Consider the following 56,173-nt stretch of genomic DNA (forward strand, 5'->3'; position numbering starts at 1 on the left):
GCCGCCCTGACCGCCTTGGCCGGACTGACCGGACTGGCCTCCCTGGCCCCGGCGTCCCCGACGGCCCCGGGACGGGGACGAGGAGGACGCGCCGCGGGGACGCTCCACGGTCGGCGTGGTGATGACGACCGGGACACCCGAAGGGGCCTTGGCGCCCGTGATACGGCTCAACTCCTCCTCGCCCGACCGCACCTGGGCGATCTGGGGAGTGATGCCCGCCGCGGCCATCAGCCGGGTCATCTCGCGGCGCTGGTCGGGCGTGACCAGGGTGACGACGCTGCCGGACTCGCCGGCGCGGGCGGTGCGGCCGCCGCGGTGCAGGTAGTCCTTGTGGTCGGTCGGCGGGTCGACGTTCACGACGAGGTCGAGGTTGTCGACGTGGATGCCGCGCGCCGCCACGTTGGTGGCGACCAGCACCGACACATGCCCGGTCTTGAACTGGGCGAGGGTGCGGGTGCGCTGCGGCTGCGACTTGCCGCCGTGCAGGGCCGCGGCCCGGACACCGCTGTTCAGGAGGTGCTTGGTCAGCCGGTCGACGGCGTGCTTGGTGTCGAGGAACATGATCACTCGACCGTCCCGCGCCGCGATCTCCGTGGTCGTGCGGTGCTTGTCCGCGTCGTGCACATGCAGGATGTGGTGTTCCATCGTGGTGACCGCGCCCGCCGAGGGGTCGACGGAGTGGACCACCGGGTCGTGCAGGTAGCGGCGGACGAGCAGGTCGACGTTGCGGTCCAGGGTGGCCGAGAACAGCATCCGCTGTCCGTCGGTGCGCACCTGGTCGAGCAGTGCGGTGACCTGGGGCATGAAGCCCATGTCGGCCATCTGGTCGGCCTCGTCGAGGACGGTGATGGCGACCTGGTCCAGCCGGCAGTCACCGCGGTCGATGAGGTCCTTCAGCCGCCCGGGGGTCGCGACGACCACCTCGGCGCCGCCGCGCAGCGCGCTGGCCTGGCGGCCGATGGACATCCCGCCGACGACGGTGGCCAGGCGCAGGCTCACGGAACGGGCGTACGGGGTGAGCGCGTCGGTGACCTGCTGGGCGAGCTCGCGGGTCGGGACGAGGACGAGGGCGAGCGGCTGCCGCGGTTCAGCACGTCGGCCCGCGGTACGGGCCAGCAGGGCGAGGCCGAAGGCGAGGGTCTTGCCGGAGCCGGTGCGCCCCCGGCCGAGGACGTCACGGCCGGCCAGGGAGTTCGGCAGGGTCGCCGCCTGGATGGGGAACGGAACGGTCACGCCCTCTTGGCCGAGCGTCTCCAACAGCCGTGCGGGCATGTCGAGTTCGGCGAACGCCTCGACGGCCGGGAGTCCCGGCGTCAGGGTCTTCGGCGGCGCGAACTCGCCCTGTACGACAGTCCGGCCCGACGGGCGGCCGCCGGAGCCCTTGGAGCGGCGCGGGCCGCCGGAGCGGCCGGAGCCACTGCCGGAACCCGAGCCACCGCCGGAGCCGAAGCGGTCATAGCCGCGGGAGTTGCCGGAGCCTCCGGAGCCGCCGGAGGTACGGGTCGATCGGGATGTGCGGGCACGCTTCATGCGGAACCTTCCTTGATGCGGCGCGTATCAAGGAATTCCCGCAGCGGTCGAGCGGCGCTGAGAATCTCGAGACGAGCCAAAAACGATGGGGGCGAGTATTTCCTCGCGCTGCCCTGAAACGCAGCAGGCCGGGGCCCGCACCCCAGAGGTGCGGGCCCCAGCTGCGAAGTATGCGTCAGCGCCGGTGTCAGGCGGGAACGATGTTCTCGGCCGTCGGGCCCTTCTGGCCCTGCGCGATGTCGAACGACACCTTCTGGCCTTCCAGCAGCTCGCGGAAGCCCTGGGTGGCGATGTTGGAGTAGTGGGCGAAGACGTCGGCGCCGCCGCCGTCCTGCTCGATGAAGCCGAAGCCCTTTTCCGCGTTGAACCACTTCACGGTGCCAGTAGCCATTTCAATTCTCCTTCGGAGACGGTGTCAGGAATTCGCCGTGTGCGAATTCCGTGTCGCCGTGATGATCAACCCGTCGGAAAAAACCTTCTGGCAACCACACCTGCAACTGAGATCGACAGTAGCACGGTGCCACCGGGCCTGTACGTTCGATGATTTCCCTCCGCCGGGCGCTCGGGGAATACTCGCTGTGCCCCGCACTTATTTCTCATTCCACGAGCACAGATATTGCGCGCCGCGGAGCCGGTCCGCCCGCCCGGCCACCCCGTCCGCAGCCCTGTGACCTCCTCCGACGGACGAGGGGACCGGTCATCGCCGTCCTCGGACGTCACGCGGGCGAACGCGCGGAAAACCCGCCACCGCGACGAAGGTCACATTCACTTCGTCATCGCCGCCCCCACGCGGCCCAGGGCCCCGGCGCCGCGGAACGCAGCAGGCGGAGCAGGCGGGTGCGGCGCGGGACGCGGTGCCGGACGGTCGTCTCGACCGCCTCGCAGTCCGCCCACGCGGCGTCCGCGGCCTCGGCGTCGGGTCTGCGGTCCGCGTACGCGACCTCGTTGACCAGGGTGGCCAGTTCCGGCAGCCGTGGGCCCACGGCGCCGCCCACGCGCGCCGCGCCGAACGCGGCCACCTCCTGTGCGGTGTGTGCTCCCGTGGCGGGCAGGCCGATCTCCGTGAGGCGTTCGGTGATCTGCTGCCAGGCGCCCAGCACCCGGCGCCCGGCGTCCGGGTCGTTGCGGCGTCTGCCGCGCCGCCGGTACGGCAGCCACAGCGCGTACAGCACATAGGCCGTGGCGAGCAGCAGCAGCGCGCCGGGAGCGACGAGCCATACGGGCACCCCCGCACCGGACTCGCCTCCGGCGGCGGTGTCCGTCCCCCGCGGTGCGTGCGGCGGCGTCGAGGGCCGCGCCGGTCCGGCGGTCTCCCGGTCCTTTTGCTGACGATCCCCGGGCTCGTCCGCCGCCACGGCGGACGAGCCGCCCTGCGTGACCTCGCCGGGCGTGGGATGGAACGGCACCCAGCCGACACCGGCGAACCTGACCTCCGGCCAGGCCAGCACGTCCTGTCCCCGCACCTGCCAGGTCCCGGCGCCGGTCCGCGTCCCCGGGCGGAAGCCCACCGCCACCCGGGTGGGCAGGTCCAGGGTGCGCGCCAGCACCGCGAACGAGGCGGCGAACTGCTCCGACGTGCCGCGCCCGCCGTCCGTCAGGAAGAACTCCAGGTTCCGGTAGGTGTGTCCGGGCAGCGCGCCGGGGTCGAGGCGGTAGCCGGCGCGCAGCCAGTCGGCCAGCCGTACGGCCCGCTGGTAGGGGTGGGTGCTGCCCTCGGTGACCCGCTCGGCGATCTTCCGGAAGCTCGCCACGGAGGGGATCGGCCGCCCGGCCGCGTCTACGGCGGGCAGGCGCACCCGCGCCGGGTCGTCGGCGGCGGCCGCGTACCGCAGCCGCTCGGCGTCGTACACGGGAAGGCGGGAGGTGGCGGTGTAGGTGAAGCCGCGCGGGACCGCCTCGCCCGTGGAGAGCACCCCGCTGTCCGGGTCGACCGACAGGGAGGTGCCCTCGGGCGTGCTCACCGACGCGGGCCGGTCGGCCGCGGGGAGCCAGATCCCGGGCAACGACCGTACGGTGAAACGCTGTTCGAGCGTCCTGGTGCGGTCCGGGCCGGCGCCCTTCTCCGCCGGGACCCGGCCCCCGGTACGGGTCAGCCCCGCGCCGCTGCTCCAGGTCGTCCCGTCGTACCGGTCGAGGACCGCCAGCCGGTAGTTCCCGGGGGCCGCGCCCGAGGTCCGTACGGTGAAGACCGCCTCCTCACCGTTGCGCATCCAGGCCGCGACCTGGTCGAGCGGGCTGGTCGACTGCGGCCGTACGGCCTGGGGCGTGACGGCCGTCTTCCCGAGGTCGTAGGGCGTGCCGAGGCCGGGAAGGTGCGGGCCCAGCAGGGCCGCGACGAGGCCGAGCGCTGCGACGGCCGGCAGCCGCGGCGCCAGGGCGCGCAGCGGGAGCCGGACCCGTGAACGGACCAGGACCAGCAGCGCGGCGGCCCCCGCCAGGGCGCCTGCGGCCGGGTACGAGGTGCCCGGACCGTCCGCGCCGAGCACCAGCGCGAAGCCGAAGGCGAGGACCGCGGGGAGGGCCGGGAGCAGCGGGGCGCGGGTGCGCAGGGCGAGTTCCGCGGAGACGGCGGCGGCCGTCCACACCACGGCGTGCGGCAGCACCAGCAGTGCGGGCTCGCCGGGCGCGGGCAGGATGGTGGACAGCAGCGCGTGCGGCGCGTCGAGCAGCGCCGACCACGCGGCGCGCAGCGCGGGTCCGCCCGGCAGACCGTCGCTCACCTCGTGGAACAGCGTCGCGCTGACGACGACGGCCCACGCGACGACGGTCAGCAGCGCGGAGGGCCAGAGGGGTGTGGTGGGGCGGCCCCGGCGGGTGGGGTGGGGGCCTTCGCGGGCGGGACGGCGGCCGAGCAGACCCGACAGCACCGCCGACAGGACGACCGGGACGGGCACGGCCACCGCCAGCACCGGGAGCAGCTCGGACGGGGGGAAGACCCGGGCGAACCCGTACCCCGAGGCAGCGGACAGAGCGGCCACGGGCAGCAGCGACCACAGCCGTCGGGCCCTGTCGTCAGCGTCCGCGGGCCCGTCGGCCGCCGGGGCGGACCCCGGGCGGTTCGGATCCGGTACGTCGTCCTGCCGCACCGGGGAGCCGGCGGTGACGGCGCTGGTGGTGGCTGTGACGGCGGTGGGGACGGTGGTGGCGGTGGTGCTCATCGCGAGGCCTCCCGGCGCCAGCCGGCCAGCAGGTCGTCCAGCGAGGCGACGCGCAACTGGGGTACGTCGAAACGGGCGCCGCCGGACCCATCGCGGACACCCTCGCCCCGCGCGTCGGCGCCGACGCGCACCACGGTCACCCGGTCGAAGCGGTGCCGTACCCGGTCGACGGCACCGAGCCCCCGGGTGTCGTCGGTGCCGGTGACGACGACCAGGGACCCGCCCCCGCGGTGGTTCTCCAGCCCGTCGAAGGCGCCGGCCAGGGACTTCAGGTCCGAACGGCCCACGACGGCCAGCCCGTCCAGGAGCGCCTCGCCGTCGTCGCCCGAGCCGTCGGTGTGCAGGAGCGGTCCCGTCTCGCCGAGCAGGTGCACGGGAAAGTGGGAGCGGGCGGCGGCGTGAGCGACGGAGGCCGCGCAGTCCACGGCCAGTTCGAAGTCGTCCTCCGAGGCGTAGGCGCGCTCCCGGGTGTCGAGCACGACGGTGGTGTGCGGGAGGGAGACGTCGACCATCTGGCGGACCATCAGCGTGCCGGTGCGGGCCGTGGACCGCCAGTGCACCCGCCGCAGGTCGTCGCCGAGCACGTACTCGCGCAGCGCGTGGAAGGTCAGCGAGCCGTCGTCGGCGGTGTCGGAGGCCGGCCCCTCCACATGGTGCGCCTGCCCGGACGGCAGCACGGGCAGCGGACGGACCCGGGGCCGCACGAGCAGCGTCTCCGCCCCGCCGTAGGGGCGCATACGGCGGGCCAGCCCGAACGGGTCGGTGCGTTCCAGCCGCAGCGGCCCCACCGGGACCCGGCCGCGGCGGACGGTGGGCAGCGCGTACCGCAGTTCGTGGGCCGTGCCGGGACGCAGCGGCGGGACGGCGGCGGTGATGTCCCGGTCGCCGCACCGGTCGACGGCACGCAGGCCCCGCCGGGTGCGGCTTCCCGTGTTGGTGAGGGTGACGACGCCCTCGGCGGCATCGCCCCGGCCCACCCTGCTCGGCGCGATCCGCCGCTCGGCGCCCAGCACGGGCGCGGGCAGCGCCCACAGGACGGCTGCGGCGACGGCGAACAGACAGGTCAGGCCGAGCACCGCGGCCTCGCCGTATCCGAACGCGTAACCGGTGCCGGTCAGTACGGAGCCCGCCGCCAGCGTGCCCCACCCGGTGGCCGACAGCATCAGACGCGCGCTCTGCTGTCCAGCGGCACGGTGGCCAGCACCTCTTCGACCACGTCCATCCCCGTGCGGCCCCTCAACTCGGCCTCCGGGGTCAGGATCAGCCGGTGCGCCAGGACGGGCCCGGCCAACGCCTTCACATCCTCGGGGAACGCGTACGGCCTGGACTGCGAGGCCGCCCGCACCCGGACCGCCCGCAACAGGGCGACGGAACCACGCGGTGACGCTCCCAGGCGTACGTCGGGAAGGTCGCGGGTCGCCGCCACCACCCGCACGATGTAGTCGTACAGCGCGTCGGCCACCTGCACCTCGGCGGCGGCCGCCGTGGACTCCGCTATCTCCTCGGCGGTGGTGACGGGGGTCAGCGACTCCGGGGTGAGGTCCGTGCCCGCCCCCTTGAGGACCGCGACCTCGTCGGAGTGATCGGGGTAGCCGACGGTGATCCGCATCAGGAACCGGTCGAGCTGGGCCTCGGGCAGCGGGTAAGTACCGCCCATGTCCACCGAGTTCTGCGTGGCCAGCACCATGAACGGGCGGGGCACCGGGTGCGTGGTGCCGTCTGCGGTGACCCGGCGTTCCTCCATCACCTCCAGCAGCGCGGACTGCGTCTTGGGGGAGGCGCGGTTGATCTCGTCCCCGAGCACGACGTTGGCGAAGACCGGGCCCGGCAGGAACTCGAAGGTGCCCGTGTTCTGCCGGTAGACGGTCACGCCGGTGATGTCCGACGGCAACAGGTCCGGGGTGAACTGCACCCGCGCGAAGTCGGCCTCGATCGACGCGGCGAGGCAGCGGGCGAGGGTGGTCTTGCCGGTGCCCGGCACGTCCTCGATCAGCAGGTGGCCCTCTGCGAACAGGCAGGTCAGGGCGAGTTCGATGGTGTCGCGCTTGCCCTTGAGGACGCGTTCTATGTTGTCGGCGAGGGCGTGGAAGCGGGGGGCTAGGGGGGTGGAGGTGGTGGTGTGGGGGGTGGTCATTCGCAGTACCAGACGTCGGGGTTGAAGCGGGAATGGACGTACGCGTCGAAGGTGTATCCGCTGATGCCCTGGTAAGTGATGCGAGCCCAGACGTCGGTTGTCTCACCGACCTGTGTGAGTTCCTCCCCCTGCACCTTGCAGTGGACGGTGACTTCGGGGCTCGACATGCCGGGGATGCTGCCTGCCCTTTCGCCTTCCTGAGTGGTGGGCTTCTCGCGGATTCCGACGGTCTTGGGGTTGCTCTGGTTGTTCACGATGTTCATCTTCTGAGGACGTGGGATCAGGTCGAGCGTCCCGCTCGCCGCGCCGCCCGATCCGGCGGCGTTGCGCGCCGCCACCGACACCACATGAGTGTCACCGTTCCGCAGATTCGCGTACGTACGGCTGGTGTCTGTGGTCTCTACCGCTCCGTCGGGTCCGCTGACCACGTACGTCACCTGGCCGTCGGTGTCCTGCGGCGCCTCCCAGGTCACCGTGCCGCCGCGTCCGCCCTCGGACGGAGTCACGGTGAGCCCCCGCGGCGCCCCCGGCGCGATACAAGGCCGCGCCAACGCCGACGGCGCGGACTCCTTGTCCGGCTTGCCCCCGCCGTACTCCGCGACCACGACGAAGCTGTACTGCTCCTCGCAGGACCCGCCCCGGACCTCGAAGGTGAACGGGCCGTCAGGGCCGACCCCGTCCGGAGTGACGGTCTGGTCGGGGGCGGCCCCCTTGAGGACGTAGCGCTGGGGGGTCGCGCCCAGGGCCTTGGCGAAGGTGATGCGGATGGCGCCCGACCGGGACTCGGCCTGTGGTGCGCCTGGGGCGCCGGGTTCGGGCGCCGGGAGCGTCGACCCCGGGCCGGGGCCGGGCGTCTGGCCGGACGGAGGCCCGGAGGCGCCGCCGGACGGGGGAGCCGTCGGGTCCGGGGCACCCGCTGGGGGCGGAACAGGCCCGGCGGGGATCCCCGTCGGGACGCTGTCCTCGACCGGCTGGTCCCCCGGCTCGCGCGCGGACGGCACCTCCGCCCGGTACTTGGCGATGTGCCGGACCTCGCCGTCGGCGTCGATCACCGCGGCGTCGGCGCCGTCGGGGTCGTTGGCCCACAACAGGCCGTCGCGGACGAAGAGTTCGAGCTCGCCCGCGCCCTTGGTGACCTGCACGGGTTCGGCGAGCGCGGAGAGGGCGGTGTCGTACACGAGCAGACGGCCGGTGGACTCGTCGGGTATGTAGACCCGCTTGCCCAGGAGTTGGGGCGCGCCCAGGTCGTGGGCCTCCGTCGGCACCTGGGCTCGGGTGGTGTGCCGGCTGCGGACGTCCACCACCACCAGATCCCCGGTGTCGGCGGCCAGGACCGGTACCGCGGAGCCGTCGGTGCCGGCCGGCACCAGGACGCCGGCCGGGTCCGTCCCGGCGACCGCGTCGCCGAGGTCGAAGGAGCCGCGTACGCCCGTGGCCGTCAGTACCCGCGTCACGCCGGCGGTCCGGTCGGTCACCACGGGGCTGCCGTCGGCGAGAGTCAGCACGAGGTCGTGGCCCGCTTCGGCCACCTTGATCGCCGTACCCCGCACGCCCTTGACGAACGGCACCACCGTGCCGCTGTCCGGCAGCGGCAGCCACAGCGTGCCCTCCCCGTCCACCACGGCGGCGCCCGGCCGCCCGCCCACGTCCACGGGCGTGCCCTTCGCCGTCGTGAGGGCCGGGTCGATCTGCTGGACGGTGCCCTTCGCGGGATCGACGACGTACGCCTGCGCCCCGCCGGAGACCAGTTGCAGCCCCGCCGCACCGTAGTCCGCGGACTGCGCGGCACTCAGCTGCGAGGTGTCGATCCGTACGACCTCGCCGGTCCGCTCGTCCAGCACCAGCGTGGTGTCGCCGTCCTGCGCGACCGACACCGGATGACCCGCCGTCCCGGCCGGCAGCACGACCTTGCCGTCCACGTCCCCGGTCAGACCGTGGGCGTGGACGACCGCCCCCTTCTCGCCGCCCGTCAGCCAGGCGCCGATGTCCGCGAGCCTCGGCCGCGTACCGGACTCACCGGCCCCGACCGCGACCGAGGTGCCGATGAGCGTGCCCACCGCACCGATCGCTATGTACCCGGTGACCCGGTTCCCCGTCGGCCGCAGCCTCCCCCGAGCAGCCGTGACCAGTGCCGCGCAACGCCCCCGGACACCCGTCATCACTCGTCCCCCTCGAGAAACACAACCGCTCTCGCGCACAGGGTAATTGGGATCCATACGGCTGTCAGCGGCGAAGCGGGCCCCGGACCGGCAAGTGGTCCGGGGCCCGCCGACCCGCTACGGAACGAAGTACTCCGGGACGAGCGTGGAGCCGCAGCTGGAGGAGGAGTCGATACGGATGCCGTTGGGCACGTGGTTGTAGAGCCTGTAGACGCGTTCCGGGTGGCCGGCGGGCAGGCACGCCACCAGACCGTCGGTGTGACGGATGTACACGACGTCGTCGTTGCGGGAGTTGACCGCGTGCCAGACGTTGGAGTTGGGGAGCGACTGCCAGCCCGAAGTGACCTCCCGGTAGTCCTCGATCAGGTTCCTGTTGAAGTCGTAGACACAGGCGTACGGGTACGCGCAGCCCAGGGCCGCGGCCTGGGCGTTGGACGCGCCGGTCATGACCACTGCGCCCGACAGCGCGACTGCGGACGCTGCGACCGACAGTTTCTTCTTGAGATTCCTCATGTCTTCCCTCTCCTGAGGCTCCTGAGGAGCACCCGGGCCTCTCACCGGACCCGCGGTGGTGCCGACGCTCGCAGCGCGTTTCGACGCCTGGCAACGGATCACCGACCGATGGGATGCTGGGACGCCGAAACGCGTGGTGACCTTGTATGTCAGGTGGTCCGCTGGGACGCCGGTGGGACAGAGGGACGGCACGGCAGTGGGTGCCGAGGGAGCCGGGGGAGAAGGGCGATGGGATCGCAGCCCGTGGAGTTCGAAGAGTTCGCCGCCTGTCTGCGGGCGCTCAGGGAACGGGCGGGCCTCAGCTACGGCGCGCTGGCCCGGAAGACCGGGATCGGCAGCTCCAGCCTGCACCGGTACTGCTCCGGCTCGTACGTCCCGCAGGACTACGGCGTGGCCCACCGGTTCGCCACGGCCTGCGGGGCGTCACCCGAGGAACTGCGCCGATTACACCGGCTGTGGGCCCTGGCGGACGCGGCCCGGGAGTCGGGCGTAGAAGTACAAGTAGAAGTACAAGTAGACGTAGAAGTAGAAGAGGACAGCGGTCAGGACGGGACCCACGGGTCGGACTCGGGGCCGGACCCCGACCCGGCCCCGGCACCGGACTCGGCCGCCGCACCCCGTCCCCCCTGGCACCGCCGCAAACCCCACCCCCTCCTCACGCTCGCGCTCGTCCTCGCGCTGGGCGCCACCGCGTGGGGCATCGCGGCCGTGTCCGGATCCACCGACGACGAGGAGCGCCCGCTGTTGTCGCCGAAGTGTCCCGAGTCGGTGAGTGTGGGGCAGCGTGGGACCTGTGTGCGGGAGGCGCAGCGGCTGCTGGCCGGGACGGGGGCCGAGTTGGACGTGGACGGTGCCTTCGGGCCGCAGACCCTGCGCAGGGTCACGGCCTTCCAGGTGCTGTCCCGGCTCGACGTCGACGGCGTGGTCGGAGAGGAGACGAAGAGGGCGCTCTACGCGCCGAAGGTCAGGATGGACACGTGGGCGCCCGCGAAGGTGCGGCAGCGGGTCCGTGAGGTGTTCCGAGCCGTGCCCGACCAGGCGGTGGCCCTCGCCGACTGCCAGTCGCGCCTCGACCCGCTCCACGTCGTGCCGAACGCCGACGGCACCCGGAACTGGGGCGTCTTCCAGATCCCCGACACCGCGCTGCGCGGACTCGGCGGCACACCGCGCGACGCGATGGACCCGGAGTGGAACATCCGGGCCGTCCACAGGCTGTGGACGCGTACGAAGAACTTCGGCGGGTTGCCGCGCTGCGCCCGCGCGACCTCACCCACCCCCGTCGCACCGGGTCTGATCGAGGCGCCCGCCGGCCCGCCGACGGCACCCCCGGTGGACGACGCCCCCGCGCCCCCGGCGTCCACGACCGCCGTCTGCCCGGCCCCGGGCCAGCGGTTCAAGACGCTCACCGACCTGCGGGTCTACCTGGTCGGCCCCGGCCGCCGGCTGTACTACGTCCCCGACGCGATCGTGTACTTCAACCTCTGGGACGACTGGAACGGCGTGGCCGTCGTCAGCGCCGGCGTCTTCGCGGACTGCGGCTGGGACGAGGCCCGCGAGCTGGCCGACGCGTCCCTGGCCAGGACGGACGGCGACGCGCGGACCTACATCTGGGACGCCTGGTACGGCTACCGCCCGATCCCCGACCGGACCGCCTTCACCAGGTACGGCTTCTCGGAGGCGAAGGTCCAGCGACGGCCCTCCCTGTCCCCGGTCGGCGCCGACGCCAGGTGGCAGTGAGCGTGCGGAGGGGTCGAGAAGTGGGCGGGATTCGAGGAGTGGGCGGGATTCGAGGAGTGGGCGGGATTCGAGGAGTGGGCGGTACGGCTCAGTGGTCGTCGCGGACGGTCGTCGCGATGCCGTTGGCGACCACGACCTCGGCGGTGAAGCCCTTCTTGGCGGCCTTCTCCAGTTCGGCCTCGGTGCACTGGGTGCCGCCCTGGCCGCCTTCACCGGTGTTCGTGTCGCCGCAGATGTCGCCGTAGCCCCAGATCTTCGTGTCCTCGGCGACGAGGAACTGCTGCTCGACGCCCTTCATGTCGGAGACCGTGTACTTGCCCGGCGCCAGGTAGGAGACGTTGCCGAACCAGGTGCCGTTGACGCCCTTGCCCTTGTTGATGCCCTCCACGACGGTCTCGCGGGAGCCGGTGTCCTGCCCGGCGGCGGCACGTCGTTCCGTCACCAGGGTCGCGATGCCGTTGCTCGTCTTCACGTCGGCGTTCACCGCGCCCTTCTTGGTGGCCGCCTCCAGCTGGTCCAGTGTGCAGGGCGCGTCCACCTTGGACCCCGCCTCGCCGCATATCGTGCCGGCGCCGTAGACCTCGGTGTCCTCGGCCACCAGGAACTGCTGGTCGCCCCTGCCCGGGACGGACACGATGTACTTGCCCGGGGCGAGATAGCTGACCTTGCCGTTCTCGAAGGACCCGCTGACGCCGCCCTTCGAACCAGAACCCTTCGAACCCGACCCCGTCGAACTCGCGGCGCCTTCACCGCCCTTGGTGTCCTTGGTGCCCTTGCCGTCCGTGGAACCCTTCTCCGCGACCGCCGCCGCCGCGTCCGCTCCGCCCCGGCCGGACGACGTGTCGGCGGTGTCGTTCTGGCAGGCGGTCATCAGCAGCCCGGCGGTGATCGCGGCGGTGACGACGACGGCCTTGCGGAGGTGGCGGTTCAGCACGGGAGGTTCCTTCCGAGGTGGGAGTGGCGGGAAGCCGGGGGCGTTTCCGCCGGCTGCCCGTCTCTGTGTCGACTATGAGGAACCCCGGAGCCCTCAGGTCGCGCCTGTCCTCCCATCAGGACACCGCCGTCGCACAGCCGTGACACAGCAACACACCTGTACTGAACGGCGGTTGGTCACCGCGTCAGCCGGCGCCCGCCGAACTCGCCCGTCCCGGTGGCCTGCTTCCACCAGGTCTCCAGGGCCGTCTGGTCGAAGGTCCGCCAGTTCGGGGTCTCGGTGACCAGGGCGCGGCCGAGCCGGCGGCCGAGGTCGACCATGACCGGGCCGGAGGGCGCGCGGCCGGCGTCGTAGGCGGCGAGGCCCTCGGACCAGGTGGGCGTGGAGGTGAGGGCCGTCTCCAGGACCGTGGCGTCCTGGAGGGCCTTGACGGCGCCGGCGCCGGTGTGGGGGCGGGCGACCGTGGCCGCGTCGCCGATGAGCAGGGCCCGGCCCACGGCGTACCGGGGCGCGGTGAAGTCGTACAGGGGCTGCAGGAACAGCTCGTCGTGGGCCGTCGCCCGCACCAGGTCGGCCCAGTACGGGGGCAGCGACTCGGCGCAGACCTCGGCGAGATGGGCGCGCAGCCCGTCACCGGCCGTGCCCGGGGGCAGGCTCGTGGGCGTGTCCATGCCCTGGTCCAGGCCCGGCGGCGGGGTCGTGTACAGGATCCAGTTGACGCGGTGCCCGCCGGCCTCGTCCGGGATGCGGTACACGACGAGATGGCCGCCCTCGAAGAGGATGTACGCGCCCTCGTCCTCGGGCGGCAGCTCCGCGTCGCCCAGCCGGCTCACCGGGTAGGCGCCGCGCCAGGCGAGGTAACCGGCGTACTCGGGACGGACGTCGGCGTACAGGGACGCGCGCACCGTCGAGCGGTAGCCGTCCGCGCCGACCACGACGTCGTAGCGCTCGCTGCGCCCGCCCGTGTGCACCTCGGCGCCCTCCGGTGTCGCCTCGACCACCTCGACTGCCGAACCGGGTCGGAATACGGCCGTCCCGGGTATCCGGCCGCGCAGGTCGTGCCAGAGCGAGCCCCAGTTGTAGGTGCGGAAGGGGAAGGGCAGGACGGCGATCTCGCGGCCCCGCGGGGTGGGCGCCGCCGCGTCGTCGCGGACGTAGTAGCGGCTGCGGGTGATCTGCACCCACGGTATGGAGGCGTCGACGTAGCCGGCCGACTCCAGTTCCGCGTAACGGGCGTTGTGCACGGCGACCCCGACCCCGCGGTCGGTCATGCGGCCCGCCGCCCGCTCGTACACCGTGATCTCCTCGGCCCCGGCCCGTCGCAGCGCGAGTGCCGCCGCGCATCCCGCTATGCTCCCGCCGACCACCGCGACCCGGCCACCCTGCATGCTGTGCCTCCGAAGCTAGGGTCTGTCGTTTGGATCACGCCGGCGTCGCGGGGTGTGGCACGCACCCCGCTCGGGTCCCTTGAGAGGCGCAGTCACTCGCAGCCGACCTGATCCAAACGACAGACCCTAGCCCGCTCTGCGCACGGCGCCCCTCCGGCGGATCGCGCCCGATCATGATGCCAGCCACGTGATCGGGGTGAACTCCGCGCCCTCTCCCCGTTCTTGCCGGGCCGGGTGGTGGATCGGGCCGGTGGTCCGGGACAGGGGCAGGCCGGTTCCCCGGTGGGTGTCGGCGACGATCTCCGCCGCGATGGACAGGGCGGTCTCCTCGGGTGTGCGGGCGCCGAGGTCGAGGCCGATGGGCGAGCGCAGCCGGGCCAGCTGCTCGTCGGTCACGCCCGCCTCGCTCAGCAGGCGCAGCCGTTCGTCGTGGGTGCGGCGGGAGCCCATCGCGCCGATGTAGCCGACGGGCAGGTCGAGGGCCAGCCGCAGCAGGGGGATGTCGAACTTGGCGTCGTGGGTGAGGACGCAGACGGCGGTACGGGTGTCCACGCCCGTCCGGGCCAGGTAGCGGTGGGGCCAGTCGACGACGACCTCGTCGGCGTCCGGGAAACGGGCGGGCGTGGCGAAGACCGGCCGGGCGTCGCACACCGTGACCCGGTAGCCGAGGAAGGCCCCGGCCCGGCCGAGGGCGGCGGCGAAGTCGACGGCGCCGAAGATGAGCATGCGCGGGCGGGGCGCCGCCACGTGGACCAGCACGGACAGCCGCTCCGGACAGGTGGCCGCGTCGCCGCCGACCTCCACCCGCGCCGTACGGCCCGCCCGCAGCAGCCCCTCCGCCCGCACCCTCACCGCGCGTCGCGCCGCCCCGGTCAGCGAGCCGTACGGCACGCCTTCCTCGGCGTCGACGAACAGCATCCGGCCGAGCAACTCGCCGGGCCCCTCGACGACTTGGGCGACGGCGACGGCGGCGGTCCGGCCGTCCAGCGCGTCGGCGAGGTGCGGGTGGTCCCGCGGGTCGACGCGCTGGACGAGGACGTCGAGTTCGCCGCCGCAGGTCAGTCCTACGGCGAAGGCGTCGTCGTCGGAGTAGCCGAACCGGGCCCGCTGCGGGGCGCCCCGGTCGCGCAGCGCCGCTCGGCACAGTTCGTAGACCGCGCCTTCGACACAGCCGCCGGAGATGCTGCCGACGGCGTTACCGTCCTCGTCCACCGCGACCGAGGTGCCCACCGGCAGGGGTGCGCTGCCGGTGACGCCGACGACCGTGGCCAGGGCGAAGGGGCGGGCCTCGCGGCACCAGCGGCGCAGTGTGTCCGCGATGTTCAGCATCTGCTGCCTGTCTCCGTGGGGGTGAGGTCGGGGTGGGGCGCTTCGGGTCGTGCCGTGGGTCAGAGCAACGCCTCGGCGGTGATGGGCAGTTCGCGGACACGGCGGCCGGTGGCGTGGAAGACGGCGTTGGCGAGCGCGGCCGCCACCCCGACCTGGACGATCTCCCCGACTCCCTTGACGCCGAGCGGATCGGCCCGCGTGTCCTCGCCCTCCAGGTAGATCGCCCTGAGGTCGGGGATGTCGGCGTTGACCGGGACCAGGTAGTCGGCCAGGTTGGCATTGACGATCCGGCCGTCGCGGTGGTCGGTGACCGTGTGCTCCAGGAGCGCCTGGCCGATGCCGCCGACCATGCCGCCGAGCGCCTGGCTGTCGGCGAGCTTGGGACTGACGATGCGGCCGCAGTCGTACACACCGAGCATCCGCCGCACCCGCACCAGACCCAGCGTCGCGTCCACCGCCACCTCGGTGAAGACCGCGCCGTAGGAGAAGTACGAGTGCCGGGCTGGCTCCGGCGGACCGGCGTACGAGCCGTCGGCTTCGAGGCGGGCGAGGCCGTTGCGGGCCAGCAGGCTCCGGTACGTCTCCCCGCGCGCCGGGTTCCCCCGCACGTGCAGCCGGCCGCCGCGCACCACGACGTCCTCGGCGTCGGCACCGTACAACGGCGATTCCCCGTCCTCGACCGCCAGTGTGACCGCCTGCCGGCGGACCTTGTCACAGGCGTCGAGGGTGGCCGTGCCGACGCTCGCCATCGTCATCGAGCCGCCGTGCGGCGGGGTCTGCGGGTAGAGCGAGTCGCCGAGCCGGAAGTCGACCGCCCGCATGGCGAGGCCGAGCGCGTCGGCGGCGACCTGCGTCTGGGAGGTGTAGGTGCCCGGACCCATGTCGCTGGCGGCCGCCTCGACCACCGCGGTGCCGTCCGCGCCCAGGCGGACCCGGGCCCGCGCCGGCATGCGCCCGGGGTCGTAGACGGCCGCGGCCATGCCCAGACCGATCAGCAGTTCCCCGTCACGCGTCGAGCGGGGCCTCGCATCGCGCCGGTCCCAGCCGAACTCCCGGGCTCCCACGGTGTAGCACTCGCGCAGCCGACGGGTGGACCAGGGCAGCCCGTTGGACTCGTCCTCGGCCGGCTCGTTGCGCAGGCGCAGCTCGATCGGGTCGACGCCCAGTTCATGGGCGAGTTCGTCCATGGCCGACTCGATGGCGAAGGACGCGTTCGCGAAGCCCGGACCGCGCATCCAGATCGGGGTGTTCACGTCCAGGGGCACCTTCCGGTACGCCTGGCCGACGTGGGGCGTGCTGTAGAACATCTGGCCGGCGAGCATGATGGCCTCGTCGAACGTCTCGTACGACGAGGTCTCCGCGTCCATCTCATGGACCGCCGCGGCCAGCCGCCCGCGCCGGTCACTGCCGAGCCGCAGCCGGTACTCGTACGCGGGCCGGAAACCCGTGCCGAAGTACTGCTGCCTGCGGCCGAGGACCAGCTTGACCGGACGTCCCGTCTCCCGGGCGGCGAGCGCGGCGACGACCGTGTGCGGCCAGCAGCGCAGCCCGCTGCCGAAGCCGCCGCCGACGAACGGCGAGATGACGCGCACGGACGCAAGGGGCAGGCCGAACACCGTGGAGAGCTCCGTCTGCGTGCCCACCACCCACTGCGTCTTGTCCCACACCGTGAGCCTGTCGCCGTCCCAGCGGGCGACGGTGGCGTGCGGCTCCATCGGATTGTGGTGGTTGCGCGCCATGCGGTACGTCAGATCCAGGCGTACGGCCGCCGCGCGCAGGGCGGCGTCCGCGTCACCGCGCGCGTACTCGGTCGGTTGGTCCGGCGTGGCCGCGGCCATGTCGGTCGAGGGCTTCTCGGCGTCGTAGCGGACCTTCACCAGGCTCGCGCCGTGCTGCGCGGCCTCCAGGGTGGTGGCGACGACGACGGCGACCGGCTGGCCGTGGAAGAGGACCTTGTCGTCCTGGAAGACCCGCAGCCTGCGCCCGCCCGGCGGGTTGTTCGACCCCGGATTGTCGCGGTACGGCAGCTTCGGCGCGTTGCCGTGGTGGATCACCCGCAGCACGCCCGGCTGGGCCTCGGCGGCGTCCGCGTCGATGGACGTGACACGGCCACGACCGACACTGCTGTCGACGATCACCGCATGCAGAACACCCTTGGCTTCGTGTTCGGCGGCGTACAGGGCCCGGCCGGTGACCTTCAGCCGGCCGTCCACCCGGGACAGCGGCGCTCCGACGGCCGACCGTGGCTGGGGGCTCACCTGGTACCTCCTACGACGCGCAGCTGGCGTTCGACGGTCCGTTTCAGCAACTCGACCTTGAACCGGTTGTGTTGAAGGGGATGGGCACCCTCTGCCGCTCTGGCGGCGGCGGCCGTCCACAACGCGCCCGAGGGACGCTCGCCGACGAGGTGCCGCTCGACGGCCGGCAGCTTCCATGGCACCGTGCCCACACCCCCGGCGGCCACGCGCGCCTCCCGGATCAGCCCGCCGCGCACATGCAGCGCCACGGCCGCCGAGGTCAGCGCGAACTCGTAGGACTGCCGGTCGCGCACCTTCAGATAGCCCGACTTCAGCGGACGGGGAAGAGCGGGAATCTCCACGGCAGTGATCAATTCGCCATGCCTCAAGGCCTGTTCACGCTGAGGGGTGCTCCCCGGACGCAGCAGAAAGTCGGCGAAGGCGATACGGCGTTCCCCGTCCGGGCCCAGCAGGTGCACGCTCGCCTCCAGCGCCGCGAAGGCGACGGCGACGTCGGAGGGGTGGGTGGCCACGCAGGCGTCGGAGGTGCCGAGGATGGCGTGGGTGCGGTTGACGCCCTCGCGGGCGGCGCAACCCGAGCCGGGCTGCCGCTTGTTGCAGGCCGCCGTCACGTCACGGAAGTAGGTGCAGCGGGTGCGCTGCATGATGTTCCCGCCGATGGTGGCCATGTTGCGCAACTGCGCCGACGCGCTCAGCTCCAGCGCCTCGGAGATCACCGGATACAGGGTGCGCACCTTGGGGTGGGCGGCGGCCTCGGACATGGTCACCAGCGCGCCGATCCGCAGCCCGCCGCGCTCGGTGACGGTGACCTCGCCCAGGGGCAGACCACTGATGTCGACCAGCGCCTCGGGCCGTTCGACGGTCTCGCGCATCAGGTCGACGAGGGTGGTGCCGCCGGCGAGGTAACGCCCGCCGCGACGACCGGCGTTGAGGGCCTCGCGCGTGTCGGACACGCGCGTGTAGGTGAAGGGGTGCATCAGGCCTCACTTCCGGCCGGCGGCGGTCTGTTCGACCGCGCGCACGATCTTGACGTAGCAGCCGCAGCGGCAGATGTTGCCGCTCATCCACTCCCGGATCTCCTCCGGCGAGCCCGTGTGGCCCTCCTGGATGCAGCCGACCCCGGACAGGATCTGGCCGGGGGTGCAGTAGCCGCACTGGAAGGCGTCCTGCTCGATGAACGCCTGCTGCAACGGGTGCAGTTCGTCGCCCTTGGCCAGGCCCTCGATCGTGGTGACCTCGGCGCCCTCCAGCCGCACGGCCAGGGTCAGGCAGGAGTTGACCCGGCGGCCGTCGACCAGGACCGTGCAGGCGCCGCAGGCCCCGGCGTTGCAGCCCTTCTTCGAACCGGTCAGGTCCAGGTGCTCGCGCAGCAGGTCCAGCAGCGAGGTCCGGTTGTCGACCGTCACCGTCCGGCGGGTGCCGTTGACCGTCAACGACACCCGGCTCGCGGGCGGCGCCTGGGCGGCGGCCGCGTTCTCCGAGTCGACCAGGACGGACCCTCCGATCACCCCGCCCGCCACGACGGCACCGCCGACCACCGTGGTGGTGGCGATGAAGGTGCGCCGGGTGGGCGCCGGGGAGGACAGGTCGGCCTCGGCGGGGGGTGGGGCGGTGGACGCGGGTTCAGTGGACATGGGTTCGCCTCGCATCGGTGAGGGGTCGGCCGCGTGCGGCAGCTGGGCAGGTGGGGGGCGGGACCGGTCAGACGGTGAGGAGGGCCTTGACGGCGCGGCGCTCGTCCATGGCCCGGTACGCCTCGGCCGCCTCGTCGAGCGGGACGGAGAGGTCGAAGACCTTGCCGGGGCTGATCCTCCGCTGCCAGATCAGGTCGATCAGCTCGGGCAGGAACCGGCGCACCGGGGCGGGACCGCCGACCAGGTGGACCTGTGAGAAGAACAGCTCCTCGCCGACGAGGGCGACATCGTGGGAGACGCCGACGAAGCCGACGTGGCCGCCGGCGCGGGTGGAGCGGATGGCCTGGTTCATGGATTCCTGGGTGCCGACCGCCTCGACCACGGAGTGCGCGCCGAGGCCGCCGGTCAGCTCCTTGATCCTGGCCACGCCCTCGTCGCCGCGCTCGGTGACGAGGTCGGTGGCGCCGAACTCCAGGGCGAGCTTCTGACGGGACGCGTGCCTGCTCATCGCGATGATCCGCTCCGCGCCGAGCTGCCGGGCGGCCAGGACCGCGAGCAGGCCGACCGCGCCGTCGCCGACGACCGCGACCGTCCTGCCGGGGCCGGCCTCGGCGGCGACCGCGCCGAACCAGCCGGTGCCGAGGACGTCGGAGGCGGCCAGCAGGTGGGGGATCAGGTCGGCGTCGGGCATGCCCGGGGTGGGGACCAGGGTGCCGTCGGCGTTGGCGATCAGGGCCCGCTCGGCCTGGGTGCCGGACTGGAAGACGCGGTGCACGCAGGAGGACGGCCAGCCCGAGCGGCAGATCTCGCAGACACCGCAGGAGGTGGCGAAGGAGCCGACCACGAACTGGCCGGGCCGGACGTTCCTGACGTCGGCGCCGACCTCTTCCACGACACCGGCGTACTCGTGCCCCATCCGGGCGGGCCCGTCGAGGGGCTCGACGCCGCGGTAGGGCCACAGGTCCGAGCCGCAGACACAGGCCGCCGAGAGCCGGATGATCGCATCCGTCGCGGCGGTGATCCGGGGCTCGGCGAGCTCTTCCACCCGGACGTCGCCGGGAGCGTGCAGGACTGCGGCGCGCATGAGGGGCACTCCTCGGGGTTCTGACCGGCCGCCGCGGCGGCCGGGGCCGTTTCGGGCCACGAAACCCCTCCCGTCGCCCGCGCGGGGAGGCTGCGTTTATAGGGGGGACAAGCTCGACCCCCCTTGTCCGGCTTCCGGGCCGTAGCGTGGACGGCATGGAAAGCCGCTCCCACAATCGCGCCGACATCCGCGACTTCCTGGCCCGGCGGCGCGCCCAGCTCACCCCGGAGCAGGTCGGGCTGCCGGCCGGCGGCCGCCGCCGGGTTCCGGGGCTGCGCCGGGAGGAGGTCGCGGTCCTCGCGGGCGTGAGCACCGAGTGGTACACCCGGCTGGAGAAGGGCCACATCAGCGGGGTGTCGGAGGACGTGCTCGACGCCGTCGCCCGCACCCTGCAGCTCGACGACGACGAGCGCACCTACCTGTTCGACCTGGCCAGGGCCGCCCAGCCCAAGCCGGTGTCCCGGCGCCGTCGCACCCCCGTCGAGATCCCGCCCCGCGTGCAGTGGCTGCTCGACTCCGTGACCCTGTCGGCGGCGTTCGTCACCAACGGCCGCCTGGACATCGTGGCCGCCAACGCCCTGGCCCGCGCCCTGTTGGCCCCCGTCTTCGCCCACGGCCGTACCGCGGGCGCACCGGGCCGCCCCAACTTCGCCCGGTACTACTTCCTCGACGACGGCGCGCACGACTTCGCCGACGACTGGGACAGTGCCGCCGACATCACCGTCGCCCTGCTGCGCGCCGAAGCCGGCCGCTGTCCCCACGACAGGACGCTGCGCGAGCTCGTCGGCGAACTGTCCACCGTCAGCACCGAGTTCCGTACCCGCTGGGCCGCCCACAACGTGCGTATCCACCACGGCGGCGACAAGTGCTTCCACCACCCCGAGGCGGGCTTCCTGGCACTCACCTACCAGTCGCTCGACCTGCCCGTGTCCGCCCACGAGGCGCACCGCCTGACCATCTACACCGCCGAGCCGGGCACCCCCGACGAGGACCGCCTCAAGCTCCTCGCCAGCTGGACGGCGACCGGGCCCGGGACGCCGGAGCCCACCGCGGACCAGGATCTTCGGTCCTAGCGCGGCATCCCGCTCACCGCACCTGGAGCACGGGGAAACCGAAGGAGTACCCCTGCTCCTTCAGCCACGGCAGGACCTCGTTCAGGGCGGCCACGGTCTGGGAGCGGTCGCCGCCGGCGTCGTGGAAGAGGAGGGTCGGGCCGTTGGAGATCTCGTTCTTGACGGTGGCGACGATGGCGTTCGTGCCGGGCCGCTCGAAGTCCTTGGTGTCGACGTTCCAGCCGAGCGGGCGCATGCCGCGGGACGCGGCGAGGTGGCGGCTGTAGGGGGTGAAGGCGCCTCCCGGGGCCCGGTAGTACAGCGGGCGGACGCCCCCGGACGCCTCGGTGATCATGCGTTCGGCGTCCAGGATCTGCTGTGACTGGTAGGCCTCGGCCTTGTGGTCCATGGTGACGTCGTGCGAGACGGTGTGGTCGCAGAGCCGGTGCCCGGCCGCCACCACAGCCCTGACCAGGTCCGGATGGGCTTGGGCCTGCGTGCCCACCATGCAGAACGTGGCCTTCACGCCGTTGTCCCGCAGCACCTGCAGCACCCGCGGTGTCCAGACGGGGTCCGGCCCGTCGTCGATGGTGATGTTGACACCGCGGGCACCTCCGTCCGAGGCGTGCGCGATCTCCGCCGGCACCGGCGCCGCCTTCCGGCCGGAGGACGCGGCGGGAGGCCCCGAGACACCCGCCCGGCCGGGCCCACCGTCGGCGGAGCCGGCCTGCGCGTTCCAGAACGAGGCCAGGGCGGCCACCGCGGTCACCCCGAGCGCCGCCGCGACCACCTGGCCGTACCATCCCCGTCCGCCGCTTCGCACCATGCCCGCCGTCCCTGCCCTGCCGTCGCTGTGGAGTCCGTGCGTCCGGCAAGAGGGGAGAAGGCGGCCGGGGGATCCGCCTGTTACCGATCACGCACAATTCCGCGGCGGTCCGCGGACAGAACACCGTGGCGTCGTGAGGTACATCTCCCTGCCCTTTTTGTGCTCATTGGGGAACGCGGAGGGATCCGCGGCCCTCCTTCTGCGTGAAGGCAGAGTGCACGGCAGGGAAGTCGGAGAACGAGTGTCATGGATCTGACCAGCGAGACGACCGTTTATGTGATGGTGGCCCTCGCCGCCGCCTGTGTGGCACTGCTGGTCTGGCTGTGGCCACGGTTCGCCCGGCGAGGGGTGCGGCAGGTGCTCGCACGGCTGGTGGCCATCGGGACGACCCAGGTGGTGATCGTCGCGGCGTTCGCGTGCTGGCTGAACTCGTCGTACCAGTTCTTCGGGTCGTGGGGCGAGCTCTTCGGCCGCGTCGAGACGGCCCCCGTCGGAGTGACGCAGGCGGGCGGCGGTGTCGGCACGGGGAACGAGGTCGCCGTCAAGGGAGCGCTGGTGCAGCCGGCCACCGACGAGCAGCTGAGCCGGGTCAGCGGACTGCCCACCGGTCCCGCCGCGGTGAACGGGCGCGTGGAGTCGGTGAAGGTCATCGGCCGCCGCACGGGCGTGGTCGACCCGGCCTTCGTCTACCTGCCGCCGCAGTACTTCCAGAAGGCGTACCAGCGGCAGCGCTTCCCGGTGATCGTCGCGCTCAGCGGGTACCCGGGCAGCATCTTCAACCTCGCCCAGTATCTGCGGGTGTCGCAGACCGCCGGGGAGCTCCAGCGGAGCGGCCGGATGCAGCCGACCATCATGGTGATGATCCGGCCGACGATCGCGCCGCCGCGCGACACCGAGTGCGTGGACGTACCGGGCGGCCCGCAGACCGAGACCTTCCTGGCCAAGGATCTCCCCGACGCCCTGAAGTCCGCCTACCGGGTGGGCCACGACGCCAGTGCCTGGGGCGTCATGGGCTACTCCTCCGGCGGCAGCTGCGCCCTGCAGCTGACGATGCGCGATCCGCACGTGTACACGACGGCCGCGGCCCTGTCGCCCGACTACAAGGTCAAGGACGATCCGACGACCGGCGACCTCTTCGGCAGCGGCCCGGACCGCGCCGACCGGATCAACGGCCACGACCTGATGTGGCGGCTCAAGCACCTGCCCGCTCCCCAGGTCTCCGTCCTGGTGGCCGAGAGCAAGCACGGCGAGCGCGGTTACCCGCAGACGCAGGCCTTCATCAAGGCCGTCAAGCCGCCCATGCGCGTCGCCTCGATCCTGCCCGAGCACGGCAGCCACAACTTCCCCACCTGGGTACAGGAGATGCCCCCCGCCCTGGAGTGGATGAACCAGCAGCTGACGTTCCCCCAGGACGTCGTACCCCGCCACCACAAGAGCAAGAACAAGAGCAAGAAGGGGCCGGGAGCCGCCGACCGCCCCGCGACCGGTCACGGCACCCTGCGCGCGGACGGCACGGAGCCCACCCCCACCACCGGGACGCGCCGGTGACGCCTCCCCGGGCCACCACTCCGGCCCCGCCCCGTCTCAGCGCAGCGCGCTCATCCCCTTCCACTCGGCCCACGGGACGTTCCACGCGCCGAAGCCGTTCCCCGGTGCGACCACGCCCTTGGTGTCCTCGCCGGTGATCTCGAAGGGGTCGCCCGGCCGCACCTGCGCGTAGAACCAGGCCGCGTCGGCGTCGCTCATCCCTATGCACCCGGAACTGCGGTTGGCGTTGCCGAACCAGCGGGCGTTCCAGGGGGCGGCGTGCGCGTACATGCCGGACCAGGTCAGCCGCATCGACTGGTCGACCATCTTGTCGTAGGCGTCGGCGAGGCCCACCGTCTCGGAGTTCATGTTGATCGTGCCCTCCTTGGCCATGAGCACGGCGGTCCCGCGCCAGGAGCGCTTGTCGCCGCCGGGTGTGCCGCCGGAGACCGGTATGCGCCGGACCGTCTCGCCGTCCCGGACTAGGGTGAGCCGGTGGCGGTCGAGGTCGACCTCGACGATCTGCCGGGCGCCGACGGTGAAGGCCGTCGTGTAGTCGCGTACGAACCAGCCGCCGCCCGCGCCCGAGTCGGTGCCGTTCAGCTCGGCGTTCAGCGTGACCTCGGTGCCGGGCTTCCAGTACGCCTTGGGCCGCCAGTCCACGCGGTCCCGGCCCGACCAGTCGCGTATCCAGCCCCAGGAACCCTCGGTGCCGTTCGAGGTGGTGATCCTGAGCTGCCGCTCGACCTCCGCCTTGTTCTTGACCGGATTGTCGAAGACCAGGGAGATCGGCTGGGCGACACCGACGGTGGTGCCGGTGCCCGGCCGCCAGTCGACCTTGTTGACCTTGTCGGCCGGAGCGGTGGTGAAGGCGGCCCTGGTGGTCCGGGCGGTTCCGGCCTCGGACCGGGTCGCCGCCGTCACCTCGTAGGCCGCGCCGGGCACGGCCTTGCGGGCGGAGACCCACGACCGGCCGTCGGCGGCGGCCTTGCCGGCGAGCCGGTGGCCCTCGGCGTCGGTGACGGTCACCGAGGTGAGCCTGCCGCCCGCGGCCACGACCCGCACGGGCTCGCCCGCCGGGACCCGTTTCCCCGCGGGCGTGACGGTGACCGTGACGGGACGGTCGTCGGCCTTCGGCTTCACCTTGGTGCCCGTGGCGCCGGTGGAGCCGCCGGACGAGCAGGCGGCGAGCGGCACCAGCAGGGCGGCGACGGCGGTGGTCATGACGGTGGCCCGGACACGGGCGTGGGCGAGTACACGGGTGCGGGGCAACATGACCTCCGAGAGCGGCGAACAGGGCTGGATGTCGTGACTGTAGAGCCGTAAAACCCGAGGTCAGCCGCTGTGGAGCGATGTGACGGCGTCTGGTGAGGAACGGTCATGGTCCCGTCACATTCACCGCGTGGAGCGGTCATGGACCGCTGTGAACCTCCTGCCAGTCCCCGCGACCGGCCCGGGGAGAAGGAGGCTCAGACTGTGTCAGCGCTGCTCGTGCCGCCCAGCCGCGTGTGCTCAGCACGGAACCGGGGTGTGGTGGCCCTGCGCACCATCACCCCGGAGACCTACCGTGCCTTCCTCGCGTCCCCCGAAGGCGCCGCGCTGGGCGCCGGTTTCCTCCAGTGCCCGTCCTGGGCCGACGTCAAGGAGGGCTGGCGCTCCCGACTCCTCGGCTGGGGCCCGGACCCCGAGGCCGGCGCCCTGACCGGCGTGGCCCTGGTGCTGCTACCGGGGTTTATGCGTGGTGCATTGGCCTTCAAGCCGGTGGTAAAGCGAATCCGGGCCTGGCGACCCGAAGCGTTGCCGAATCGTTCCAGCGGAGCTGGATTCGGCTGATCCGTCCCGGACTGTCAGTGACCGGTGTTAGCGTCCGGATCATGCAGCTTCGGTATGCCTTCCGCCTCGACCCGACGCCGGGCCAGCGCATCGCGCTGGCCCGGGCGTTCGGGTGTGCGCGGGTGGTGTACAACGACGCGATCATTGCGAGGGAGTGGGCGCGGGCGGCGGGGGCGGCGTTTCCCAGCGCGGCAGCGCTGTCGAAGACGCTGGTCACTGAGGCGAAGAAAACCCCTGAGCGGCACTGGCTGGGCGAGGTGTCCGCGGTGGTGTTGCAGCAGTCCCTGAGAGATGCCGAGATGGCCTACCGCAACTTCTTCGCCTCGCTGAAGGGGGCAGCGTAAGGGCCCGAGACTGGGCGCGCCGCGTCTGAAGTCCCGCAAGGATTCGAGGCAGTCGGTCCGGTTCACCGCGAACGCCCGCTGGTCCATCACCGCCTCGGGGCGGCTGACCCTGCCGAAGATCGGCGAGGTGAGGGTGAAGTGGTCCCGCACCCTGCCCGCGGTGCCGTCCAGTGTCACCGTCGTCAAGGACGCGGCCGGGCGGTACTTCGCGTCCTTCGCCGTCGACACCGACCCGGCCGTCGACGCCGCCCGAATGCCCGACAGCGACCAGAGTGTGGGCATCGACCTGGGACTTGCCCACTTCGCGGTCCTGTCCGACGGCACGAAGATCGGCTCCCCGCGGTTCCTGCGCCGCGCGGAGAAGAAACTCAAGAGGGCCCAGCGGGAGCTGTCCCGCAAGCAGAAGGGATCGAAGAATCGCGAGAAGGCCCGCCTGAAGGTGGCCCGCGCGCATGCCCAGGTCGCCGACGCGCGCAGCGAGTTCCACCACCAGCTTTCCGCACAGCTGATCCGCGAGAACCAAGCGGTTGCCGTGGAGGATCTGGCGGTCAATGGACTCGCGCGCACCCGGCTGGCCAAGAGTGTGCACGATGCGGGCTGGGCGCAGTTCGTGGGCATGCTGGAGTACAAGGCGCATCGGTATGGGCGTACCTTCGTGAAGGTCGGCCGGTTCGAGCCCACCAGCCAGGTGTGCTCCACATGCGGCCATCCAGACGGGCCCAAGCCCCTTGATGTGCGGGAGTGGACCTGCACGGCCTGCGGCACCGTCCACGACCGGGACCACAATGCCGCACTCAACGTCAAACAGGCCGCCGGACTGGCGGTTGCAGCCTGTGGAGCGCAGGTAAGACCAGAACCCGTTCCGGCACAGCGTACAGAAGCAGGAAGCCACGGAAGCCCGCCCGATGCCTGTGCCGCGTAGCGGCACAGCAAGGAGCGGACAGGCCAGAATCTCCCGACTTCAGGAGGGAGAGCGAGTCAATGCCTGCCCCAGATCTTCTTCTTCCTCGGGCTGTTCACCCTGCTCGGGCAGGTGCTCAACGCACGGGGCCGGTTCGGCGCGATGATGTGGGCGCCGGTCCTCAACAACCTCGTCGTCATCGCCGTCTTCGGCCTGTACCTGGCCCTGGCCATGGGCGGCGGCGACACGCTCACCGCGACCGAGACCGCGGTCCTCGGCTGGGGCACCACCGCCGGTATCGCCGCCCAGGCCCTCGCCCTCGTCCCCGCCCTGCGCGCGGCCCGCTTCCGCTGGCGGCCCCGCTTCGACTGGCGCGGCAGCGGACTGACCCGCCCCCTGCGCGCGGCCGGCTGGCTGGTCCTGCTGGTCCTGGCCAACCAGGCCGCCTACTGGGTCACCACCCGGCTGGCCACCGCCGCGGGCCAGGGCGGCGGCCCCGGATTCGGCGCGTACAACAACGCCTACGCCCTGTGGGTCGTCCCGCACGGCATCATCACGGTCTCCGTGGTGACCGCCTTGATGCCCCGGATGAGCGCGGCCGCCGCCGACGGGGACACCGCCGCCGTACGCCGCGATGTCTCCCACGCCCTGCGCGTCTGCGCCTCGGCCGTCGTACCCGCCGCCTGCGCGCTGTTCGCGCTCGCCCCGCCGGTGATGGCCCTCGTCTTCGGCCACGGCCGGACCAGCGCCGCCGACACGGCCGCCATGGCCGGGATCCTGATGGCCTTCGCGCCGGGACTGATCGCCCTGTCGGGCCAGTACGTCCTGTCCCGCGCCTTCTACGCCCTCTCCGACACCCGTACGCCCTTCCTGCTCAACCTCGTGATCGTCGCCCTGAACGCGGGACTGCCCCTGGCCGCCGCCCACCTGCTGCCGGCCCGCTGGGCCGTGACGGGCATGGCCGCGGGGTACTCCCTGGCGCTGTGCGTCGGCTGGGCGGTGACCGGCCTGGTGCTGAGCCGCCGGCTCGGCGTCGCCCGCCCCCTGCGCTCGACCGCCGCGGGCGCCCACGCGCGGCTGCTGCTCGCCGCCGTGCCCGCCACCGCGCTGGGCCACCTCGCGGCCACGGGCGCGCTGCGGGCCGGGGCCCTGGTCGCCGCAACCGCCGGTACGGCCGTCGTCGTCCTCGCCTTCGCCCTGCTCGCGCGTCCGCTGCGGCTCACCGAGCTCCAGGCGCTGCTCTCCGGCGTGCGCCGGAGACTGACCCGCACCCGCACCTGACCGTCACCTCCGACCGTCACCTCCGACCATCACCGAGGGAGAACCGCCGATGCCCCGCGTGCTCCTCATCGAGGACGACCCCGCCGTACGCGAAGGGGTCGAGCTCGGTCTGCGCCGCCGCGGCCACGAGGTACGGGCGGCCGCGACCGGCGAGGCCGGCCTCGCGGCGATGGCCGGGTTCCGCCCCGACCTGCTCCTGCTGGACCTGATGCTGCCCGGCATGAACGGCGTCCAGGTCTGCCGCCAGGTCCGCGAGCACAGCCAGCTGCCGATCATCATGCTCACCGCGCGCGGCGACGACTTCGACGTGGTCATCGGTCTGGAGGCCGGCGCCGACGACTACATCGTCAAGCCCGCCCGCCCCGAGGTGATCGAGGCCCGCATCCGTGCCGTACTGCGCCGCCTGGACGACAGCGGCCCGGGCCGCCCGGCCATCGAGGTCTACGGCGACCTCACCGTCGACCGGGTCGGACTGACCGTCACCAAGGCCGGCCGGCCGCTCGCGCTGGCGCCCTCGGAGCTCAAGCTCCTGCTGCACCTGTGCGCCGCCCCCGAGCAGGTGTTCAGCAGGCAGCAGCTGCTGGAGCACGTCTGGGAGCACAGCTACCACGCCGACGCCCGACTGGTCGACGCGTGTGTCGCCCGGCTGCGCGGCAAGATCGAGGACGAGGCCGGCACGCCCCGCTACGTCCAGACGCTGCGGGGCTTCGGCTACCGTTTCGGTCCGCTGTGACCACCGGCCGTGGGCCCGGCCGCTCACGGGTCAGGGTGTTCGGACTGCGCACCCGGCTGCTGCTCGCCTTCCTGCTGGTCGCCGCCGTCAGCGCCGGCACCACGGCCGCGCTGACCTACCGCGAGGCCCGCAACGCGGTCCTGCAGACCGCCCAGGACACGGCGGTCACCTCCTTCCGCGACCATGTGCAGCAGACGGCCTTCGCCCTGCCCGTGCAGGGGGGAGAGGACCTGGAGGCGGTCCTGCGGGACATCGCCCGCAAGGGCAAGCCGCACCCCTGGGTGGTGTTCGCCGAGTACGGTTCGGTCCGCGCCTCCTCGGGCCAGAACCCCGTCTCCACCGTCATCACCCCCGAACTGCGGCGCGCCGCGCGGGCCAACCCCCACGGCGGCTTCGAGCGGGTCGTCAAGGACGGCGTCCCCTACCTGACCATCGCCATGCCCACCGTCTTCAAGACCGGCCCGGACAGCCTGCTGCCCAGCGGACTCGTCCTCTACGCCGTCATGCGGATGACCGACGAACAGGTCAACGTCGACGCCCTCCTCGTGGCCGCCCGGGACGGCGCCCTGCCCGGCCTCGCCGTCGCGCTGATCCCCGGCCTGCTCGCCGCGGGCAGCGTGCTGCGCCCGGTGCGGAAGCTGAGCCAGGCCGCCCACAACATGGGCAGCGGCCGGCTCGACACCCGGATCCCGGTGCGCGGCCGCGACGAACTGGCGGACCTGGCCCGCACCTTCAACGAGTCAGCGGGCGAACTGGAGCGATCCGTACGGGAGTTGCGCGAGGCCGAGGAACGCGCCCGCCGTTTCGCCTCCGACGTCTCGCACGAACTGCGCACCCCCCTGGCCGGCATGCTCGCCGTCACCGAGGTCCTCGACGAGGACGCCGACCACCTGGACCCCGACATCGCCCGGGCGGTCCGGCTGGTCAGCGCCGAGACCGGAAAGCTCGCCGTGCTCGTCGAGGACCTGATGGAGATCTCCCGCTTCGACGCCCGCGCGGCCGAGCTGAACGCCGACGAGGTCGACGTCGCCGAGGCCATCCGCAAGACCCTCCACAACCGGCACTGGACCGACGGCCGGGTCCGCACCGACCTCCCCGACGGCATCCGCGCCCGGCTCGACCCGCGCCGCTTCGACATCGTCGTCGCCAACCTCGTGGGCAACGCCCTGCGGCACGGCAGCGCGCCCGTCATGGTCCGCCTGCGCACGGGGACCCGCCCCGACGGCCCGCCCGTGCTGATCACCGAGGTCACGGACAGCGGTCCCGGCATCCGCCCGGAGTCCCTCCCGCACATCTTCGACCGCTTCTACAAGGCCGACGCGGCCCGCACCCGCTCGACCGGCAGCGGCCTCGGACTGGCGATCACCCGGGAGAACGTGAAGCTGCACGGCGGCACGATCCGCGCGGGGAACCCGCCCGAGGGCGGTGCCGTCTTCACCGTCGAGATACCGCTCCACGCGGAGGAGGCCGGGGGATGAGGCGTGCGCGGACGCGCCGGCGTGCGGCGGCGCTCGCCGTCGCCGTGGTGGCGGCCGTACCGCTGCTGGGCGGCTGCGGCATCCAGGAGACCGACGTCATCGAGGCGGGCGGCCCCGCCTCCTTCCAGGCGTTCTTCAACCGCGACTCCGACATGCTGCTCTTCTTCCGGGCGCCCGACGGAGGGCTGAGCCCCGTGATCCGGACGACCGAGCCCTCGTTCGGGTTCGGCGCGGGATCCGAGGAGTCGGGCTCCGCGGGCCAGAACACGGGCGACCAGAACACCGGCGACCAGAACACCGGCGGCCAGAACACCGGTGACACGGCCGGCCCGATACCGACCGAGAAGGTCGTCGCGGCGCTGCTCAACGGCCCGAGCGACGCGGACCGGACCGCCGGCCTGAGCACCGCCCTCCCCGTCACCCGCCCCGGCCGCGCCGTCGAGATCGAGTCCGCCTCGGCAGACCGCATCACCACCCGCCTGCCCCTCGCCCTGGACGGCCTGGACAGCACCGCCCTGCGCCAGCTCACCTGCACGATCGCCTACAGCCATGCCGCCGACGGCCAGGTCGTCGTACGGCTGACGGGACAGGACGGGGCGTCGCGGTCCGGCACCTGCGGGCTCGCCCCCGGCGGGCTCGGATGACCGGGCCCCCGCCCCCACGACCCCGACCGCGACCTTGGCCCCGACCGCGCACGCGGGTCGCGTCGCGGAGGAATGCGTGCTGTGCTGGAAGCAGCCGCAGGAGTGCATGCCGATGCGTCACAGCCGGACATCCGCCTTCGCCTCCGCCCGGTCGCCCGCGCCGACCGGAGCGGGCGGCGGCCTGCTGCCGGCCCGGGATCTCGCGGCCGCCTGGATCCTCGTCGTACTGATCGCGGTGCCCGCCTGGGTGCTGACGATCGGGCAGGCCCGGGACATGGGGGTCGAGCCGGGCACGATGGGGATGGCGCTGCCGCTGTTCCTGCTGCTGTGGGTGACGATGACGGCCGCCATGATGCTGCCGTCCATGGCGCCGGTGGCGATCACCTGGGCGCGCGGGATCGGCCGGCGGTCCTCCGGCTGGACGCGGACCGTGCGGACCGTGGAGTTCGTGGGCGGCTATCTGCTGGTGTGGACCGCCTTCGGACTGCTCGCCTACGCGGCGCTGGCCCTCACCGGCGGCCTGGTGGACGACCGTCCGGCCGCCGCACGCTGGATCGGCGCGGCGTCCTTCCTGCTCGCCGGCCTGTATCAGCTCGGCCCGCTCAAGTACGTCTGTCTGCGGCACTGCCGCGACCCCATGAGCCACCTGGTGCGCTACGCCGGGTTCCGGCCCCCGGCCCGCGACCTGCGGGTGGGCGTCCACCACGGCGCCTACTGCGTCGGCTGCTGCGCGGGACTGATGGTCGTCCTCCTGCCGCTCGGCGTGATGAACCTGGCGGCGATGGCCGGACTGGCCGTGGTGATCTTCGTGGAGAAGCTGTGGTCCCGCGGCCCGCTGCTCGGCCGGGTCGTGGGCATCGTCTTCCTCGTCCTGGCCGTGCTCGCGCCGTTCCAGGACTGGCTGCTGCCGGGGCTGGAGGGCGCGATGCCGTCGATGGACGACATGGATGACATGGGCGACATGTGACGGGCCCCGGCGCGCCCCTCTCTCCGGCCCGCTCTACTCCGGACCGCTCCAGTCGAACGGGAAGTGCTTGCTCGACTTCCCCGAGCGTTCCCAGGAGAAGCCGAACGCCTCGGCGCGGTCGGTGGTGGCCCGCCCCCAGGTGGCGACCTGGCCGGGTCCGACCTCGGCGCCCGGGGCGTTGTGGACCTGGACGCGCGCGCCGTCCGCGGTCGTCGGGCCGGTGAGTGCCTCGGCGACGGCCGTGACCCTGCCGGGAATCTCGGCCCGCCAGGTGCCGAGATCCTCGTCGACCTCCACATGGATGGGCGCGAAGTCCATGCCCCGCATCTCGGGGTGGAACATCTCCCCGAACCGCGCCGGCCAGCCGCCCGCCTCACCGCCGAAGATGGCGCCGAGAGCGCCTCGCTGCCGCTCGTCGGCACGCTCGTCGAGGAAGACCGCGGCGTAGGCGTCGCTGTGCTCGCCGGCCCAGACGTTGCCGACGAAGGAGCCGAGCATCAGGACGTTGAGACCGTCGAGCCGCACGTCGCCGAAGCCGCCCTCCCGGATGTGCCAGACCAGCACGCCCTCGCAGTCGCCGTAGGTCGGGGGCTGCGCGAACGTGCAGGGGCACGGAATGGCGCACTTGCACACGTCGAACCAATCACCGGTCAGGTGCCAGCGCGTACCGGTGGTGACCTGTTCCGTCATCTCGCTTCCCTCCTGCCGGGCCCGGAAGGGCCACTCGGAGTGGCGAGACCGCGTGTCCCGAGTCCGCGCCCGGGATGACGAGGCGGCCTCCCCTCCAGCTTGCACCCCACGTCCCGCCAGCGGAACCCCGTCCGTCGCGGCACATGGCCGTCGGCGCCGAGCGGGCTGTTCCAGGGGTTCTCACCCGGGGTGGGCGCACGTAGGCTTGCGGGCGTTCGGCCTCCCGCGGACCGTCGCGGGAACGCACACCGTTCGGCAGCGCTCGACCCTCGGTCCTCAGCGCCGCTCGTGCCCCGTGACCCCGGGCAAGGACCGATGCGCGGCCCTCCGCGGAGCGGCCCCTCCTCGTGGCCCACGTCCGCCGACCTCTGTGTCCACCTCGTCCTGCTTCCCCTTGTCGTGAGACCGGTGCGGTGGCCTCCCGCACACCGTCACACGGTCCGATGCGGGGCACCCGGCTCCCGTATCGCGCGCCCGAGAAGGGGGAAGCGGCCGCGCGGGGAGCCCCGACGGCCGCCGTCCGGCTCGGACGGCGGCCGTCCGCGGCCCGCGCCCGGTTATGTGCGCAGCAGGCGCTGCCCGGCTATGTGCGCAGCAGCCGCTGGGTGATCTCCCGGTACTGCCGCAGCGCGAGCCGGAGTTCGGTGGAGTCCGTCTCGGGGTCCCGGTCCTGCCAGCCCTCGCGGAGGGCCCGTCGCTGTTCCGCGAGGGCCTCCATGAGCTGGGCGGCGGCGTCCTCCAAGGCGCTCTCCGCCTCCTCCAAGGCCTCGCGCGGAGTGGCCGCGAAGGTGTTGACGGCGTGTCCGAGACGCCGGACGATCTCGTCCCGCTCCTGCGCGGGGAGCAGCGGCTCGGGGCCCGAGATACGGCCGGCCCGGCCCGAGGGCTGGTCCGCGGGCTGTTGGGCGCGTGTCTGGTCGTACATCGTCGTGTGTACCGCTTCCGTCGGGTCGGTGCACCGCCTGCGCCGTGCTGCCAGTCAACGTCCGGCGACGGTCGGTGTCAACGCGGGGCCGGTGGGGACGCACGCCGCCGGACGGCACCGATCGGCCGGATCCGGGCGTTTGGGTGCACAAGGGGAGTACCGTGGGAGACGAGGGTGGTCTCGTGCCCGGCCGACATCTCGCCCCCGGCCCGCCTCCACCCCCTTAGGGCAGCCCGTGACCCCGGCCGCACCCCCCGTCCCAGCGGCCGTCGCCGAGGTCAAGGAGCCCCCTCCATGTCACCCGACTCCACCCTGTCCACCGCAACCGCCGCCCCTCCCCAGGGGTACGACGGCACGTCCCCCTTCCCGGCGGACGGCCCGGCACCCCCGCGCGACGGCGGGGAGCGCCTGTACGTGGCCGTGACGGCGGCGATCGTCGTCCTGCCGTTCGTGGCCCTCGGTCTGCTGGGGTGGCTGCTGTGGGGGAGGCTCATCCATCCCGCCGACATCGTGCTGGCCCTCGTCCTCTACACGGTCACCGGTCTCGGTGTCACGGTCGGCTTCCACCGCGGCCTCACGCACGGCGGTTACCGTGCGGTCCGTCCCGTGCGGATCGCGCTCGCGGTGGCGGGTTCGATGAGTTTCCAGGGCGATGTCATCGGCTGGGTCGCCACCCACCGCCGCCACCACGCCTTCACCGACCGGCCGGGCGATCCGCACTCCCCGTACCGCTACGGCACGCATCTGCGCGGCCAGTTGCGCGGTCTGCTGCACGCGCACGTCGGCTGGCTGTTCCGCAACGACCGTACGCCCGCCGAGCGTTACGCCCCCGACCTGCTCGCGGACCGCGACATCCGCGCCGTGTCCCGTGCCTTCCCGCTGCTGTGTCTCGTGACCCTCGCCCTGCCGTTCGGGGCGGGCTGGGCCATCGGCGGCAGCTGGGTGTACGGCCTGACCGCCCTGCTGTGGGCGGGACTCGTCCGCATTGCGCTGCTCCATCACGTCACCTGGAGCGTCAACTCCCTGTGCCATCTGATCGGTGAGCGCCCCTTCCGCACCCGGCGTCACGACCGGGCCACCAACCTGTGGCCGCTGGCCCTGCTCTCCTTCGGCGAGAGCTGGCACAACCTGCACCACGCCGATCCCACCAGTGCCCGGCACGGTGTCGACCGCGGCCAGATCGACCCGTCGGCCGCCGTCATCCGTCTCCTCGAACGCCTCGGCTGGGTGCACGACGTGCGCTGGCCGACGGCGGAACGGGTCGCGTCCCGGCGCGCCTGACGTCAACCACTCACCATCTTCCCGTAGTTGGCAGGAGACCCCATGGCGACCACACTGCGACCCCCGCTTCCCTCCCACCCCGTCCTGCGCCTGCGTCTGGCGGCCCGCGGCGGTCTGCCCCGGCCGGTCGACGGAGCGTGGTGGCCGCGCTCCTACGACCTGCTCGTGGAACTGCCCCGGCTGCTCGCCGGGTTGCCGCGCGCCTGGGGTCAGGTCACGAGTGTCACGGTCAACGGGACGGTGTGGTCCGCGGTGCCCGGCCGGATGCTCGTCTCCAACCAGGTCGTACGGCTGCGCGGGAACCTGGCGGCGTCCGCCGCGCACACCGTTGTCCTGCTGGCGCCCGGCCGGGGGCGCTGGGACCTGCTGGTGGTGCCTCCGGACACGGCCGAGGAGGCCGCGGAACCGCTCATGGCGGCCGCGGCGGGCGACCTCGGGGGAGGTGAGCGGGCATGGACACCGGATCCGGTTCCCCGAGGGTGATCCGGCTGCTGCCGGACACCGTCCACCAGGCCCTGAGGCCCGGGACGGCGATCGTACGGCTGGAGACGACCCCCGACCGCGGGGGCGTTCTGGACGGGGCGTGGTGGCCGCGCTCCCGCGACATCGCCGCCGAGCTTCCCGTCCTGGTCGCCGCGCTCACCGAGCACCTCGGGCCGATCACGCGCGTGGGCCTGGACACCGTCGCCTGGGACGCGCTGCCCACGCGCCTGGTCGTGGACGACCGGGTCGTCCACGTGGACTCCTTCCCGGTCGGCGACGACACCGTCCTCGTCACCCGGGGCGAGGCGGACCACTTCTCCCTCCTCGTGATCCCGCCGCACGCGACGCCCGAGGCGGCACACGCCGCGATGGCCGAGGCCGTCCGCGCAGACAACGTCACCGGGGCCGCGCAGATCCTCATCGAGACCGGCACCGCCCGGGGGGCGCCGGAGACGTGACGCCGCAGACGGGACGCCGGTCAGCCGTGGTGGTCCCGGGGCGGGGCCGGTGCCGGGGCCGGGATGGTCCTGGTGTCGAAGTCGCCGGTGATGATCCGCGTGGCGAGTTCCGACAGCCGCAGGTGGCGGGCGCGGGCGTACGCCCGGAACGTCTCGAAGGCGTCGTCGACGGAGGTGTTCCAGCGTTCCGCCAGGACGCCCTTGACCTGTTCGACCAGGATGCGGCTGGTGAGCGCGTTCTCCAGCTGGCTGTTCTCGACGTGCGACTGCTCCAGCGTGCGCTGCTGGAGGATCGTGATGGTGGCCACGTCGGCGAGGGCCTGGGCGAGCGCGATGTCGTCGTCGCCGAGCCGGCGTGCCGTGGTCTGGAAGAGGTTGAGCGCACCGACGACGCGGCTGCGCAGGCGCAACGGGATGGCGTGGGTGACGACGTACCCCGTCTCGCGGGCTCGTGCGGCGAACCCCGGCCAGCTCGCGGTCGGCTCCGGAGCCGTCAGATCGATGTTGGTCCGGGCGGTGCCGCTGCGGTAGCACTCGACGCAGGGGCCCTGGTCGTGCTGGAGGGCGAAGAGTTCCAGCAGCCGGGCGTGCTCGTCGGAGGCGGCGATGACCTGGAGTTCACCGTGCGCGTCCGCGAGCAGGATCCCGGCCGCCGACACGCCGAGCAGTTCGACGCACCGCGTCGACAGGCGTTGCAGCAGGTCGATGACGTCGAAGTCCTCGACGAGGGAGTCCGCCACCTCCACGAAGATCTCGGCCAGACGTCGTTCGCGTTCGCGGGCCATGCCGATCATCCCTTTCCACGGTCGGGCGAAGTCGGCCCGCTCATATCGTCTTCGAATCGGAGCCTGCGGGCCACCACGTCCTGCGCCACCTCGCCGAGGGGGCGATCGCTGGCGTAGGAGTGGGCACGCAGACGCAGGAGGGCGACCTCCATCGTGACGCCCAGTTGGACACTGACCATTCCGGTGGCCTGGTGCACGGCGGCGCGGTGCAGGGACGAGGCCTGGACGACCATGCCGGGATCGGGATGCTCGCCGTCCCCCTGCCGACTCCGCCCGCCGTCCAGGAATGCCGCGGTCAGCGCGGCCGCCAGGGCGCCGGCGTCGGCGTACTGCTGCTCGTTCGGCAGCCGGCCCGGGTCGCACAGCACGGTCAGTACGCCGACGCGGATGGCCCCGATGCCCAGCGGGAAGCAGCACACCCCGTTGACCCCCAGCTCGCGCGCGGCCGGCAGCAGCGTGGGCCACCGCTCGGGCCGGACCCGGTCCAGGTCCGGTTCCAGCACGGGGGAGCCGGTGGTGAGTGCTTCGGGTCCCGGCCCCTCGCCCAGCGTGAACTGGAGTTCCTCGAACCGGGCGCTCAACTCGGGCTGGCACCACACCGGTTCGGCCGTCAGGCGGTCCGGGCCCGCGAGCAGCGACAGCGCGACGCCCTCGGCGTCCAGCGCCCGCACGGACGCCCGTGCGGGGCCGCCCACACCATGCAGGCGCAGCGACCGCAGAACCTCGGCCATCCCCTCGCTGATCACCCTGCTCCGTTCCGCCGCGGCTCGGGCTCCGAGGGGCGGGGGGCCGCCCGGACACCGCCGTACACTACGTGGCCCGGGCCGTGATCGCACGGCCGGCGGGTACGTCCCGCCAGGCGTCCCGGACCGTGGCGTACCGGGGGAAACGCTCCAGCAGACCGACGGCCCCGAAGACCATCTCGGGCCCCGGCCGGGTGTGGACGACACGCATCCAGCCTCCCCGCCGACGGCAGTCGTGCCAGGCCGCGCAGAACGGGACCAGGACACTGCTGTCCATGAACGTCGCGCCGCGCAGGTCGACTATCAGGAACAGCGGACCGGTGCCGTGGCGGGCGGCCTCCAGTTCACGCGTGAGGGCCGGCGTGGTCGTCAGGTCGAGCTCACCGCGGGCCCGGACCACGCGGCACTCGTCGTACAGGTCGGGATGCGGGCCCATGCGCCCCATCTCCTCCGTCACCGAGGTGACTTTCGGTCGTGTGCGCAGTGCCTCTGTTGCGCGGAACGCCACTTCACGGAGAGGGCCGGGGGCTCGGGCAGCCGTACGGCCACGGTACTGCGGAGTCCGTGCCCGCCGGGCACTAAGCGGCAATCCGGTTCCCCGCCAGGACGGCACGGCGATCCGGGCGCTGTTGTCGGTGTCTAGTCGGCGACCGCCGCGGTCCAGGTGATGTGCGGGGGCTCGACGCGGGCGCACAGGGGGCCGCCCTGCGCGTCGGTGAGGCCGAGGCGTCCGACCAGGAGCCCGTCGCGGGCGGCGGCGGCGAGGACGTCGGCGGGGACGACGTCGAGCAGGAGCTTGGCGCGGCGGAACATGGTGAAGGTGCCCGAGTCGTCGACCGTGCCCCACGACAGGTAGACGAACCGCCGGCCCAGCCGGTCCTGCACGTAGGGGCCCTTGACGTCGGTGCCGGTCGGTGAGGCGCTCGCGGTGCACTCCAGGGTCCACGTCGCGGACGGCGCGTCGCCGGGGTGCGGATCGAGGAGTTCGGCCGGACGGTCGCGGCGCTGCACGGCGACATGGATGTTGTCGTACGCCGGGACCGCGCCGTCGGCCGAGGCGGGACGGGTGCGGCCGGGCAGGTCGACGGCGTCGATGCGGATGCGCATGGGGCCATCATCCCGCGCTTGGCGCGCGGGCCGGTGCGCCGGACCGCCTCAGCCGAGGTAGCCGGTGCGGGTGGTGCCGGTGACGGTGACCGTCAGGACGACGGCCTCGACGCCGGTGGCCGGAATGGCGTCGGCGCCGGCGATCTGCGGCGCTCTCAGCCGCACTCTGACCTGCGGGCACGGCCGCACGACGGTAGGTGCCGGGAACTGTCCCTCTCCGCCGTGGGCCGGCGCATCGCCACAGGACCGATCCTGGCCCGCGCCCGGCACAGTTCTTGCGACCCCTTTGGCATCGCGTGACATCGAGCGGCGTGGCGTTGCGTGGCTGGTCGGCTCCTCCTCACCCCTCACCCCTCACCCCTCACCGCGCACCCCGCGCGCCTCGCCTGTGACACGCGCCACGACGTCGTCCCGGAACCCGGCCCCCGTCCGCTCCGACTCCTGAACCGGCACGGCCCGATCCGGCCGGCACCGTACGACGCGATCTGGAGACCCGGCGATGGACCACTCCCGACAGTCCCCCTCCGGCGCGGGAGCGGACAGCACCCACAGCACTCGCGACACCCGCGGCACCCACAACACCCTCTGGCGGCCCACCCGCCGCCGCCTCACCGACACCCTGCTCGTCGCGCTCGCGCCCCTCACCGTGTGCAGCCTGGCGCTCGGCGGCCTGACCACGTGGGTCGGTACCGGGAAGGCGGGCGGTCCGGCCAGGATCGCCGTCACGAACGGGCGGGTCTTCCTGCCGTACGGCGAGACCACGGAGACCGCGGCCTTCTTCGACATCGCCAACACCGGTGACGTGGACGACCGGTTGGTCGAGGTGACGTCCTCCGGGGCCGGCGGCGACATCGCCCTCAGTCGTCACCGCATGGTCGGGAGCGGGGCCGCGTCCCGGGAAGAGGTGGCCTCGGCCGTCGTCCGTGCGGGCGGTGAGCTGTCCATGTCCCCGCAGGATCTGGACGTGACCCTGCGGGCCGGGGCGGACTGGCAGGAGGGCGACCTCGTACCGTTCACGCTGCGCTTCGAGGACAGCGAGCCGGTCAAGGTCCTGGCGGTGGTGGTGCGTCCGGGCGACACCCCCTCCTGATGTGCCTTGGATCACGTGTTGTGGGGTGAGTGGGGGCCAGGTGCAATTTCCGTACTCCCGTATGACGAGCAATGCCCGGATGCGAGGATGAGGCGCCATGACAGCAGGGTGGTGTTCTCGCGCAGTACGGGCCGCGGTGTTCGCGGCCGTCTGTGTGGTGCTCGCCGCTCTGGGCCACGTCCTGATGTCCGGGACCGCCGTGCCCGCGTGGACCCTGGCCGCCGGTGTGGCCGCGACCGGTGCCGTGGGCTGGGGCCTGGCGGGCCGTGAGCGCGGACTGCCGCTGGTCGTGACCGTCGTGGTCGCCGCGCAGACGGCACTCCACTCGGCCTTCTCCCTCGCCCAGTCGACCTCGCCCGCCCGCCCGGCGACCGGGTCGGGGAGCACCGCCTCCATGGACATGACCCCCATGGACTCCACGGCCTCCATGACGCACATGGGCCCCATGGGCATGAGCCACGTGGACCAGACCGATCACATGGGCGACATGGCTCATATGGGCAATACCGGCCACATGGGCCACATGGGGCATTCCCTGTTCGACGGCGACTCGTCGTTCGGCATGCTCGCCGCCCACCTGCTCGCCGCGCTCCTCACCGGTCTCTGGCTGGCGCACGGCGAGCGGGCCGCGTTCCGCATCCTGCGGGCCGTGGCCGGATGGCTGGCGGCGCCACTGCGGCTGCCGCTGCTCCTGCCCGCGGTCCCGGACCGCCCGCGCCCTCGCGTACGTCGTCCCCGCTCGGACCGGGCGCCGAGCCTTCGCCTTCTCGTCCACGCGATCACCTCTCGGGGTCCGCCCCTGGGGACCGCTGTCTCCTGACGACAGCCGGATTCCCGAGGTCACCCCTGTCGCGTGCCTCGGGTATCGGCCGTACCCGCGCACAGCCGCCGTACGGCCGTCTCCCCCTCACCGGACCGCCCGCGCCCTCGCGCGCCGCCGGTCCGGATCACGGATGACGAGAAGGACACCAGGTGATCACTTCTGTCCTGCCCGCCGCGCCCCGCGCGGACGAGAAGACGGCCGGGCAAACGCCCGGCTGCACCCCCGAGAAGCCGGTATCGCTCGACGACTCGATAACCGCGTGGGCCCTGGCCGCCCGTGGCGGTGACCCGGTGGCGGTCGAGCATTTCGTACGGGCCCTGCACCGCGACGTCCAGCGCTACGTCGCCCACCTCTGCGCCGACCCCCAGGCGGTGGACGACCTGGCGCAGGACACGTTCCTGCGCGCTCTCGGCAGCCTGCACCGCTTCGAGGGCCGTTCCTCCGCCCGCGCCTGGCTGCTGTCCATCGCCCGCCGGGCGGTGATCGACAGCTTCCGGTACGCCGCCGCCCGCCCGCGCCTGGCCGACGTACCCGACTGGCAGCTGGCCGTGGAGAACGCGCAGCCGCGTGACCTGCCCGGCTTCGACGACGGCGTCGTCCTGCTGGACCTGCTGGAGTCGCTGCCCGACGAGCGCCGGGAGGCCTTCGTCCTCACCCAACTGGTCGGCCTGCCCTACGCGGAGGCCGCCGTAGCCGGCGACTGCCCCATCGGCACGGTCCGCTCCCGCGTGGCCCGCGCCCGCGCGACCCTGATCGACCTGCTCACCGACCAGGCCGAGCCCACCGACCAGGACCAGCCGGTCGCACTGGCCGCGGCCTGACCCCGGCCGATCCGTCCGAGGGTGCCGCCGGGAGAACCCACCGGCGCCCTCGGCGGCACCTCGCCCGGGACATACCAACGCAGGACTCATCCGTCGAGGGGGCGTCCTCCCGCTTCCCGCTTGGGCTGTCCCCCGTTCCGAAGCACCTGCTCGCCGGAGTGATCACGCCGCGGTCCGCGCCTAGCGTCGTGTCCCATGCCGACCTTCTTACGGACGTCCGAGCCCGGCAGCCGCACGGGCCTTGCGCGCACCACGGTCGGGGCCGCCCTGTGCCTCGTCGGCGCGCTCACCCTCGCCGCGCCGCCCGCAACCGCCGAACCCGCCCGCACCACGACCACGGACCCGCTCGCCCGCTACCACCACCAGCAACTCGCCTGGAAGAGCTGCCTCCTGGGCCCCGAGGACACGACCGGCAAGGAACTCCAGCAGGCGGGCGCCCAATGCGCCGACGTCACCGTCCCGTTGAACTACGACGACCCGGACGGTCGTACGATCACCGTCGCGATCTCACGGATCAGGGCCACCGACACCGCGCACCGCGTCGGCCCGTTGCTGCTCAACGGCGGCGGCCCCGGCGGGCAGACGATCGGCGACCCGCCGTGGGTGCGCGCGGCGATGAAGCAGGTCGGCGAGCGCTACGACGTGGTGGGCGTGGACCCCCGTTTCGTCGGCCGCAGCACGCCGCTGGACTGCCAGTGGCCCACCGGTTCCCTGATCCGCGGCGCGGGCGACGACCGTGCCGGATTCGACCGTATGACGGCCTTCGCGCAAGAACTCGCCCGTCTCTGCCGTACGCACGAGGGCGATCTGCTGCCCTATGCCACCACGCGGAACACCGCGCGCGACATGGACGTCGTCCGCGCCGCGCTCGGCGAGCGCAGAATCTCCTATCTCGGCTACTCGTACGGCAGTTACCTCGGACAGGTGTACGCCACGATGTTCCCCGGCCGCACCGACCGGGTCGTGCTCGACGGCCTCGTCGACCCCGACCGCTACAGCCCGCTGCTGCTGCGCGGCACCGAGCGGGCCAACCGGCACGCCCTGGAGGGCTGGGCCGCCTGGGCCGCCGCCCGCGACACCACCTACGGCCTGGGCCGCACCCGCGGCGCCGTACTGGCGGTCGTGGACGGCGTCCAGAGGTCGGCCGGACGCGCGCCCCTGCCGATCGGCGGCCACCGGGTGGACGAACACGTCGTACCCCTCGTCCTCTTCAACGGTCTCTCCCAGGACAACGACATCGCGTACGCCGAACTCGCGCGGGCCGTGACCGACATGCGGCGTGCCGCGGGCGGCCACCCGGTCACCCCGTCGCCGGGGCTGGCCGGCACGCTCGATTTCCTGCTGAGCGGATCCGACTCCTCCTACGGCAGCGCGCAGGCGGCGATCCTGTGCGGCGACGCGGCCGCACCGCGCGACCCGGAGACGTACTGGCGCGATGTCCAACGCGCCCGCACGCGGGACCCGTTGTTCGGTCCCGTCACGCACACCATCGGACCGTGCGCGTTCTGGGACCCGCCGCGCGAACGCCCGACCACCATCCGCAACGACCTGCCGGCCCTGCTCGTCAACGCGACGGGCGACCCGCGCACCATCCACCAGAACGCGCTGGCGGTACGCCGCGACTGGCCCTCCTCCCGTCTGGTCACCCTGCGCGGCGCGGACCAGCACGCCGTGTACGGCGTCTTCGGCAGCTCGTGCGTCGACACCACCGTCAACACCTACCTCGCCACCGGTCGCCCGCCGGCCGAGGACGTCACCTGCGACCGGCTCTCCGGATGACCGCATGACCGCATGACCGCGCGGGGCTTCACAGCAGGCCGAGGTCCCGGGCACGGAGCGCCGCCTGGGTGCGGTCGCGCAGGCCGAGGCGGCTGAGGATCCGGGAGACGTGGTTCTTGACCGTGCCCTCGCTGAGGTACAGCCGCGCGGCGATCTCCCGGTTGGTGTGCCCGTGCGACACCAGCCGCAGGATGTCCGTCTCGCGCGGGCTGAGGGAGACGGCGGGGGCCTCGTCGGCCGCTGCGGGACGGGGCAGGAAGGCGGTCAGACGGCGGGCTACGGACGAGTCGATCTGGGTGACGCCCGCGTGGGCCAGGCGGACCGCGTGGGCGAGTTCCTCCGCCGGCAGATCCTTCAGGAGATAGCCGTGCGCGCCGGCCCGCAGCGCCTGCACGACGTACTCCTCGTCGTCGAAGGTCGTCAGCATCACGACCCGGCACCCGGGCGCCCGCTCGCACAGGACGGCGACCGCCTCGACACCGTCCATCCCCGGCATCCGGACATCCATCAGTACGACGTCCGGTCCCGTCTCCAGGGTCTTCGCCACGGCGTCCCGGCCGTCCACGGCGGTGCCGACGACCTCGATGCCCGGCCGGATGGACAGCAGGGAGGCGATGCCGTCCCGGATGAGCCGCTGATCGTCCACGACCAGCACTCGCACGGGCTCCTGGTCATTGATGTCACCGCTCATGTCACCGCCTCCCCGGCCACCGGGGACGTCGGCCTCGTCCCGCGCGGGACCGTCACCGTCACCCGGGTGCCGGCGCCCGGGCCGCTGTCGACGTCGACGCTCCCCGCCACCAGATGTACCCGCTCCCGCATGCCGAGCAGCCCGAACCCGGCGGCGTCCACGTCCGGCGCGAAGCCGCGGCCGTCGTCCGTCACCTCCAGCCGTGCGGTGTCCCCGGCCAGCCGGGCCACCACCGTCACCCGTGAGGCCCCCGCATGGCGGCGCGCGTTGGTCACGGCCTCCTGCGCGGCCCGGTACAGCGCGGTCAGCTCGGCCACGCCGTAGCCGTCCTCGTCGCCGCTCACCTCGACGGTGACCCGCGGCCGTGCCGCACCGTCCTGCGCCAGCGCGGCGAGCGCCGCCGACAGCGTGGGGCGCGTCGCCTCGTCCCGCAGGGCGCGCACCGACTGCCGTACGTCGCCCAGCGCGAGCCGTACCGAGCGCCGCGCCTCGTCCAGTGCCCGCCGGGCCGCGTCGGGATCCAGGCTCTGGAAGTCCGCGGCCATCTCCAACTGCACGGACATCGCGGTGAGATGGTGACCGAGGCTGTCATGGATGTCCCGCGCCAGCCGGTTGCGCTCGGTGGCGGCGGACAGTTCGGCGACCCGCGCGGCATACGCCTCCACCTCGAGCCGTGCGCGCTGCTCGCCGACACCCACCGCCGCCATCGCGATCGCCAGCACCAGCCCGACGCAGAGCATCAACAGGTCGGCCACGTACTCCTGTTCGCGGTACCAGCCGGGCGCGGTCAGCAGATACCCGGTGAGCAACCCGGCCAGACACAGCGCGGCCAGCGCCAGCGCGGCGGTACGGCCGAAGGCGAAGTAGGCGGTGAACGGCACCAGCACGAACAGCACTTGGGACAGCCCCGAGGCGTCCAGCAGCACCACCGCTCCGATCAGGGCGCAGCGGGCCAGCAGCAGCGGCACCCGGACGGCGGGCCGCCGACGCCCGACCGCCTCCAGCGCGAACAGCGCGCCGATCGCGGCGACGAAGCCGGCCATCCGCCAGGCCGTGGGCCCGGGGCCGTCGTCCAGGTCGGCCGCCGCGGAGTACGGACCACCCGTCAGTACGACGCCGTACAGCAACGGCGCCACCCATCGCACGGGCACATACGCCGCCACCATGCGCACCCCCTCACCCGGTGCGGTCAGGTTAAGCCGACCACGTCCGCGAAGGGCACCGGCGAGCACAACCCAGCCGGATCGAGCCCGTCGGCACGTGCCGAACGGTCAGGCGGCGCCCGTAGGACCGTGACTTCCGGCCGTCGACGCACGACGTCCGTCACCTCCCGCCGCCGACCGGCCGACTCCTACGGTGGCGACCCGGACCTGCGGTCCGGACCGGCAGTTGGAGGCCCCCGCGAGCGCCAACGGCCCGTGCAATCACCGACCTTTCGAGCAACCGGAGTGGCCCCATGTCCTCATCCGTCACCTCATCGACCCTTCGCGCCGACGTCATCTCGTCGACGTTTCGCGCCGGCGCCCTCTGCGGCGTGCTGGCCGGCCTGCTGATCGTCCTGCCCAGCCTGGTCGAGGCGTTCACCGGAGAGACCTCGGCGACCAGCGTCCCGCTCGCCCTGGCTCCCGCGTTCGCGCTGCCGCTGATCACCGCGCTGCACCAGCGTCAGGGCCCGGCGACCGGGCGCCTCGGGACGAGCGCCGTCACCGTCAACCTCGTCGGCCTCGGCCTGTTCGGGAGTGCCGCGTTCGCGTCGAACCTGGTGCTCTTCTACCTGGACGAGGACCTCATCGACGAGACCCTGACCGGCGGCCCCACCGTCCCCGTGCTCCTTGGTTCCGCGGCCGTCTTCGCCGTGGGCTGCGCCCTGTTCGGCGCCGCCATGATCCGCGCCCGCGTCTTCCCGAGGGTCCCGTCGTGGGGGTACGCCGTGGTCCTGCCGCCCTTCGCGTTCCTGACCGGGCTGCCCGAGTCCCCGTTCACCAGCGCGCTGCACGTCCTCGTCGGCGTCATCCTGATCTGGCTCTCCACCGCACTGTGGCGCACGGCCCCGGCCACGGAACGCACCACGGGGCACGCCACGGAGAACACCACGGACCCGAACCGGGTCTCGACCTGACGGGCTGTGACGTACCCCACTGGGGCGCACGGAACTCGCTCCTGGCGTGACCCGACTCCTCATACGGTACGGCCGTAGGGGATCCCGGCGTGATCCCCGCCCCGGAGCCGTCCGACCGAGGTCAGGAGGCCGGTGATGGAAGAACCCCAGCAGTCCTCCACGGAAGCGGGGTTCGCGCTGCGGAGACTGGTGCCGCCGCCCGCCCTCTGCGGGTTCCTCCTGCTGCTCGCCCTGATCTTCACGGGGGCGTACGCCGTCGGAGCCGCCGTCGGCCCCGTCGCGCCCGACATGCAGCGCTCCGGAACGAGCGACGACGGCACCGGGGGCACGGGCGGCGGCGGCATGGACATGAAGCACGGGAGCGGCGGCTGATGACCACGAAGCCGACCACCACGGAGGCCCCGACCGCCACCGTGGTGACCACCGACCTGACCGTCGGCGGGATGACCTGCGCGGCCTGCGTGCGGCGGGTGGAGAAGAAGCTCGCGAAGCTGGAGGGCGTGACCGCGACGGTCAACCTGGCCACCGGGAGCGCCCGGGTGAGCCATCCGCCGCACGTCAGCCCCGACGAACTCATGGCGACGGTCGAGCAGGCCGGCTACACGGCCGCCCTGCCCGAGCCCCCGAAGCCGCGGCGCGAGGAGGGTCCGGGCGGGGAGGACCCGGCCGGGGAGTCCGACGGCACCCGGCAGGAGCTCGAACGGCTGGTGCTCACGGCGCTGCTCGCGGTGCCGGTGCTCGTGCTGTCCATGGTGCCCGACCTGCAGTTCCGTGCCTGGCAGTGGCTGTGCTTCATGCTGGCCGCACCGGTCGCGGTGTGGAGCGCGTGGCCGTTCCACGTGCGGGCACTGCGCGGACTGCGGCACTCGACGGCGACCATGGACACCCTGGTCTCGCTGGGCGTGGCGGCGTCCTTCGCCTGGTCGGTGTACGCGCTCTTCTTCGGCGGCGCGGGCGTGCTGGGCATGACGATGCCGTTCAGCCTGCTGCCCGAGGCCTCGGCCGGCACGGCGCACGTCTACCTCGAAGTGGCCGTCGTCGTACCGCTGTTCGTGCTCACCGGACGGTTCCTGGAAGCGCGGGCCAGGAACGGCACCGGGGCGGCCCTGCGGTCGCTGGCCCAACTCGCCGCGAAGGAGGTGGCGATACGCGATGACGGGGCCGAACGGCTGATCCCCGTCGAGGAGTTGAAGGTCGGACAGGTCTTCGTCGTCCGCCCCGGCGAGCGCGTCGCCACCGACGGTGTGGTGGCGGAGGGCACCTCCGCCGTGGACCTCTCCCTGGTCACCGGGGAGAGCGAGCCGGTCGAGACCGGGCCGGGTGCGGCCGTGGTCGGCGGAGCGGTCAACGTCGGCGGACTGCTGCTCGTACGGGCCACCGCGGTCGGTGCGGACACCCAGCTCGCCCGCATCACCCGGCTGGTGACCGAGGCACAGGCGGGCAAGGCGCGGGCGCAGCGGCTGGCGGACGCGGTGGCCGGGGTGTTCGTACCGGTGGTGCTGGCGCTCGCCGTGACCGTCCTGGGGTTCTGGCTGGGCGCCGGGGCCGATCCGCAGGCCGCGATCACCGTGTGCGTGGCCGTCCTGGTGGTGGCGTGCCCGTGCGCCCTGGGGCTGGCCACGCCGACCGCGCTGATGGCCGCCACCGGACGCGGTGCCCAACTCGGTGTCCTGGTCCGGGGCCCGCAGGCCCTGGAGGGGTTGCAGCACATCGACACGGTCGTACTCGACAAGACCGGCACCCTCACCTCCGGCCGTATGACCGTCGCCCGGGTCACCACCGTGCCGGACGGGCTCGGACGCGAGGCGGTGCTGCGGCTGGCCGGTGCGGTGGAGCAGGGCTCGGAGCACCCGCTGGGCCGGGCGATCGTCGCGTACGCCATGGGGGTGCCCCCGCACGAGCGGGTCCGAGCGTCGGGCAGCGAACCGCCGGGGCCGGGCACCCTGCCGGTGGTGACCGACTTCGCCGCCACCCCGGGGCGCGGCGTGCGCGGCCGGGTCGAGGGGCGGCTCGTCGAAGTCCTCGCGCCGGACGACGAGGTGCCCGCCGCCCTCACCGACGCGCTGCGCGCGGCGGAGTCCGGCGTCCACACCCCCGTCCTGGTCCGGGTCGACGGGGTCGCCGAGGCCCTGATCGAGGTCGGAGACGTCGTACGTCCCGGCAGTTACCGGGCCGTGGACCGGCTGCGGCGCCTCGGTGTGCGCCCGGTGCTCGCCACCGGCGACCGGGAGGCACCGGCGCGGGCGGTCGCCGCCGTGCTCGGCATCGAGGAGGTGCACGCCCGCTGCACCCCCGAGGACAAGGCCGCTCTCGTACGGGAGTTGAGGGAACAGGGCTACCGGGTCGCGGTCGTCGGCGACGGCGTCAACGACGCCGCCGCACTCGCCGGAGCCGACCTCGGCATCGCCATGGGCGGTGGCACGGACGCGGCGATCGGGGCCGCCGACGTGACCCTCGTACGCGGTGACATCGAGGCCCTCGGCGACGCGGTCCGGCTCGCCCGGCGCACCCTGGGCACGATCCGCGTCAACCTCGCCTGGGCGTTCGGCTACAACGCGGTGACCGTGCCGCTCGCCATGGTCGGACTGCTCAACCCTATGCTCGCCGCGGCGGCCATGTCCGTGAGCTCCCTGCTGGTGGTCGGCAACAGCCTGCGTCTACGGGCCTGGCAGCCGTCGCGACCATAGGGAGGAAACACTCTGATCGTGAGATCGGTGTCTCACCGGTGAATGCGTCGGATATTCGGGAGTACGGCGGCGGAGAATTCCCAATCCGCGTACTCCACCGACTCCACCGAACTGTCGACGCGATGCGAACCGCCCGGCGGAGTCGGTTGAACGGAGATTTCCCGACCAGGCCTATCAGGCAGATCAGGCGGAAGGCGCTCCGGTGAGGACTTCCACCCGCCCGGTGTCGAGCGAGTAATAGGCGCTGACCACCGCCAGAGACCCCTTCTTCACGAGCGGGCCGAGATCCTTGTTGGACCGCAGCGCGGCAGAGGTCTGCTTCACGTGGATGCGGGTCATCGCGTCCACCGGATCACTGTGCTTCTCCTTCACGGTCTCCTCGTACGCGGGCCGCAGCGCGTCGGCGATCGACTGGAGGTTGCCGGGGAGCTTCTTCCCGTCGCGCATGGCCTCGTACGACGCGTTGACGGCGCCGCAGCGCTGGTGCCCGAGGACGACGATCAGGGGAGTTCCCGAGGTCATGGGCCCGTACTCGACGGAACCGACGACCACCGAGTCGACCACCCCGCCACCGGTACGCATCACGAACAGGTCGCCGAGCCCGGTGTCGAAGAGCAGCTCCGGCGGCACCCGGGAGTCGATGCACGACAGGATCACGCCGTAGGGATTCTGCTTCGCGGCCACGAACTCCCGCCGCTCGGGGTCCCGGTCGGGGTGCTGGAGGCTGCCGCTCAGCCAGCGCTTGTTGCCGTCCATCAGCCGTGAGAACGCCCCCCACGGTGAGGAGGGGCGGGCGCCGGCGGCCGGCGAGGCGGTTGCCGCGGCAGCCGCGCCCGCGGCTTTCCCGGTTTCTTTTCCTTCGTCCTTCGAGGAACAGCCGGAGATCATGACAGCGGTGGCCGCCAATCCTCCGGTGAGAAAGGTCCTGCGGAGTGGGTTTCCAGCTACAGACATAGCTCGGTCTTTCTTGCGTTAACGCCGGATTCCCCCCGAGCGCTTTGAGTGCGTGACTGTAGCAGGGGCGGATAGTGCGCAGTGAAATCCAAATGGCGGACTTCGCGGTGAAGTGATGGAGAACGTGTGCCGTGAGGCCGGCCGGAAATGTGACGTGCGCCATACCGCCCCATTGGTTACGTTGAGGTGACCGGTTGCGGGTCACGAGCATGGGCGGCACGAGGAAAGCAAGAACGCCTCCGAACGTCGCCCGGAGTCCTATTCCCCCGAGTGCCCGGGCGGCACCAAGGCCCCGGCGGTCATCTGCACCGGCCGCCGGGGCCGCCTCCTGCTGTAACAGCGAGTAATTCCGCCTCCGTGTCGGAGGCCGTAAGGAGTGCTGTCATGACCAGTAAGAACGTCGACATCGCGAGCGAGTACTTCCAGGCCGTGCGGAAGGGCGACCTGGCCAAGGTCGGGGAGCTCCTGGACGAGGGGATCGTCTGGCATCAGCCGGGCGCCAACCGGTTCTCCGGTGAGCACAAGGGACGCGACGCCGTCTTCGCGATGCTCGGCGGCATGATGGAGGCCAGCCAGGGCTCCTTCGCCATCGACGCGATCCACTCCCTCATGGGCAACGGCGACATGGTGGCCGCCTCGATCCACTTCGCCGGCCGGCGCGGCGACGCGTCCATGAGCATGGACGGCGTGGACGTCCTGCGCCTGAAGGACGGCAGGATCGTCGAGATGTGGCTGTTCTCCGGCGACCAGTCGGCCGAGGACGCCTTCTGGGGACGGTAGGCCGCTCGCGATCCCTCCCGGACGCGATCCCTCTCGGACGCAAGCCGTCCGGCACCGCGGTACGGTGCCGGACGGCTTGTGGCGTGGGTGACCGGTCAGGACGACTCGCGGGCGTCGTAGCTCTCGCGTGCCGCGAGTACCTCGTCGAAGTGCTCCTCGGCCCACAGGCCCAGTGCCTGAAGCGGGCCGTACAGGGTGCGCCCCAGCGCGGTCAGCTCGTACACGACCCGGGGTGGCACCTCGGCGTACTCCTGCCGCGTGATGATCCCGTCGCGTTCCAGGTCCCGGAGCGTCTCGGTGAGGACCTTGGCGCTGATGCCGTCGACGCGGGTGCGCAGGTCACGGAAGCGCAGAGGGCCCGTGCTGAGCGCGATGACCACCATGGCCGTCCACTTGTTGGCGATACGGGCGAGCGAGGTACGGGACGGGCAGGTCGCCGTCATGACATCGAAGGCCGGGAACTCTGGCATGTCGCACGCCCTCATTGGTTGCGTCGAGATGGCTTGTTACCGATGGTAAGCCCAGGGGCTCGGCAGGAGGCATGCTCGCCGACACCGTCGCCGGGCGCCAGCCGCGTCCGGCGTGGAAGTCTCGTGAAGGCACATGAAATGTGAGCTTTCAAGATTCTCTTACTGGGCGGTAACTGATGGGGTGAGCGGTGCTCGGGGGATCAGCCTCGGCTGAAACGAGCACTGTACGGAGTTTTTGTTGATACTCCACCAACGAAGCGCCCGGAACCTCAGACCCCTCCTGGCCCTTCTTCTCGCGTGCCCTCTGGCACTGACCACCGCGGCGCCCGCACCCGCGGCCACGGACACCGGCTCCGGCCGGTACGAGCGGACCTACCCCGCGGGCACCTATCTCGTGAAGCTGGCCGACGAGCCGCTGGCGACCTACGGGGGCGGCCTGCGCGGCCTCAAGGGGACCGCCCCCGCGGCCGGCGAGCGGCTCGACGTCGGCTCCGGCGCGGCTACGTCGTATCTCAGGTACCTGGAAAAGCGCCGGGACGCGGTGCGCGCCGCCGTCCCGGGCATCAAGAAGCGGTACGACTACGCGTACACGGTCAACGGATTCGCGGCCGAACTCACCGGCGGACAGGCGGAGAAGCTGGCAGCGGAGCCCGGAGTGGTGTCGCTGACCCGCAGCACGACCCCGCTGGCCGCCCCGGCCACGAGCACCGCGAAGGGCGCCACCGGCACCAGTACCACCGCCACCGCGTCCCCGACCACCCCGCTGCCCGACCTCCCCGCCCTCCTCGGACTCTCCGGCAAGAAGGGGCTGTGGGCGAAGGCCGGCGGCCCGGAACGCGCGGGCGAAGGCATGATCATCGGGGTGATCGACAGCGGCTTCAACCCGGCCGAGCCGATGTTCGCGCCGCTGCCGGAGCCGCGCCCCGACGCGGACGTCATCGCCAGGAAGTGGCACGGCACCTGCGAGGAGGGCGACGACCCCGCCCCCAAGGTCACCTGCAACAACAAGGTGATCGGCGCCCGTTGGTTCCCTGACGGCCAACCCGACGACGAGGTGGCCGACGCCCCCTCACCGCTGGACACCGACGGTCACGGCACGGCGATCGGCAGCATCGCCGCCGGTAACCACGCGACCCCCGCGTCGATCAGGGACACTCCCATCGCCGGTCCCCTCAGCGGGGTCGCGCCGGCGGCCCGGCTGGCGTTCTACAAGGCATGCTGGGGCGGTTGCTCGGCCACGGCGCTCACCGCGGCGTTCGACAGTGCCGTGGCGGACGGCGTGGACGTGATCAAGCTCTCCTACGACGCGACACTTCTCGACCCGTTCACTCTGGAGGCCATGCGGAACGCCGCCGCGGCCGGGGTGTTCATCGCCGCGGCGGCCGGCAACGGCGGCCCGCAGGCGGTCCAGCACACCGCACCCTGGGTCACGTCCGTGGCGTCCACCACGCACGACGCCGAGTACCGGGCGACGCTGAAGCTGGGCGACGGCCGCGGCTTCACCAACGCCTCCTACAGCCCGGGCGTCCCCGTGTCTCCGCTGGTCCGCGCGGCCGACGCCGGGCGCACGGGCCGAGCGAAGGCCGCGCTGTGCTTGGACGACACCCTGGACCCGGCCAAGGCCCGGGGGAAGATCGTCGTCTGCGACCGAGGTGAGAACTTCTTCGACGAGAAGGTCTCGGAGGTGGCCCGGGCCGGTGGCTCGGCGGTCGTCCTCGTCGACACGCCGTCCAACAACCGGTCCGTCTTCGCCGACTGGTACGACCTGCCGTACCTGCAACTGAACGAGGAGGACGGCCGGAAGGTGAAGGCGTACGCCACCACCCACGGCGCCACCGCCGCCTTCACCGGCAGCACCCGTGCGCCCCGGCAGGCCCCCGCCGTCCGCCACGACTCCTCCGGCGGCCCCGACCCCTTCAGCACCGGCGACCTGCTCAAGCCGGAGATCGCCGCGCCGGGCGACTTCGTGCCCGCGGCCACCGTGTCGGACACCCCTGGCCGGCCGGGCGGTTACGACCTGATCTCCGGTACGTCGTTCGCGGCGCCCTACGTCGCGGGCATGGCGGCGCTGCTGAAGTCCCTGCACCCGGACTGGTCGCCGAGCGAGATCCGGTCGGCGCTGATGACCACGGCAACGACCACCGACAACCGCGGCGAGCCCATGGGACGGCGGCAACTGGGACAGCAGGACGCCGACCCCGCGAGCCCGCTCGACTACGGCGCCGGCTTCCCCAGGGCCGCACGGGCCGCCGACCCCGGCCTGGTCTACGACTCGACTCCCGCCGACTGGAAGTCGTACCTGTGCGCCCTGGGCCAAGGACCGATCACCGACCGGGGCAACGACTGCGCCACCGGCCCGCGCACCGACCCGAGCGACCTCAACCACCCCGCCCTCGCGGTCGGTGACCTGGTCGGCCGGCAGACGGTCACCCGCACCGTCACCAACGTCTCCGGGCGGACCGCCACTTACAGGGCGACGCTCCAGACGCCGGCCGGCTTCACGGCCCGTGTCTCCCCGGAGCGACTGACACTGAAGCCCGGCCGGTCGGCGACGTACAAGGTGACCGTCACCCGCGGCGACACCCCCTACGACACCTGGTCCTTCGGCTCCCTCACCTGGAGCGACGCGCACAGCCGGCACCGGGTCACCAGCCCGCTGGCCCTGCGCGCCGCCCCCTTCCGCGCCCTGCGCGAGATCACGGCGGACGCCGGCGGCTCCGGCTCCGGCACGCTCTCCGCGTACGCGGACCGGACCGGCGACCTGACCGCGACCACGACGGGCCTGTACGCGGGCGAGAAGACCACGGCCACGCTGACGGGAACCAACCAGGACGGCGACTTCATCAGCCACCCGAGCCCCTCGGACGCGGTCGCGAAGATACGGATCCACGTACCGAAGGACGCCGCGTTCACCCGAGTGGCGGTCGCCTCGGCCGACCACCTGCCCGGCACCGACCTCGACATGTACGTCTTCGACGCCGCCGGCGAGCCGTTCGGCCGCTTCCCCGGGACCGGTTCGGACGAGCAGAACGACCTGCCGCCCGGCGACTACGACGTCTACATCGTCCAGTACATCCTCCCGCCGGGCGCGACCGGCCAGTCCTACACCCTGTGGACCTGGCGGGTCGGCCAGGGCACCCCCGACGCCCCCGCGGAGGTCTCCCCGGCCACCCGCCCGGTCAGCCCCGGCAAGGGCGCCGACTTCACCCTGACCTGGCACGGCACGGTTCCCGGCAAGCGCTACATGGCAGCCGTGGAGTACGGCGACGGCCCCACGACCGAGGGCCGCACGACCCTGACGCTGACCTCACAGCCGTAAAGGACATGCACGGGGTCCGTCAACTCCCTGACGGACCCCGTGGTCGCCTCCACTGCGATGTCGCGCGTGACGTCGCCGGCGCGGCTCAGCTCGCGGACGGCTCCCGGTACGCACCCGTCCGTCATTTGCCGGCTTCGGGGCCGTACCACTGCAACGCCTGACCGGTGACCGCGGCGATGCACTCGAAGTCCCGGTCGCGGTGGAGCAGCGTCAGTCCCTGCAACTCGGCCGTGGCGGCCACCACGAGGTCGACGACCCCGGCGCTGCGGTGCTGTCCGCGTTGGGTGAGGATCTCCTGGACCCGCCAGGCCCGGTCGTGGGCCCGGTCGTCGACCGGCACCCAGCCGAAGAGCAGGCGCAGATCCTCGATGCCTTGTGCGCGGTCTGCGGCGGAACGCGCGCTGTAGAAGAACTCCAGCTCCGTGATGGGGCAGGTGGCGATGAGCCCGGCGGCTGCCGCCTGGTCCCATCCGTACTGCTCGGCGTCGCCGCGCAGCATGCGGGCGAGCGCACTGGTGTCGATCAGATACTGCGCGGCGTTCACCGGCGGTAGTTCCCCTTGTCCTCGAAGAGATCGAGGTCGAAGGCGCCCTCATCCGCCGACGCCCGCAGGCGCGTGAGCGCCAGAGCGCGCCGCCGGTTCTCCAGCACCTCGCGCAGCGCGGAGTTCACCGTCTCCTTCTTGGTGCTGGTGCCGAGGGCCTTGGCCACGTCCGCGACCAGCTGGTCGTCGAGGTCGATCACGGTTCGGCTCATGGGCGCACCTCCATGGATATCAACACTGCCATCAATGATATCTACGCTACCTGCCTCCATCTCGACGGGACACAAGGGCCGCCGGGATGCCCACCCACGGGATCCGCCCCCAGCTCGGGAAGCGACGGCGCTTGACGTTGCCGCACCGCGCGGGTGTGAGGTGCGCTACGGAGCCGAATGAAAGGTGGGGAAGCGGCAATGTTCCCCTTCATGCCCCGCACGAACCTCCCCTTTCAGGTGACGCCATGACGGCGGTGACCCGGGTGACCGGGACACCGCCGGCCACCGAGACCGCCGCTCCCGCTCCCGCCGCTTCCCCGTCCGCCGCGCTGCCCTCGCTGCCCTCCCTCACCGGACTACGGTGGATGGCCGCGCTGCTGGTCTTCGGGCTGCACGTGCACAACTTCGGCTACTTCGGCGGCACCGCCGGCCGCATAGTGAACTGGGCCTTCGGGGCGGGCTCCACCGGGGTGTCGTTCTTCTTCGTGCTGTCGGGGTTCGTACTGATGTGGTCCGCGCGGCCCGGCGACCGCGCGCCCGCCTTCTGGCGACGGCGCATGGCCCGCATCCTCCCGGTGCACCTGGTCACCGCAGCGATCGCCCTGGTCATGGCGTACACCCTGGCCCGTCCGGCGATACCCACGCCGGAACAGGCCGTCGCCAACATCCTGCTGGTGCACTCCTGGTGGCGCCCGTGGTGGCAGACGCTCGACCCGGTCAGCTGGTCACTGGCCTGCGAGGCCTTCTTCTACGCCCTCTTCCCCCTGCTGGCCCTGCTGCTGCGCCGCCTCGGCGCCCGCGGCTCGGCGGCGCTGGCCGGGGCGTCGGTGCTGACGATCCTGGTGCTGGGCTGGGCGGACGCCCACCACTGGACGGACCACCCCCTCTACTCCTTCCCCGCCGCCCGCCTGCCCGAGTTCGTCCTCGGCCTCGCCGTGGCCCGGCTGGTGCTCCTGGACCGCTGGCGCGGCCCCGGCCTGGAGGCCTCGCTGGCCCTAGCGATCATCGGCTACTTCCTCGTACCGCAGGTCAGCCACGGCTACGGCGCCACCACCTGCACCGTCGTCGGTTTCGCCGTACTCATCCCGGCCGCGGCAGTCGCCGACCTGAAAGGCCAGCCCTCGCTGTGGCGGCACCGCCGGCTGGTGAGGCTGGGTGAGCTCTCCTTCGCCTTCTACATGGTCCACCTGCTGGTGATGGCGGCGGCCACCCACCTGTTCGGCACCTCCCCCCGCTTCGGCCCGCTGGCGGGCCTGGCGGCCACCACCCTCACGTTCGCCGTGGCGCTCGGACTGGCGTGGGTGCTGTACGAGGCGGTGGAATGTCCCGCGAGAAGGTGGTTGCTGCGAGGCAGGAGGCCCTGATGGATACGGTCGATTCGGTGCCGCCAATACCGCCGGTGCCGCCCTCGCGACCCTTGCCGTCTGCGCCACCCTCGCCGCCCTCGCCGCCCTCGCCGTCCTTCCCGCTCGGCGCGGCGACCACGCTCGCGGAGCTCGCCCAGGACCCGCACCCGCGGCTGGCGGAGCTGCGCGCCCACGAACCGGTGTCCTGGCTGCCCGAGCTGAACGGCTGGCTGGTGACACGCCGCGACCTCGCGCTGAACGTGATGCGGGACTCCGCGACCTTCACCGTCGACGACCCCCGCTTCTCCACCGCACAGGTAGTCGGGCCGAGCATGCTGTCCCTGGACGGCGCGGAGCACACCCGCCACCGGGAACCATTCCAGGCCCCCTTCCGCCCCCGGCAGGTGCACGAGGGCTTCGCGGCGTTCATCGAGCGGGAGACCGACCGACTCATCACCGCGCTGGAAGCGGACGGTTCCGCCGAACTGCGCCGCGCCTTCGCCGGCCCGCTCGCCGTAGCCGTCATGACCGAAGCACTAGGACTGACCGTGGCCGGCACCAGCACGGACACAGTGCTCTCCTGGTACGACTCCATCGTACGGACGGTCTCGGACATCACCGC

Annotated in this window: 49 protein-coding genes and 3 pseudogenes (2 of these 52 only partly in view); 24 read left to right on the plus strand and 28 right to left on the minus strand. The window is 72.6% G+C overall.

All coding sequences use genetic code 11. From position 1 onward, the window contains the following. The 7 genes from K4B79_RS20235 to K4B79_RS20265 all read right to left on the minus strand — a co-directional run. Positions 1-1,530, minus strand: partial view of a DEAD/DEAH box helicase gene (locus K4B79_RS20235; protein ID WP_232028195.1) — the 5' portion only. Its footprint begins 123 nt before the window's first position; 1,530 of the gene's 1,653 nt are visible here — the first part of the coding sequence; it begins with the start codon at positions 1,528-1,530; its stop codon lies off the left edge, out of view. A 187-nt stretch (positions 1,531-1,717) separates the two neighbouring features. Then, positions 1,718-1,921, minus strand: a complete 204-nt coding sequence (locus tag K4B79_RS20240) for a cold-shock protein (protein WP_028799214.1) — start codon at positions 1,919-1,921, stop codon at positions 1,718-1,720. 382 nt (positions 1,922-2,303) lie between these two features. Beyond that, positions 2,304-4,688, minus strand: coding sequence for a transglutaminase domain-containing protein (locus K4B79_RS20245; protein WP_232028196.1), 2,385 nt, complete (start codon positions 4,686-4,688; stop codon positions 2,304-2,306). Continuing rightward, entirely contained in the window at positions 4,685-5,851 is a 1,167-nt protein-coding gene (locus K4B79_RS20250) for a DUF58 domain-containing protein (protein ID WP_232028197.1), read from the minus strand. The genes K4B79_RS20245 and K4B79_RS20250 overlap by 4 nt, the downstream gene beginning before the upstream one ends. Next, the gene (locus K4B79_RS20255; RefSeq protein WP_232028198.1) at positions 5,851-6,822 is read right to left on the minus strand and encodes an AAA family ATPase; all 972 of its coding nucleotides are present in this window, start codon (positions 6,820-6,822) and stop codon (positions 5,851-5,853) included. The genes K4B79_RS20250 and K4B79_RS20255 overlap by 1 nt, the downstream gene beginning before the upstream one ends. Then, on the minus strand, positions 6,819-8,879 hold the full coding sequence (locus tag K4B79_RS20260) for a hypothetical protein (protein ID WP_232028199.1): 2,061 nt from the start codon (positions 8,877-8,879) through the stop codon (positions 6,819-6,821). The genes K4B79_RS20255 and K4B79_RS20260 overlap by 4 nt, the downstream gene beginning before the upstream one ends. 219 nt (positions 8,880-9,098) lie before the next feature. Continuing rightward, positions 9,099-9,494, minus strand: a complete 396-nt coding sequence (locus K4B79_RS20265) for a hypothetical protein (protein ID WP_232028200.1) — start codon at positions 9,492-9,494, stop codon at positions 9,099-9,101. 228 nt (positions 9,495-9,722) lie between these two features. Between K4B79_RS20265 and K4B79_RS20270 the strand changes: the two genes are divergently transcribed. Beyond that, positions 9,723-11,231 carry a helix-turn-helix domain-containing protein gene (locus K4B79_RS20270; RefSeq protein ID WP_232028201.1) on the plus strand — a complete coding sequence of 503 codons (1,509 nt, stop codon included), beginning with the start codon at positions 9,723-9,725 and terminating at the stop codon, positions 11,229-11,231. 88 nt (positions 11,232-11,319) lie between these two features. Here the strand turns inward: K4B79_RS20270 and K4B79_RS20275 are convergent, their stop codons facing one another. The 7 genes from K4B79_RS20275 to K4B79_RS20305 form a co-directional block, all read right to left on the minus strand. After that, on the minus strand, positions 11,320-12,165 hold the full coding sequence (locus tag K4B79_RS20275) for a hypothetical protein (protein ID WP_232028202.1): 846 nt from the start codon (positions 12,163-12,165) through the stop codon (positions 11,320-11,322). A 176-nt stretch (positions 12,166-12,341) separates the two neighbouring features. Beyond that, the gene (locus tag K4B79_RS20280; RefSeq protein WP_232028203.1) at positions 12,342-13,553 is read right to left on the minus strand and encodes an FAD-dependent monooxygenase; all 1,212 of its coding nucleotides are present in this window, start codon (positions 13,551-13,553) and stop codon (positions 12,342-12,344) included. Positions 13,554-13,724: 171 nt separating this feature from the next. Continuing rightward, positions 13,725-14,882: an XdhC family protein gene (locus K4B79_RS20285; protein WP_232028204.1), complete on the minus strand. Its 1,158-nt coding sequence runs from the start codon at positions 14,880-14,882 to the stop codon at positions 13,725-13,727. 59 nt (positions 14,883-14,941) lie between these two features. Further along, positions 14,942-17,140, minus strand: coding sequence for a xanthine dehydrogenase family protein molybdopterin-binding subunit (locus tag K4B79_RS20290; RefSeq protein ID WP_232028205.1), 2,199 nt, complete (start codon positions 17,138-17,140; stop codon positions 14,942-14,944). After that, positions 17,137-18,117, minus strand: coding sequence for an FAD binding domain-containing protein (locus K4B79_RS20295; protein WP_232028206.1), 981 nt, complete (start codon positions 18,115-18,117; stop codon positions 17,137-17,139). The genes K4B79_RS20290 and K4B79_RS20295 overlap by 4 nt, the downstream gene beginning before the upstream one ends. A 6-nt stretch (positions 18,118-18,123) precedes the next feature. Then, on the minus strand, positions 18,124-18,774 hold the full coding sequence (locus tag K4B79_RS20300; protein ID WP_232028207.1) for a (2Fe-2S)-binding protein: 651 nt from the start codon (positions 18,772-18,774) through the stop codon (positions 18,124-18,126). Between the two features lie 67 nt (positions 18,775-18,841). Next, a complete protein-coding gene (locus tag K4B79_RS20305; RefSeq protein WP_232028208.1) occupies positions 18,842-19,858 on the minus strand; it encodes a zinc-dependent alcohol dehydrogenase family protein in 1,017 nt (338 codons plus the stop codon). A 155-nt stretch (positions 19,859-20,013) separates the two neighbouring features. On the opposite strand from K4B79_RS20305, the gene K4B79_RS20310 reads away from it, so the two are divergent. Next, entirely contained in the window at positions 20,014-20,931 is a 918-nt protein-coding gene (locus tag K4B79_RS20310) for a helix-turn-helix domain-containing protein (RefSeq protein WP_232028209.1), read from the plus strand. Positions 20,932-20,944: 13 nt separating this feature from the next. Here the strand turns inward: K4B79_RS20310 and K4B79_RS20315 are convergent, their stop codons facing one another. Further along, positions 20,945-21,736: a polysaccharide deacetylase family protein gene (locus K4B79_RS20315; protein ID WP_232028210.1), complete on the minus strand. Its 792-nt coding sequence runs from the start codon at positions 21,734-21,736 to the stop codon at positions 20,945-20,947. 246 nt (positions 21,737-21,982) lie between these two features. On the opposite strand from K4B79_RS20315, the gene K4B79_RS20320 reads away from it, so the two are divergent. Further along, positions 21,983-23,284 carry an alpha/beta hydrolase gene (locus K4B79_RS20320; protein ID WP_232028211.1) on the plus strand — a complete coding sequence of 434 codons (1,302 nt, stop codon included), beginning with the start codon at positions 21,983-21,985 and terminating at the stop codon, positions 23,282-23,284. A 36-nt stretch (positions 23,285-23,320) separates the two neighbouring features. Here the strand turns inward: K4B79_RS20320 and K4B79_RS20325 are convergent, their stop codons facing one another. Continuing rightward, positions 23,321-24,538, minus strand: a complete 1,218-nt coding sequence (locus K4B79_RS20325; protein ID WP_232028212.1) for a L,D-transpeptidase — start codon at positions 24,536-24,538, stop codon at positions 23,321-23,323. A gap of 201 nt (positions 24,539-24,739) precedes the next feature. Between K4B79_RS20325 and K4B79_RS20330 the strand changes: the two are divergent. The 7 genes and pseudogenes from K4B79_RS20330 to K4B79_RS20360 all read left to right on the plus strand — a co-directional run. Further along, positions 24,740-25,057 (plus strand): annotated as a pseudogene (locus K4B79_RS20330) (peptidoglycan bridge formation protein FemAB); the annotation flags it as partial. Between the two features lie 80 nt (positions 25,058-25,137). Further along, positions 25,138-26,362: pseudogene (locus tag K4B79_RS20335) on the plus strand (RNA-guided endonuclease InsQ/TnpB family protein). A gap of 51 nt (positions 26,363-26,413) precedes the next feature. Beyond that, a pseudogene (locus K4B79_RS20340) lies at positions 26,414-27,622 on the plus strand (lipid II flippase MurJ); the annotation flags it as partial. Positions 27,623-27,671: 49 nt separating this feature from the next. Further along, positions 27,672-28,355, plus strand: a complete 684-nt coding sequence (locus K4B79_RS20345; protein WP_232028213.1) for a response regulator transcription factor — start codon at positions 27,672-27,674, stop codon at positions 28,353-28,355. Further along, entirely contained in the window at positions 28,352-29,833 is a 1,482-nt protein-coding gene (locus K4B79_RS20350; protein ID WP_232028214.1) for a sensor histidine kinase, read from the plus strand. Before K4B79_RS20345 ends, K4B79_RS20350 begins: the two co-directional genes overlap by 4 nt. Then, the gene (locus tag K4B79_RS20355) at positions 29,830-30,477 is read left to right on the plus strand and encodes a hypothetical protein (protein ID WP_232028215.1); all 648 of its coding nucleotides are present in this window, start codon (positions 29,830-29,832) and stop codon (positions 30,475-30,477) included. The genes K4B79_RS20350 and K4B79_RS20355 overlap by 4 nt, the downstream gene beginning before the upstream one ends. Before the next feature lie 112 nt (positions 30,478-30,589). Then, the gene (locus tag K4B79_RS20360) at positions 30,590-31,444 is read left to right on the plus strand and encodes a DUF2182 domain-containing protein (RefSeq protein ID WP_232028216.1); all 855 of its coding nucleotides are present in this window, start codon (positions 30,590-30,592) and stop codon (positions 31,442-31,444) included. A gap of 33 nt (positions 31,445-31,477) precedes the next feature. Here the strand turns inward: K4B79_RS20360 and K4B79_RS20365 are convergent, their stop codons facing one another. Together K4B79_RS20365 and K4B79_RS20370 are read right to left on the minus strand one after the other, a co-directional pair. Further along, a complete protein-coding gene (locus K4B79_RS20365; protein ID WP_232028217.1) occupies positions 31,478-32,134 on the minus strand; it encodes a DUF1326 domain-containing protein in 657 nt (218 codons plus the stop codon). Between the two features lie 583 nt (positions 32,135-32,717). Then, on the minus strand, positions 32,718-33,059 hold the full coding sequence (locus K4B79_RS20370) for a hypothetical protein (protein ID WP_232028218.1): 342 nt from the start codon (positions 33,057-33,059) through the stop codon (positions 32,718-32,720). Positions 33,060-33,353: 294 nt separating this feature from the next. On the opposite strand from K4B79_RS20370, the gene K4B79_RS20375 reads away from it, so the two are divergent. The 3 genes from K4B79_RS20375 to K4B79_RS20385 are packed head-to-tail and all read left to right on the plus strand — an operon-like array spanning position 33,354 to position 35,281. Then, on the plus strand, positions 33,354-34,340 hold the full coding sequence (locus K4B79_RS20375) for an acyl-CoA desaturase (RefSeq protein ID WP_232028219.1): 987 nt from the start codon (positions 33,354-33,356) through the stop codon (positions 34,338-34,340). Positions 34,341-34,382: 42 nt separating this feature from the next. Continuing rightward, positions 34,383-34,823: a DUF5994 family protein gene (locus tag K4B79_RS20380; RefSeq protein WP_232028220.1), complete on the plus strand. Its 441-nt coding sequence runs from the start codon at positions 34,383-34,385 to the stop codon at positions 34,821-34,823. Next, complete coding sequence (locus K4B79_RS20385; protein WP_232028221.1) at positions 34,793-35,281, plus strand: DUF5994 family protein; 489 nt, start codon at positions 34,793-34,795, stop codon at positions 35,279-35,281. The genes K4B79_RS20380 and K4B79_RS20385 overlap by 31 nt, the downstream gene beginning before the upstream one ends. Positions 35,282-35,301: 20 nt before the next feature. Here K4B79_RS20385 and K4B79_RS20390 read toward each other — a convergent pair whose 3' ends face one another. The 4 genes from K4B79_RS20390 to K4B79_RS20405 all read right to left on the minus strand — a co-directional run bounded on the left by K4B79_RS20390 (position 35,302) and on the right by K4B79_RS20405 (position 37,916). Continuing rightward, positions 35,302-36,075, minus strand: a complete 774-nt coding sequence (locus tag K4B79_RS20390; protein ID WP_232028222.1) for a GAF and ANTAR domain-containing protein — start codon at positions 36,073-36,075, stop codon at positions 35,302-35,304. Continuing rightward, positions 36,072-36,797, minus strand: a complete 726-nt coding sequence (locus K4B79_RS20395) for an ANTAR domain-containing protein (protein WP_232028223.1) — start codon at positions 36,795-36,797, stop codon at positions 36,072-36,074. Before K4B79_RS20395 ends, K4B79_RS20390 begins: the two co-directional genes overlap by 4 nt. 79 nt (positions 36,798-36,876) lie before the next feature. Then, positions 36,877-37,245: an STAS domain-containing protein gene (locus tag K4B79_RS20400; RefSeq protein ID WP_232028224.1), complete on the minus strand. Its 369-nt coding sequence runs from the start codon at positions 37,243-37,245 to the stop codon at positions 36,877-36,879. A gap of 203 nt (positions 37,246-37,448) precedes the next feature. After that, complete coding sequence (locus K4B79_RS20405) at positions 37,449-37,916, minus strand: DUF5990 family protein (protein ID WP_232028225.1); 468 nt, start codon at positions 37,914-37,916, stop codon at positions 37,449-37,451. A 499-nt stretch (positions 37,917-38,415) separates the two neighbouring features. On the opposite strand from K4B79_RS20405, the gene K4B79_RS20410 reads away from it, so the two are divergent. From K4B79_RS20410 to K4B79_RS20425, 4 genes are all read left to right on the plus strand, one after another. Further along, positions 38,416-39,006, plus strand: a complete 591-nt coding sequence (locus K4B79_RS20410; RefSeq protein WP_232028226.1) for a copper chaperone PCu(A)C — start codon at positions 38,416-38,418, stop codon at positions 39,004-39,006. 97 nt (positions 39,007-39,103) lie between these two features. Then, complete coding sequence (locus K4B79_RS20415; protein ID WP_232028227.1) at positions 39,104-39,826, plus strand: hypothetical protein; 723 nt, start codon at positions 39,104-39,106, stop codon at positions 39,824-39,826. 152 nt (positions 39,827-39,978) lie between these two features. Further along, positions 39,979-40,650 carry a sigma-70 family RNA polymerase sigma factor gene (locus tag K4B79_RS20420; protein ID WP_232028228.1) on the plus strand — a complete coding sequence of 224 codons (672 nt, stop codon included), beginning with the start codon at positions 39,979-39,981 and terminating at the stop codon, positions 40,648-40,650. A 195-nt stretch (positions 40,651-40,845) separates the two neighbouring features. Beyond that, on the plus strand, positions 40,846-42,429 hold the full coding sequence (locus tag K4B79_RS20425; RefSeq protein WP_232028229.1) for an alpha/beta fold hydrolase: 1,584 nt from the start codon (positions 40,846-40,848) through the stop codon (positions 42,427-42,429). Between the two features lie 28 nt (positions 42,430-42,457). Here K4B79_RS20425 and K4B79_RS20430 read toward each other — a convergent pair whose 3' ends face one another. After that, complete coding sequence (locus tag K4B79_RS20430; protein WP_232028230.1) at positions 42,458-43,120, minus strand: response regulator; 663 nt, start codon at positions 43,118-43,120, stop codon at positions 42,458-42,460. Beyond that, positions 43,117-44,286, minus strand: coding sequence for a sensor histidine kinase (locus tag K4B79_RS20435; protein WP_232028231.1), 1,170 nt, complete (start codon positions 44,284-44,286; stop codon positions 43,117-43,119). Before K4B79_RS20435 ends, K4B79_RS20430 begins: the two co-directional genes overlap by 4 nt. A 290-nt stretch (positions 44,287-44,576) precedes the next feature. Here K4B79_RS20435 and K4B79_RS20440 point away from each other — a divergent pair, with 290 nt between their 5' ends. From K4B79_RS20440 to K4B79_RS20450, 3 genes are all read left to right on the plus strand, one after another. Beyond that, positions 44,577-45,239 (plus strand): hypothetical protein, encoded by a 663-nt coding sequence (locus K4B79_RS20440; protein ID WP_232028232.1) that lies wholly within the window; start codon positions 44,577-44,579, stop codon positions 45,237-45,239. 135 nt (positions 45,240-45,374) lie between these two features. Further along, on the plus strand, positions 45,375-45,611 hold the full coding sequence (locus tag K4B79_RS20445; protein WP_232028233.1) for a hypothetical protein: 237 nt from the start codon (positions 45,375-45,377) through the stop codon (positions 45,609-45,611). Next, a complete protein-coding gene (locus K4B79_RS20450; protein ID WP_232028234.1) occupies positions 45,611-47,926 on the plus strand; it encodes a heavy metal translocating P-type ATPase in 2,316 nt (771 codons plus the stop codon). Before K4B79_RS20445 ends, K4B79_RS20450 begins: the two co-directional genes overlap by 1 nt. Positions 47,927-48,109: 183 nt before the next feature. On the opposite strand, the gene K4B79_RS20455 is transcribed toward K4B79_RS20450, so the two are convergent. Next, entirely contained in the window at positions 48,110-48,682 is a 573-nt protein-coding gene (locus K4B79_RS20455; RefSeq protein ID WP_232028235.1) for a carbonic anhydrase, read from the minus strand. Positions 48,683-49,264: 582 nt separating this feature from the next. Between K4B79_RS20455 and K4B79_RS20460 the strand changes: the two genes are divergently transcribed. Beyond that, positions 49,265-49,660, plus strand: coding sequence for a nuclear transport factor 2 family protein (locus tag K4B79_RS20460; RefSeq protein WP_232028236.1), 396 nt, complete (start codon positions 49,265-49,267; stop codon positions 49,658-49,660). A gap of 95 nt (positions 49,661-49,755) precedes the next feature. Here the strand turns inward: K4B79_RS20460 and K4B79_RS20465 are convergent, their stop codons facing one another. Then, positions 49,756-50,130, minus strand: coding sequence for a winged helix-turn-helix transcriptional regulator (locus K4B79_RS20465; RefSeq protein WP_232028237.1), 375 nt, complete (start codon positions 50,128-50,130; stop codon positions 49,756-49,758). Between the two features lie 238 nt (positions 50,131-50,368). On the opposite strand from K4B79_RS20465, the gene K4B79_RS47835 reads away from it, so the two are divergent. Continuing rightward, positions 50,369-53,449 carry a S8 family serine peptidase gene (locus K4B79_RS47835; RefSeq protein WP_269463655.1) on the plus strand — a complete coding sequence of 1,027 codons (3,081 nt, stop codon included), beginning with the start codon at positions 50,369-50,371 and terminating at the stop codon, positions 53,447-53,449. Positions 53,450-53,570: 121 nt separating this feature from the next. Here K4B79_RS47835 and K4B79_RS20485 read toward each other — a convergent pair whose 3' ends face one another. Together K4B79_RS20485 and K4B79_RS20490 are read right to left on the minus strand one after the other, a co-directional pair. Further along, positions 53,571-53,993 carry a PIN domain nuclease gene (locus tag K4B79_RS20485; RefSeq protein WP_232028238.1) on the minus strand — a complete coding sequence of 141 codons (423 nt, stop codon included), beginning with the start codon at positions 53,991-53,993 and terminating at the stop codon, positions 53,571-53,573. Then, positions 53,990-54,205: a type II toxin-antitoxin system VapB family antitoxin gene (locus K4B79_RS20490; protein ID WP_232028239.1), complete on the minus strand. Its 216-nt coding sequence runs from the start codon at positions 54,203-54,205 to the stop codon at positions 53,990-53,992. The genes K4B79_RS20485 and K4B79_RS20490 overlap by 4 nt, the downstream gene beginning before the upstream one ends. Before the next feature lie 245 nt (positions 54,206-54,450). Here K4B79_RS20490 and K4B79_RS20495 point away from each other — a divergent pair, with 245 nt between their 5' ends. Together K4B79_RS20495 and K4B79_RS20500 are read left to right on the plus strand one after the other, a co-directional pair. Continuing rightward, on the plus strand, positions 54,451-55,569 hold the full coding sequence (locus tag K4B79_RS20495; RefSeq protein WP_232028240.1) for an acyltransferase family protein: 1,119 nt from the start codon (positions 54,451-54,453) through the stop codon (positions 55,567-55,569). A 53-nt stretch (positions 55,570-55,622) separates the two neighbouring features. Then, positions 55,623-56,173, plus strand: partial view of a cytochrome P450 gene (locus K4B79_RS20500; protein WP_232028241.1) — the start only. Its footprint extends 691 nt past the window's final position; only the first 551 of its 1,242 coding nucleotides appear in the window; it begins with the start codon at positions 55,623-55,625; its stop codon lies beyond the right edge, outside the window.

The organism is Streptomyces lincolnensis, assembly GCF_021173675.1.
In the GTDB taxonomy this organism is placed as follows: domain Bacteria; phylum Actinomycetota; class Actinomycetes; order Streptomycetales; family Streptomycetaceae; genus Streptomyces; species Streptomyces lincolnensis_B.

Excerpts from the sequence above, each read along its gene's own strand:
- K4B79_RS20455 (WP_232028235.1), bottom strand. The coding sequence starts at position 48,682 with ATGGACGGCAACAAGCGCTGGCTGAGCGGCAGCCTCCAGCACCCCGAC.
- K4B79_RS20410 (WP_232028226.1), top strand. The coding sequence starts at position 38,416 with ATGGACCACTCCCGACAGTCCCCCTCCGGCGCGGGAGCGGACAGCACC.
- K4B79_RS20495 (WP_232028240.1), top strand. The coding sequence starts at position 54,451 with ATGACGGCGGTGACCCGGGTGACCGGGACACCGCCGGCCACCGAGACC.
- K4B79_RS20390 (WP_232028222.1), bottom strand. The coding sequence starts at position 36,075 with ATGATCGGCATGGCCCGCGAACGCGAACGACGTCTGGCCGAGATCTTC.
- K4B79_RS20370 (WP_232028218.1), bottom strand. The coding sequence starts at position 33,059 with ATGTACGACCAGACACGCGCCCAACAGCCCGCGGACCAGCCCTCGGGC.
- K4B79_RS20300 (WP_232028207.1), bottom strand. The coding sequence starts at position 18,774 with ATGTCCACTGAACCCGCGTCCACCGCCCCACCCCCCGCCGAGGCCGAC.
- K4B79_RS20285 (WP_232028204.1), bottom strand. The coding sequence starts at position 14,882 with ATGCTGAACATCGCGGACACACTGCGCCGCTGGTGCCGCGAGGCCCGC.
- K4B79_RS20425 (WP_232028229.1), top strand. The coding sequence starts at position 40,846 with ATGCCGACCTTCTTACGGACGTCCGAGCCCGGCAGCCGCACGGGCCTT.
- K4B79_RS20250 (WP_232028197.1), bottom strand. The coding sequence starts at position 5,851 with ATGCTGTCGGCCACCGGGTGGGGCACGCTGGCGGCGGGCTCCGTACTG.
- K4B79_RS20310 (WP_232028209.1), top strand. The coding sequence starts at position 20,014 with ATGGAAAGCCGCTCCCACAATCGCGCCGACATCCGCGACTTCCTGGCC.
- K4B79_RS20355 (WP_232028215.1), top strand. The coding sequence starts at position 29,830 with ATGAGGCGTGCGCGGACGCGCCGGCGTGCGGCGGCGCTCGCCGTCGCC.
- K4B79_RS20345 (WP_232028213.1), top strand. The coding sequence starts at position 27,672 with ATGCCCCGCGTGCTCCTCATCGAGGACGACCCCGCCGTACGCGAAGGG.
- K4B79_RS20490 (WP_232028239.1), bottom strand. The coding sequence starts at position 54,205 with ATGAGCCGAACCGTGATCGACCTCGACGACCAGCTGGTCGCGGACGTG.
- K4B79_RS20245 (WP_232028196.1), bottom strand. The coding sequence starts at position 4,688 with ATGAGCACCACCGCCACCACCGTCCCCACCGCCGTCACAGCCACCACC.
- K4B79_RS20325 (WP_232028212.1), bottom strand. The coding sequence starts at position 24,538 with ATGTTGCCCCGCACCCGTGTACTCGCCCACGCCCGTGTCCGGGCCACC.
- K4B79_RS20400 (WP_232028224.1), bottom strand. The coding sequence starts at position 37,245 with ATGGGCCCGCATCCCGACCTGTACGACGAGTGCCGCGTGGTCCGGGCC.
- K4B79_RS20365 (WP_232028217.1), bottom strand. The coding sequence starts at position 32,134 with ATGACGGAACAGGTCACCACCGGTACGCGCTGGCACCTGACCGGTGAT.
- K4B79_RS20255 (WP_232028198.1), bottom strand. The coding sequence starts at position 6,822 with ATGACCACCCCCCACACCACCACCTCCACCCCCCTAGCCCCCCGCTTC.
- K4B79_RS20430 (WP_232028230.1), bottom strand. The coding sequence starts at position 43,120 with ATGAGCGGTGACATCAATGACCAGGAGCCCGTGCGAGTGCTGGTCGTG.
- K4B79_RS20415 (WP_232028227.1), top strand. The coding sequence starts at position 39,104 with ATGACAGCAGGGTGGTGTTCTCGCGCAGTACGGGCCGCGGTGTTCGCG.
- K4B79_RS20360 (WP_232028216.1), top strand. The coding sequence starts at position 30,590 with ATGCGTCACAGCCGGACATCCGCCTTCGCCTCCGCCCGGTCGCCCGCG.
- K4B79_RS20465 (WP_232028237.1), bottom strand. The coding sequence starts at position 50,130 with ATGCCAGAGTTCCCGGCCTTCGATGTCATGACGGCGACCTGCCCGTCC.
- K4B79_RS20435 (WP_232028231.1), bottom strand. The coding sequence starts at position 44,286 with ATGGTGGCGGCGTATGTGCCCGTGCGATGGGTGGCGCCGTTGCTGTAC.
- K4B79_RS20315 (WP_232028210.1), bottom strand. The coding sequence starts at position 21,736 with ATGGTGCGAAGCGGCGGACGGGGATGGTACGGCCAGGTGGTCGCGGCG.
- K4B79_RS20445 (WP_232028233.1), top strand. The coding sequence starts at position 45,375 with ATGGAAGAACCCCAGCAGTCCTCCACGGAAGCGGGGTTCGCGCTGCGG.
- K4B79_RS20320 (WP_232028211.1), top strand. The coding sequence starts at position 21,983 with ATGGATCTGACCAGCGAGACGACCGTTTATGTGATGGTGGCCCTCGCC.
- K4B79_RS20305 (WP_232028208.1), bottom strand. The coding sequence starts at position 19,858 with ATGCGCGCCGCAGTCCTGCACGCTCCCGGCGACGTCCGGGTGGAAGAG.
- K4B79_RS20460 (WP_232028236.1), top strand. The coding sequence starts at position 49,265 with ATGACCAGTAAGAACGTCGACATCGCGAGCGAGTACTTCCAGGCCGTG.
- K4B79_RS20240 (WP_028799214.1), bottom strand. The coding sequence starts at position 1,921 with ATGGCTACTGGCACCGTGAAGTGGTTCAACGCGGAAAAGGGCTTCGGC.
- K4B79_RS20385 (WP_232028221.1), top strand. The coding sequence starts at position 34,793 with ATGGACACCGGATCCGGTTCCCCGAGGGTGATCCGGCTGCTGCCGGAC.
- K4B79_RS20380 (WP_232028220.1), top strand. The coding sequence starts at position 34,383 with ATGGCGACCACACTGCGACCCCCGCTTCCCTCCCACCCCGTCCTGCGC.
- K4B79_RS20395 (WP_232028223.1), bottom strand. The coding sequence starts at position 36,797 with ATGGCCGAGGTTCTGCGGTCGCTGCGCCTGCATGGTGTGGGCGGCCCC.
- K4B79_RS20280 (WP_232028203.1), bottom strand. The coding sequence starts at position 13,553 with ATGCAGGGTGGCCGGGTCGCGGTGGTCGGCGGGAGCATAGCGGGATGC.
- K4B79_RS20440 (WP_232028232.1), top strand. The coding sequence starts at position 44,577 with ATGTCCTCATCCGTCACCTCATCGACCCTTCGCGCCGACGTCATCTCG.
- K4B79_RS20375 (WP_232028219.1), top strand. The coding sequence starts at position 33,354 with ATGTCACCCGACTCCACCCTGTCCACCGCAACCGCCGCCCCTCCCCAG.
- K4B79_RS20450 (WP_232028234.1), top strand. The coding sequence starts at position 45,611 with ATGACCACGAAGCCGACCACCACGGAGGCCCCGACCGCCACCGTGGTG.
- K4B79_RS20265 (WP_232028200.1), bottom strand. The coding sequence starts at position 9,494 with ATGAGGAATCTCAAGAAGAAACTGTCGGTCGCAGCGTCCGCAGTCGCG.
- K4B79_RS20270 (WP_232028201.1), top strand. The coding sequence starts at position 9,723 with ATGGGATCGCAGCCCGTGGAGTTCGAAGAGTTCGCCGCCTGTCTGCGG.
- K4B79_RS20295 (WP_232028206.1), bottom strand. The coding sequence starts at position 18,117 with ATGCACCCCTTCACCTACACGCGCGTGTCCGACACGCGCGAGGCCCTC.
- K4B79_RS20405 (WP_232028225.1), bottom strand. The coding sequence starts at position 37,916 with ATGCGCATCCGCATCGACGCCGTCGACCTGCCCGGCCGCACCCGTCCC.